Raw genomic sequence first — 57,671 nt, 5'->3', positions numbered from 1 at the left:
AACAGTTTGCATGAAAAAATTCACAAGCGCCGTCAACAAATAGAATTAGTAGCCTCTGGAGACAACAGCCTTAATACTTTGCTAATTAATGCTGATAACGCACTACGTGAAATTTGCATACGCTTGGAAATAGCGCTCAACATTTCCTCTCCAGACCAAGACCAAGCATTACGAATGGAATACCAGATGCAACGTTTACAAAAGGCCCTGGAGCAACAACAACAGCCTGTAAACCTTATAGACATCAAAAAGCTGGAGCTAGAAGCCTCCACTATTCCTTTTAGTAAAATGAATGAAACATTGAGTAAGCGTTTCGAAACACTCATCGAAACTGTATTTGATTAAGAAGTTATTTCTTAACAACAAAAAACCCGCTTAAGAGCGGGTTTTTCTATTCTCACAATGGTGTCATTAAGACATGTGAAGACCACCATTGATAGACATATCAGCACCTGTGATATACCCAGACTGCTCTTCAGCCAAGAAAGTTACGATACGACCAATTTCTTCAGGTGTACCAAAACGTCCTACCGGAATAGTAGAGCAAATTTTCTGCTGAACTTCGACAGCAATTTTAGCTACCATCGGTGTCATTACATAACCCGGAGAAACTGTATTAACAGTAACACCTTTAGAAGCAACTTCTTGAGCCAGTGCCTTTGTGAAACCATGTATACCGGCTTTAGCGGCAGAGTAGTTACACTGTCCAAACTGGCCTTTCTGTGCATTCACAGATGAAATATTGACAACACGACCAAAGCCTTTTTCCAGCATTGGATTAATGACCAAACGAGTCATATGGAACATTGAATCCAAGTTTGCCGTTAGAACTTCGTCCCACTGATCCCAGCTCATTTTCTTAAACTGGCCGTCACGAGTGATACCTGCATTATTAACGAGTACATCAACTGTACCACCTGTTAGTTCTTGCACGGTAGCAATACACTCTTCGCAAGAAGCTGTATTTGTCACATCACCATAAGCCACATGAATATCATAACCATCAGCTTTTTGTGCTGCTTGCCATGCTTTTGCTTTTTCGTGATTACCACCACTGTTATAACCTGCTACTACTGTAAACCCACTATCCGCCAGACTTCGGCATATTGAAGCACCCAGCCCACCAGTACCACCTGTTACAAGAGCAACCAACTTACCCATATTCACATCCCTTTTCTTTCAATTTATTGTGTTTTATATAACTTACTTTTTTATTTTTCTAAGAAGTCTTAGAACCGATCATAGACCTAAGGCTTCCATTTAATAATATGACTTTGGTTTATAGTCTTTAGGATAGTATCTGATTGTTAATGATTAATGATAGGCCTGAGTTATCTTAAAATCATTGATGCACCGCACTCTTTGCCATCAACAAACGACTGACACTTCTATACGCTATCCATGAAGCGGCGGTATTTGCCAACACGAATGCTACAAACATTGCCTGCAAGCCCCATAGTTCATTTGCTATCCAAGACATAGGTATAAAAAACACAAATAAACGCAAGATGCTAATACGCATCGCTCTTAAAGGCTGGTGTAACGCATTTAATGTTGACGCACTCAAAAAAATGACCGCCTGCATCCCAAATCCAAGTGGCACAATACCCAACCACATGATTAAAGGCCCTTTGATCAATTCAGAGGCTGCGAATAACTCCGCAATAGCGTCCTGAAATAGCAACAACATCAAAAATACTAAGAACTGCCAAACAAGTGCAAACTTAATGGCCCCCTGATATGCAGAGATAACACGCTGTATCTGCCCTGCACCAAAATTTTGGCTAACAAAGGGCGGGAGTGTCATCGACAAAGCCAAACACACCAACAAAGAAAGTGACTCAAGCCGGTTCCCTACCCCAAATGCAGCTACAGCTTCTGCCCCATGTTGAGCAACCATTGCTGTTAGTACTCCTCCTGCTAATGGCGTCATCATATTAGATAAAGCAGCAGGCAAACCTATTTTCATTACTTTTAACCAGTGTCCGAGTATTCTCCCAATGACAGGTTTCATCAGTACTATTAATCGATAGCGCCGATAAAGAACATAAATAACGATGACAAATACACATGTCCAAGAGATCACGCTTGCCATAGCCGCTCCCTTAATACCAAACGCAGGTACCGGCCCCCAGCCAAAAATGAACAAAGGATCCAATATTAGGTTAAGAGCGGAAGCCCCTCCCATCACAAGTGCAGGTGTTTTAGTATCCCCTCTTGCACGCAAGGCACTGTTGGCGACCATATTGGTAACTACAAAAACAGCACCAAACCACCACACTCCCATATAATCAAGAATGTAAGGCAATTGTTTAGCTGTCGCTCCCATCACCGTAAATAAAGGCGCCATAAAGAGCTGCGCAACCAAACTAATACACAGCACCACAATGAGAGTCATCATCAGATTGTCTGTTGCAAGCTCAGCCGCTTTTTCTTGCTGGCCCTGGCCTATTAACCTGGCCAGAGTTGCAGATGTACCTATTCCGAAACCAATAGCCAAACTGACTACAGAGAAGGTTACCGGAAAAGTAAATGCCAACGCAGCCATCGGCGCGGTCCCTAAAAGGGAAACAAAATAAATATCTGCTAAATTAAACAACATCAAACTAACAATCCCTACCATCATCGGTAAGGTCATGCGAAGAAGTGTTGGACGTATAGTATCTTTAAGTAAATCAGGCGTAGCCATAAAGAGCTCAGTTTAAAGTAAGAAGCTATCCTAACGGCTGCTAAGCAAAAGAAAAACCGTCATAATGGAAGAATATGTTCCCAAGATGCAATCAAACGGATAATTAATGAATTTAATTCTTTTTACTGAAGATGATTTTTGCAATACGGACAGCATTTGCTTACGTGATAGACGCCATAAACATATATACGACATTCATCAAGCTCAACCTAACTCAGTATTACGTGTTGGCCACATTAATGGCCTTAAAGGTACAGGACAAGTTATTGAAATTGATCATCAAAAAGTCACATTACAAATAAACCTTACTATAGCCCCCCCAACCGCACTGCCTTTAACACTATTACTAGCCTTACCAAGGCCTAAAATGTTAAAACGCATTATGCAAACAGTAAGTACTATGGGCGTAAAAGATATTTATTTACTGAATAGTTTCCGTGTAGATAAGAGCTACTGGTCAACACCACTTTTATCAGATAGCGCGATTCAAGAACAACTTCAATTAGGCTTGGAACAAGCGGGTGATACCCAAATGCCTTCTGTACACATAAGAAAACGATTCAAACCTTTTGTTGAAGACGAGCTCCCTGCGATTAGTGCCAATACTAGAGGCTTAGTAGCTCACCCCTACAATGCCATTTGTTGTCCAGAAGCCACAATAACACCGACGACACTAGCAATAGGTCCAGAAGGAGGTTTCATTCCATATGAAATTGAGAAGTTTCAACAATCAGGACTAACCCCTTTTCATGTTGGCGAACGGATTTTACGAGTAGAGACTGCCATTCCTGCCGTTATTTCAAGACTCTTTCCTGTTATTTAATCTGACGCAACGTTTCCTTAAAACCTTCTGCATCTATGACATGAATCATGGAACATAAACTTATAGGATAATGGTATTGAGAATTATACTCATCCGCATTGACATTACGCATGTTAACGATAATAATTCGCGTTACCTTTAAGGCAGCTTATTGCTTAACCAAATTATTTATTACAGATTAGGGTAAAAATCATGTTACGTAAGTCTCTGTTTGCATTCGCCACCCTCACGACCGCTCTTAGTTTCAACTCAATGGCACAGGCAGAAGAAGTTAATATTTACTCTTATCGCCAGCCCTTTTTAATTGAGCCGCTGCTAAAAGCATTCTCAGAGGAAACGGGTATCAAAACTAATGTTGTCTTTGCAAAAAAAGGTTTACTCGAACGCTTACAACATGAAGGCCGCAATTCACCAGCCGACATTTTATTAACTTCCGACATCGGCCCTTTGTTTGATGCAACCGAAAAAGGCCTCTTCGCGTCATTCAATAGCGATATCGTTAACACAAATGTACCTCAACAATTTCGTGATCCGGAAGGCCGCTGGGTTGGTCTTACATCCCGAGCACGCTTAGTTTACTCGTCTAAAGAGCGCGTTAAAGAGGGTGAAATTACTTCTTATGAAGATTTAGCGGATCCAAAATGGAAAGGCCGTATTTGTACTCGCAGCGGAAAGCACACCTACAACCTGTCTTTGATTGGCAGCATGATTGCGCATCATGGTGAAGAAAAAACTGAAAGCTGGTTAACTGCAGTGAAAGGAAACCTTGCACAAAAACCACAAGGAAACGACCGAGCACAAGTAAAGGCAATAAAAGAAGGCGTCTGTGATCTTGCGCTAGGCAACTCTTATTACTTTGGCAAAATGCTAACCAATGAGAAAAACCCAGAACAAAAAGCATGGGCAAAATCAGTTAACCTAGTTTTCCCGAACCAAGCTGATCGCGGAACTCACATGAACATATCGGGCGCGGGGATTACAAAAAATGCTCCACACCCTGCTGCTGCACAGAAATTAATCGAATTCTTAACTCAGGCAGAGTCTCAAAAATTCTATGCTGATGTTAACTTTGAGTTTCCAGTACGCCCAAATACTAAACGCTCTGATCTAATCGAAAAGTTCATGGGTGATTTCAAAGGCGATTCTATCAATTTACAAAAAGTATCAGCTCAACGTTCTGCTGCTGCAAAACTAGTTGATAAAGTAGGTTTTGATAATTAAGACGAACGTCTTTTGTTGACAAAACACTAGTGACTTTAACACATTAAAACGGTAGTCTTCGCGGCTATCGTTTTATTGCTCTGGCTAATGAATACACACTCAGTTACACGTCCAATTAATGCTAGCAATACTACCGGTTGGTACACTAGCAGTTGGGGAGCCGCATTATTAGTTGCGCTTCCTGTTCTGTCGGTGTTCTACCTGGCTTTATTTCCAGAAGAAAATATCTGGCGACATCTTGCCGACACTATTTTGCCTGTTTATATAAGCACCACACTCAAACTACTGATAGGCGTTGCTACTCTATCCGTTATTATTGGCGTCACGACTGCATGGCTGGTTACTATGTGCCAGTTTCCTGGAAAGCGATTTTTTGAATGGGCCTTGCTGCTACCTTTTGCCGTACCGGCCTATGTGATTGCCTATATTTATACTGACATCCTCGAATTCTCTGGCCCTATTCAGGGTTTTTTACGAGGTATATTTGGTTGGCACACTGTTAAAGATTACTGGTTTCCTGAGATCAGATCACTTCCAGGTGCTATTTTGATGTTGACTCTAGTCCTATACCCCTATGTATATTTAATGTCCAGAGCGGCATTTTTAGAACAATCAATGAGCCTCAAAGATGCCAGTCGCCTCATGGGCTGTACTCCATGGCAGAGCTTTTACCGGATATCTTTACCCATTGCCCGTCCTTCAATAGCCGTTGGTTTAGCATTAGTTTCCATGGAAACACTCAACGATTTTGGAACAGTCGACTACTTTGCAGTGCAAAGTATGAGTGCTGGCATTTATGATACATGGCTTAATATGGGGAACTTAGGCGGGGCTGCTCAGATAGCAACTATGATGATGATTTTCGTCGTTGTACTTATTGCTCTTGAGCGTATTGCGCGTGCCAAACAAAAGCAATTTCACAGTACTGATCGCTTCAAAGCAATTCAAGCTTATCCTCTAAACCGCCTACGTAGTATTTTTGCTTTTTCCGCTTGTTTACTGCCAATATTACTCGGCTTTATAATTCCGGTTGCACTATTAGTGGCCTACTCTATCAGCCATTTAGACCAATTTTTTTCTACAGACTTTTTACTGCATGCTGGCCACAGTTTCTTACTATCTGGAAGCGCTGCCATACTGTGCTTAATTCTCGCTGTTCTATTAACCTATGCTAAGCGCCTAAACCCCAATAAAATCGGGCTAGTTTCTGCAGTGCGCTTCTCCAGCCTAGGTTATGCTTTGCCTGGAGCGGTACTCGCTATTGGTGTCATTATTCCACTAGCCGCATTTGATAATACCGTTGATGCATGGATGCGATCTCAGTTTGATATATCAACAGGGCTTTTACTAAGTGGAACTATTTTTGCTGTTATTTTTGCTTATTGTGTTCGTTTTTTAGCGGTAGCGTCCGGTGCTGTCGATAGCTCGCTAAACAAAGTAACTCCCACAATGGATATGGCTTCTCGTTCATTAGGAATGTCTCCAGGCAAAACGCTTATAAAAGTTCACTTCCCCCTCATCAAAGGTGGGTTATTAACCGCTATGCTAGTTGTATTTGTTGACTGCATGAAAGAGCTTCCCGCCACCCTAATTTTAAGGCCGTTCAATTACGATACGCTAGCAACTTTTGTGTATCAGTACGCTTCAGACGAGCAACTAGAAGAATGTGCATTAGCGGCATTATTAATAGTACTGGTAGGAATTATCCCCGTTATACTGCTAAGCAAATCTATTACAGGCACTCGTTCAGCACATTAAGCAGAACAATTTTTCTATACGGGAAATACGATGGGTCTATGAACTGCCACTTCAATCCCTACAATATTTCCAACCTTAAAAGGCAACAACTCTCTGACAATCGCCGATACCGTACGACCTGAGTCCAGCTGAAGTTGATAGCGTGTCGCATCTCCCATAAACTCTCGACTCAACACAGTCGCTTTGGCGTGCCCATCGTTATCAACAATCGGGGAAATATCTGCTGGCCTGATAAACAAGTTCACAGGGTGTTGCTGTGGGACTAATAACGGCTCAGCAAATTCAAGTAATCCTAATTCAGTCTGCACCTTAGTTTCAGAAACACAAACGCCCTCAAACAGCTCTCCTTCTCCTACAAATTTAGCCACCTGAACAGTTTCAGGTCTGTAATAAAGTGATTCAGCTGTTCCCCACTGTTGTAACTTTCCATCTGCCAATATTCCCAAAACATCACTGATGACAAATGCTTCTTCCTGATCATGCGTTACAACAACAGCCGCAATTTCCTGTTGCTTAATAATATCGCGAACCTCTAATGAAAGCTCTTTGCGCATCTCAGTATCTAAATTTGAAAATGGCTCATCCATTAATAACAATCGTGGTCGAGATGCCAACGCTCGAGCCAAAGCAACACGCTGCTGCTGACCTCCAGAAAGTTCATGAGGGAAGCGTTTAGAAAGATCTGGCAGCCTCACTAATTGCAACATAGTCTGAACAATATCATTCTTTTGTGACTTGCTTTTGCTCTTTAAACTAAACGCAATATTATCTGCAACACTTAAATGAGGAAAAAGAGCATAGTCTTGGAAAACCATGCCCATCTGGCGCTTCTCTGGAGGTAACGTTGCACTTGAAGAAGAGAATTCGCGTCCATGCATGCGAATAGAACCCGCTGTAACCGTATTAAAGCCAGCTAAGGCTCGTAATAAAGTTGTTTTCCCACAACCACTTGGTCCTAATAAACAAGCAATCTCACCTTCATTGATTGAAAAGCTAACACCTTCAACAATCAATTGATTTGCATAAGCACAAGAGAGGGACTCAACAGACAGCAATGAAGACATTTAATACAACCGAATATGCTTATATTTGAGAACGTATAATAGATGAAAACATTTAGCAGTTATAGCGTTAATACTGAGCCAAATTTAAGCGAAGAGACGTAGCCACGCCTTAAAAGCGATCTCTATATGATGAGTTATTGGATTGCCTCTCAGTTAAGCCTGATATAAGGCTGGGAAGCACTTGATTAGCCTGCTAAGGTCTTCTGGTCTGTCGACATCCCATACACAAGCGGGTTCACTCCACCTTACACTTTGCTGCTTAAGCTTAACTCTGGTTTGCGACATGACGTTTTCAGTGCCCCATTCAATATCAGAGAACAAAATATCAAATTCTCGATTACTCTTCTTAAAGCCTACCAACGCATAACCACCATCTTCAGCGGGTAAAAAAACTGCATCGTGGCTTTCTAGTGCGCGACCACACTCCCCTAATAAGACTGTGTCTATAGCGGGGCAATCACTACCCACCAGCATTGCTCCTTCTTCATGATGATTCGCCAAAACATCAGTCAGCGCATTTTTCATCCGCTCACCAAGATCTACGCCTTCCTGAAGCTTATGCGTCAAGGGGTAGGTAGCTAACAAGTAATCAATAAAAGGATGGACACTCCCTTCTGGCGTAAAGAGATAAATAGGAAAACATGCTGATTCTATTGCTCGCTGGACTGTGTGCTCCACTAAGCGTGAATGTAACTGAGCAGCGCCCTCGGCGCCTAATGCAGGTATTAAACGCGTTTTGGCTACTCCTGCTACTGGCGCCTTAGCGAAAATAATTAAAGCGGTACTCATTTATTTTGTTTCTCTATTGGGTAGCCATAACGCTGCGCGAGCTCTTCAGGTGCGTCCCCACACCAGTACGCCAACCTTAGCAACCACATTAAGAAAATCGTCTTAAAAACGCCCTTCTCAGCCCAACGACGGCCAGATGTCTTTACTTTCTGTCTAATACAATACGGTTTTGTTTCTCGAAGAAGTCGCCGGGATATTTCAATATCTTCCATCAACGGTTGATCCGGGAAGCCTCCCACTTTATCAAACAATGAGCGGCTAACAAATATCCCTTGGTCACCCGTAGCTATGCAGGTCGCTCTGGAGCGATTATTCATAAAAAAAGCAACCACAGGCAGCATCCAGTGCTTTCCTTCAATCGTCACATCAAAGCGTCCCCAGAAATCACAACTATCATGGCTAACAAGTAATAGTTCCATTAGGTTACTAGGGGGTTCCGTATCCAGATGTAAGAAAAAATACAGCTCAGCCGAGGCGGCTTTAGCTCCCTCATTCATCTGCTTAGCACGGCCAGCAGGTGACTCCACAACCTTATCAACCCATGAACTGGCCAGATCTACACTACCATCTTGGCTCCCGCCATCGACCACAATAAGCTCACATTGTGAGCGAAAATGCTGTAGCGATTGTAGCTTTGAAACAATAATTTCTGACTCATTCAATGCCGGAATGATAATCGAGACTACTGGTTTTGTTAGCACTGTCATCAACACACCTAACGCGTTGAGCGCCACTTTTGCAGAGGCAGCTTAAGTAATGCTAAAAAGCCTAGAGCAGATTGTTGCCGATGTTCAGACAAACCCAATTGCATTTGCTGATGATTATCCTTGGGTTCAACCGTGTAGGTTGAAAAAAGCCGATCCCAAATAGACAGAAAAAAACCATAGTTGCTGTCTGTTTCTTCCTGATAGACAGAATGATGGATACGGTGCATGTCGGGAGTGCAAAAGACCCAGCGAAGAGCGCTATCTAGCCTCGACGGTAAACGGATATTGGCATGCGTAAAAATTGCTGAAGCATTCAGTATAATTTCAAACGTAATAACCACCAGGGGATCTATTCCCAACACTACAATTATTAAGGCTTTATAGATCAGAGATAATACAATTTCTACCGGATGAAACCGCAAAGCAGAAGTCACGTCTAGATCCAGATCTGTGTGATGAACTTGATGTAGGCGCCACAACACAGACCATTTATGTGTAATCCAGTGCTGGCACCAAATAGCCATATCCAGCAGTAAGAACCCAACTACCGACGATATAACCGTCGGAAACTGCAACCAATAAAACAAGCCGATTTGTTCCTGCTGGGCCCACACGGCAGTGGTCACCGCAATGGCCCCTACAGTCATGCGCACAATCAAGGTATTCATCAAGATAATAGCTAAATTTATACGCCAACGCGTTAGTCGGGATTCTCGCCAAGCTCGCTTTGGGCGTAACCATTCAATACCGGCACACACCACAAAAGCGCCCAGAAAAAAAATCAGTCTAAATGTCGCTTCATCTTGCACGTCTAGCTCCTACGCCATGCATGAAAACGAGCCAACCATACCATGATTTTGGGCGAAACATGTGCTCGTTTCCACTCACCTGCAGCGTATTTATTGGCCTCTGAAAAAGTGGGATAAGTATGGATGGTTCCCAATAGCTTATTCATACCTAAACCGTACTTCATCGCCAAGACAAACTCAGCTAGTAACTCAGCACTGTGCTTACCAACAATGGTTACACCTAAGATTTTATCTTTACCAGCAACCGTGATGACTTTAACAAAGCCGTGATCATCCCCATCAGCAATAGCACGGTCTAGATCATCAATACCATAACGTGTCACTTCATAAGCCAGACCTTGCGCCTTCGCTTCGCTTTCACTCAAGCCAACGCGTGCCACTTCAGGGTCAGTAAATGTCACCCACGGAATAACACGGTAGTCCACTTTAAAGCGCTTAAAACCACCAAACAGAGCATTTACTGCGGCAAACCATGCTTGGTGTGCAGCAACGTGAGTAAACTGGAAAGGCCCGGTAACATCGCCACACACGTATACATTTGGAAAGCGAGTCTGCATAAAACCATTACAGTCCAGCGTTCCATTTTCACGTGTTTCTATACCTAGCGTTTCAAGACCAAATCCGCTGGTGTTGGCTTCACGCCCTAGTGCTAACAACAACTTATCAAAGGGTAGCTCGACAGTTTCTCCTGCCTGCTCCACAAGTAAGTAAGCCTGCTCTTCTCGTACGACCACTTCTTTAGCCGTACTAGACAAGTGCAGAGTAATGCCTTCATCTACAAACTGCTGCTGGACCAACACTTGAGCGTCTCCGTCTTCTCTTGGCATCAAGTGAGGTGCGCGCTGCACAACACTCACATCACTGCCCAACCGGGAAAATGCTTGGGATAATTCACACCCTATTGGTCCGCCACCTAATACGATAAAAAGCTTCGGTAATTCGTTAAGTTCCCACAAGGTGTCAGAAGTAAGATAATCTACCTGATCTAACCCTGGGATATTAGGAATGCGTGGACGCGCGCCTGTGGCAATGATGACGGATTTTGCTGACAAGGTTTGCTGCTCACCGTTCTCTTTCGTGACCGATACTTCCCAAGGAGAGACAATAGTGGCGCATCCTTGGATGACATCCACACCGAGATTCGTATAACGCTCAACGGAATCATGTGGTTCTATCTGTTCTATAACATTTTTTACACGCCCCATGACTGCAGAAAAATCAACTTGGGGTTCAACTGACTGAATTCCAAACTGATCGGCTTGTCGCATTTCATACGCTTGCCTAGCCGAGCGAATTATTGCTTTAGAAGGTACACAGCCCGTATTTAAGCAATCTCCTCCCATCTGGTGCTTTTCAATAAGTGTCACTTTAGCCTTCACCGCTGCAGCGATATAAGCACTCACAAGTCCACCACTACCCGCGCCAATAACAATCAGATTAGTATCGAATTTTTTCGGTTTATTCCAGCCTTCATAAACCTTACGAGCTTGAACAAGTTCTACAATTTTTCTCGCAATGAGAGGGAATATTCCCAACAAAGCAAATGCACCAATAATCTCAAACGTCAAAATACCCGATAAAGAATCAATTTTAGCCAATTGAGTACCGGCATTAACGAACACCAAAGTACCCGCTAACATTCCTAACTGACTCACCCACCAAAATGTTTTGGCAGGCATTCGTGTAAGCCCCATTAACAAGTTGATCATAAAGAAAGGGAAAATAGGAATCAGGCGTAAAGTAAACAGGTAAAAAGGACCGTCTTTTTCAACACCCTCATCAATCGGTGCGATAGAGGAAGCAAACTTACTGCGCACCCAATCACTGATTAAATAGCGAGAAGCTAGCATCGCTAAGGTAGCCCCTAACGTTGAAGCAAAAGAGATCAGTATGCCTCCCCATAGCAACCCAAAAAGTGCTCCGCCGGCCAGCGTCATAATAACGGCACCGGGAATCGACAACGCAGTAACCAAAACATAAATAAGGAAAAATGTAACACTAGCACCAACAGGGTTCAGGTCTCGCCAAGATGACAATTCTGTCTGTTGAAATTTAAGATTTTCCAGCGTCAACAATGAAAAACCGCCGGACTGCCAAGTTATCAGCAACGCAACAATAATGACTAATACGACTAACAAACGCTTCATCGGTTACTCCCGATAATAATTATTTAGGCTAGAGCCTTACCTAGCAATACTGTTTCAGTAGGCTCAACGCTCTTAACTAGAGACTTAATGAAAATATACTTAACTCAGTGCACCACCACAGCTTGACCCTTGACCCGCTGTACAACCGTAGCAATGGTCTCCAATCCGTATTGCACTTTCTTGTAGTCCTTCTTCGAGCAAAGCGCCTAAGTGAACAGGCTCACGACTACTACCTAAAGGCATTTTTAGCTGCTGATTAAAATCACAATCATGCACAAAGCCTTGCCAATCAACCGACACTAAAGAACGACACATAAGACTATCCAACGTTGCTTCATTAAAAGAAGCACGTAATAGATCCATATAAGGAAGAAAGGTCTTTTTAGAAATGAGCATGCTGCCAAAACGTTGGATAGGCATATTTGCTAGCGTAAACAAATTAGAAAATTGCACACCATAGCGGGCATATAACTCAGATTTATAAGAAGCCTCTAAAGCTACCTGTTCCGGCGGTAAAACAGGACCTTGGGGGTTATAAACAAGGTTAAGTACTTTGCCTGAGTTTTCTTGAGCATATCCAAGTTTATTGAGTTTTGTTAACCCTTCTATGCTCGCTAAGAAAGTACCATCACCGCGTTGAGCGTCAACATTATCTTCTAAATAACAAGGCAGTGATGCCACCACTTCGACATCATGTTCAGCTAAAAACTCCGCAAAATCTTCATAGCCAGGCTCACAAAGAATGGTCAAGTTACAGCGATCTATGACCTTTACGCCTAACTTACGTGCTTCAATAACTAAACGCTTAAAATGCTGGTTCATCTCTGGTGCGCCGCCCGTTAAATCGAGCGTAGTGATGCCAAACTTTTCAACAAAGTCCAACATCAACTGCATCGTTTCCCAATCCATCTCCTCGGTGCGTTTTGGGCTGGCCGCCACATGACAATGGAGACAAGATTGATTGCAGCGATAGCCCAAATTTGCCTGTAACGTATCCAATTGAGTACGCTTTATGGCAGGAAAGTCTGTCTGAATCAGGTGTGGCAGCATTTCATGCATATGAGGTTCTCTTTTACTTTTTGATTTATTAAGGTTAGTCGAATGAAATACCGAAACCTTACATTTCTTTTAAATAATATTTTATCTATTAAAAAACAACGAAGGCTATCGTGACATAACAAGCTGAAACGAAAATGAAATTTAAATCTTTTGAGGCAATTTAAATGAGATAAGCCACGCTAAAAGCAGGAATAGCGACGATATCCACAAACACGCCTCCAATCCATAGAGTTGATACACTCCACCTGAAAGTAACGTACCCACCAGTCGCCCCATTGCATTTGCCATATAGTAAAAACCGACATCCAGCGAAACGCCGTTTTCTTTGGAATAACTCACGATAAGATAACTGTGCAATGACGAATTCACGGCAAAAAAAGCACCAAACAGCATCAATCCGCCAATCAAACAGGGCTGTAGCCATTCAGCCGTAAACCGCACATCCATACTCACGCTAAGGGTAATAGCCATCAATGCGGGAATTATTAAGAGCGGAAGCAACCAAGCGACGGCCGTCCGGCCATCCGGCACTGTTCCAGATCGCTTGCCTGTTACATAAGGAGCCAGAGACTGAATAACACCATAGCCAACCACCCAGCAAGCCATAAAACTACCGACCGACCAATGATCCCAATCAAGGGTCTCAGCAAAAAACACAGGAATCGCCACGACAAACCAAACATCTCTGGCGGCAAAAAGAAATAATCGTGCAGCAGATAAAACGTTTACAGCTCGGCTTTTTGAGAATATTTCTTTAAATTTCGGCTTACTTTTGGTTTTACCTAATGATTTCTTTAGATTCAAAATCGATATCATCCAGACAATAAGTAAACCAACAGCCATCATCAAAACTGACGAAGTAAAACCAAACAGTGTCAGTAGTACACCACCCAGAAAAAAGCCCACGCCTTTTAAAGTATTTTTAGAACCGGTTAACAACGCTACCCATTGATACAGCTTGCCCTGAGCATCTTCTGGAACGAGCAGCTTAATGGCACTCTTGGCGCTCATTTTATTGAGGTCTTTCGCAATACCCGATAATGCCTGCGCGGCCATCACCCACGCAACCGTCAACCACGCAGCGGGAGCCGCTAGCATAATGAGCGCCCCTACTTGCAGTATCAGCCCGACATTCATTGTCTTATTCAAACCAAGGCGAGCGCCCAACCAGCCACCGGCTAGGTTAGTTATCACACCAAACACTTCATAGAAGAGGAATAAAAACGCGATATCTAATGGGGAATAACCCAAAGCATGAAAATGGAGCACCACCAACATGCGTAGCGCTCCATCCGTCAATGTAAAAGCCCAATAATTGGCAGTGATAAGCAAGTACTGACGGATATCAGAAGAGATTGATGCAAACATGGAGCAATTACTTCTGATCAATCAACCCGACCTTTTTGACCAATTCAGCCGTCCGGTTCGCGTAACCCCACTCATTGTCATACCAGATGTACACTTTTACCTGCGTACCATTCACCACCATAGTTGATAAGGCATCAATAATACCTGAGCGAGGATCTGTCTTGTAATCAATAGAAACGAGTGGACGCTCTTCATAGCCAAGAATCCCTTGTAGCTCTCCTTCTGCTGCGTCTTTAAATAGTTGGTTCACTTCTGCTTCAGTGGTTGTTCTCTCAACTTCAAAAACACAGTCAGTTAGAGAGGCATTGGCCAGCGGTACGCGAACAGCATGGCCATTTAAGCGGCCTTTTAACTCAGGAAAAATATGAGTGATTGCCGTTGCTGAACCCGTCGTCGTTGGAATCAAGCTCATTCCGCAGGCGCGCGCTCTACGTAAATCTTTATGCGGCGCATCCAAAATAGTTTGTGTATTTGTGACATCATGAATGGTGGTCATCGAACCATGACGAATTTTTAGGTTTTCATGAATCACTTTAACTACAGGAGCCAAACAGTTAGTCGTGCATGATGCAGCCGTCACAATATCGTGGAGTTCAGGGTCGTAGAGGTGGTCATTTACACCGAGCACGACATTAAGTACACCCTCCTCTTTAACAGGTGCACTCACCACCACGCGCTTTATTCCTTGATCTAAATACCCCTGTAACAGCGCTTTGGTCTTCATTTTCCCTGACGCTTCAATAACGATATCGCACCCCGACCAGTCAGTATCCGTAATAGCTCGGTTATGGCTCACGGTTAAAGACTTATTACCGACAAAGATACGATAACCTTCGGCTCTTGCATCATGCTGCCAGCGCCCATGCACAGAATCAAAATTTAGTAAGTGAGCGAGCGTAGGTGCATCTCCACCTGGGTCATTAATATGCACGAACTCAATTTCAGGCCAGTCCCATGCTGCACGCATTGCCAAGCGGCCAATACGCCCAAAACCATTGATACCCACTTTAATCGTCATTTTATAATCCTTAATACTTTTCTACAGAGCGCTTATACACGCGATTATGCGATCGCTAACCAAGCTTCAATATCTGATCTATGCGGAATAGAACCCGAGTGCATTAACTGCTCATCGATCACGACAGCGGGTGTACTCATCACACCATATTCCATAATAACAGCAAGATCTGTCTCTTTCATGACAGTCACATCTACACCGGCTTCAGCAGCCAAGCGTGTAATAATCTCTGCTGTCTTTTCACATTTACTGCAACCAGAACCTAATACTTTAATAATTTTCATATCATGATTCTCCCTCAGTTATGGTCAAACTTCTTATAAATACACTCAAGAGGACACTTTAAAAAGCACACTATGTGGCTGTTATTAAAAACAACCCTATACCATTAAAAACCCATCCTACCAGTGTAAAAGCACATAACAGTAAACAAAATAAAATAGCTAATAGCTTCCACTGCATTACTTGTTTTAGCAAAATGAACTCAGGAAAACTCGCCGCTACAGTACTCATACAAAATGCTAACGTAGTCCCTATCGGCAAACCTTTAGTAATGAGGCTTTCCATCACAGGGATAACACCGGTTGCATTTGAGTATAAAGGAATGCCTAAGCCAACAGCAGCAGGCACAGACCACCACTGCCCTTGTCCTAAATTCTGAGCAAACCAACCTTCTGGTACAAATCCATGTAGTGCAGCCCCTAGCCCAACACCTACAATAACCCACTTCCAAACCCTGCAAAAAATATCGACCAGTTCATCTTTAGCAAACTGATGACGTTCAGACAAACTTAAACGTCTACTCTCACCTTTAACAGCAGACTGTTTAGCTTCCATATAAGCTTTTGCAGCAAAAGGTTGCAGCATTTTTTCTGCCTTAATAAGATCCAGAAAAACACCACCGATAACACCAACAGAGATGCCAACTACAATATAGATCAGCGTAAACTTCCAACCCAGTAGGCTACCGAGCAACACAATGGCAACTTCATTAATTAATGGAGATGTTAGTAAAAATGACATAGTAATTCCTACAGGGATCCCCGCCGATGTGAACCCCAGAAAAAGAGGAATACTAGAGCAAGAACAAAAGGGAGTTACCGCACCAAAGAATGAACCCATGAGATAACCCACAAAACGGCTTTTACCTACTAGCCAACTACGTACCGATTCAACATTCATTGAAGCTCTTAGTAACGCAATCAGGTAAATCATTACCACCAATAGAGCAAAAATCTTAGTGGTATCTTCAATAAAAAAATGCAGTGCGTCGCCCAATTTAGTCGAAGCGCTCAAGCCCCACAGGTCGTACACCAACCAATCTGCCAATAATGTGAAACTATCTAACATAATGCACCTGCCTGTTTACTTAGTACTGCCATAGCTCAACATTTAATATTGCAATAGCTTATACCAGCAGAATAGCGCGACCTTTAGCATTACAGCATTGATTTAGACGAGTATATTGTCTGATAATCGCCCGAAACCCATAGTTTATACAAAAGAACAACAAAAACAAAAAAATCAATAAATATCAATAGCTTAAAAAGATATAATTTTTTTAATTATCAAGTGAAAAATATACGGCCGATTTTATTTCTCCAGAAATGCCGACGAAGCAAAAATTATTCTTTGTGTTTAGGCTAGCCTCGAATAAAATAAAGCTCGCCTTCAATCCATACCGGATTGAACTATCATTCAGTGCGTTATTTACGCGGTCTGCAACGGTTGGAGACTTACGACGTTGTCATCGAACGGTAAAATTACATTACAAGGGTTTAACAACCTAACCAAGAGCTTAAGCTTCTGCATCTACGATGTTTGCTATGCACAAACGGCTGAACAAAAAGCTGAGTATATTGAATATATTGATGAGCAGTACAATGCTGACCGGCTTACTGAAATTTTAAGTGAAGTCTGCGACATCATTGGTGCCAACATTCTTAACGTAGCCCGTCAAGACTATGAGCCCCAAGGTGCCAGCGTTACTATATTGGTTGCCGAAGAGCCATTAAAAGACTCAGATGATGTTGATAAGACAGAGCAGCCAGGTCCATTACCTGATTCAGTCGTTGCTCACTTAGATAAGAGTCACATCTGTGTTCATACTTACCCAGAAAGTCATCCAGATGATGGTATTTGCACCTTTAGAGCAGATATAGAAGTGTCTACCTGTGGCATTATCTCTCCACTAAAAGCACTCAACTACCTGATACACAAGTTAGAGTCCGATATCGTTACAATCGACTATCGAGTACGTGGCTTTACCCGTGATGTGAAAGGTGTAAAACACTATATCGATCACGACATTAACTCTATTCAGAACTTTATTAGCCAAGATATTCATGACCAGTACCGAATGCTTGACGTAAACGTGTATCAGGAAAATATTTTCCACACTAAAATGATGCTAAATGATTACGATCTAGACCAATACCTCTTCGGAACTACGGTTAATGATTTAAAAGATAATGAAGCAGAAGAAGTATCTGAACGTCTTTTCAAAGAGATGAATGAGATTTTCTACGGCCGCAATATGCCGGATATGAAAAACCACTAAATAAAGCACATTCCCCACTTTTTCTACATAAGGCCAGTCTCAGTTAGCTGGCCTTTTTTTCGATGCACCTAAATGAAAAACCTACCTAGAAGTTCAAATTACACCTAGTAAAAAACATCTAGAAATTACGTTAACGTCTCCTCATTACTCACCTTAAACATGTAACATTAACGTGCTTACTTTACCTAACAATCATTAAAAACAAAGCATATTCCAAAAAATTATATTATTATAATCAAAATCACAAACTAGATTATGATCACGCTGCGAAATACTACCCTAAGTCGCTGCTCCGTCTACGTAAACAGCTTTGCCAGCTAAAGCAATGCAGAGTTACTCCGGCGTGATGCTAGAACTCATTTGAAATAACCTAGTATTTTTTGTGAAAAACTAATAAAGATATTTGACGCTCAGCATAAGGATTAACAGTATGTTTAAACGTTATTTGCCGATCTTAGAATGGATGAAAGTATACGATCGCCAAATGTTTAGTAGCGATGCCACAGCTGCCATAATTGTTACAATAATGCTAATCCCGCAATCTCTCGCTTATGCTTTACTGGCAGGATTACCAGCAGAGGTAGGCTTATATGCCAGTATCCTACCCTTAGTCGCTTACACTATTTTTGGTACCAGCCGCACCTTAGCTGTGGGACCGGTTGCTGTTGTATCACTCATGACTGCTGCTGCAGTCGGCAATATTGCTGCACAAGGAACAGAGCAATATTTAACAGCGGCAATAGCATTGGCTTTTATATCTGGGGCTATGTTAATTCTCATGGGTATTTTTAAATTAGGATTATTTGCGAATTTCCTAAGCCACCCTGTCATTTCTGGTTTTATAACAGCATCGGGACTAATTATTGCTGCTAGCCAACTTAAGCATATCCTCGGCATTGACGCTAGCGGACATAATCTACTTGATATTGTATTAGCACTGGGAGGCCAAATAGCACAGACGAACCTTCCAACGTTAATAATGGGCATAGGTGCCATCACTTTTTTATTTTGGGCAAGGAAGCATTTCAAAAATTTATTACTTAACCGCGGACTTAATGCTCGACTTTCAGATCTAATTGCGAAAGCAGGCCCTGTCTTTGTTGTTGTCATCACAACGTTAGTTACTTGGGGAGGGGATTTACAAAGCAATGGTGTGAAAGTCATTGGCGATATTCCTCAAGGACTCCCCTCATTAACACTTCCTTCATTTGACCACGAACTTTGGCAACAACTGTTTCTATCTGCATTACTGATTAGCGTAGTAGGGTTTGTAGAGTCAGTGTCAGTAGCACAAACACTTGCAGCCAAACGCCGTCAGCGGATCTCTCCAGACCAAGAACTTATAGGTTTAGGTACATCTAATCTCGCTTCCTCATTTTCAGGAGGTTTTCCTGTTACCGGAGGCTTCTCTCGTTCGGTAGTAAACTTTGATGCGGGAGCGGAAACACCTGCCGCCGGGGCGTTTACAGCCGTAGGTATTGCGCTTGCAACTCTACTGCTAACGCCTTTAATCTTTTTTCTACCAAAGGCAACACTCGCGGCTACCATTATTGTTGCTGTATTGTCTCTCGTTGATGTTGCTGCCCTAAAGCGTACATGGACATACTCTCGCAGTGACTTTTCAGCCATGCTGGTCACAATAACAGTCACACTTGTTCAAGGCGTCGAGCTAGGTATTATTGCTGGCGTAGGACTTTCCATATGTCTTCATCTGCACCGTACAAGTAAACCCCACAGTGCTTTAGTTGGCCAAGTTCCGGGAACCGAGCACTTCAGAAATATCGATCGCCATAATGTAAATACCGACGAGCACATTCTGACACTACGTATAGATGAGAGTCTATATTTTGCTAATGCACGCTACTTAGAAGATAGAGTCTATGAGTTAATTTCACAAAGCCCTGCTATTAAACACCTGATACTAATGTGCCCTGCTGTAAATCTCATTGATGCATCCGCTTTAGAGAGCTTAGAAGCTATTAATGCACGCCTTAGAGACAGCGGCGTTATTTTTCACCTCTCAGAAGTAAAGGGACCTGTTATGGATAAACTAAAGCGCAGCCACTTTTTAGATGACCTTACGGGACAAGTATTTCTTAGCCAATTTACGGCATGGGAAGCACTACGCACGCAAAAAAAAGCACCACTTTAGACCTATAAAAACACACCTACAGAAGGATTGTTTACAAGCAGACAACCCGTCAAATTAATCTGTATTATTCTGACTCATCGAGCACAACCGAATGAGGTTTATCAGCACAATACAGCACAACAACAATTCTGCACCTCAGCCAAGCGCATCTGCTAGATTCTTAGCTATGCTGCAAGTCGTGTTACTGACAATCTTGTTCGTTACACTATTCTTCGCACTGTACCCTGATAACACTTATGCAGCCTCACAAGAGCAGAAAAGTAGCTTAGCAAAAAAAACAGAGAAGCCACCACTGGCTCACGCCCTCCCCATTCGCACCATCTTTCCTAAAGCAACACGTGTTGGAGAAAAGCAAACAAGCCTTCCAGTGTATCCAGTCTTCCAACTGGACCAGCTACTTGGTTACGTATGGCTATCTCACGAGATAAACAATCTACCGGGGTTCTCTGGACAACCGATTAAACTATTAATAGGTCTACAAGCAAATGGGGTATTCAGCAAAGTAAGAGTGATGGAACATCATGAGCCTGTGTTCCTGCATGGCTTAGGAAATGAAGCTTTAGATCAATTTACAGATCAGTACGCCGGGCACTCAATTAAAAAACAGGTCATTATATCCAGCGCTAAAAAAAGCAAAGCAACATCTAACGCCGCTGGCGCAGTCTTCTTTGATGGCGTTACAAAAGCCACCATATCAGTCATGATTGTCAACGATGTAGTATTAGCGACGGCACTACAAGTTGCGCGCGACAAACTTGAAGGCTTCTCTCTTCCATCCCAATCAGCTTTGCGTAAAAAAATCACAACCCCAGTAGAAAGCATGGACTGGACAAGACTCATTACTAGCGGACTGGTGCATCAGTGGAATATTGCTAGTGATGATGTATTTGATCTATTAGGAAGACAATACTCAGATTATAGACACTTCTTTGATTTAGGTGATCACTCTGCAGACAACCCGGATACTTTCACCGAGCTTTACTACGCCTATCTAAATGCACCGGATATCGGCAACAACTTGTTAGGAAAAGCGACTTATGAAAAGCTCATGAAAGAACTCTTACCCGGAGAACACCTCATCTGGATAGGCTCCAACGGTTTATATAAACACCTTGCTGACGATTTTATGCCAGGAACCGTTCCTTCTCGATTATCAATTCATCAAGGAGGCCTCAATATCGAAATTAAAGATACCAACGCACCTGATGAAGAGAAAACGCTAGCCAGCACAAATGCACCTCACATTACTCAAAGTGCAATTTTTAAAATTAGAGATATAGCCAATTTTGACTTAGGGGGGGAGATCCTTATAGGGATGAATATTAACCTCCCTCGCAACCACCTCATTACTGATTCTTTATCACTCACCAATACGGCCCAGCTTCCAAACTCCCAATGGATACCGGTTGACGTTAAACAACAGACACAAACACCGTTGTGGATAAGAATTTGGCAAGACCGAATACCACAAATTGTTATTTTATTAACATCATTAGTGATCTTATTCATAGCCTTTATCAAACAAGAAAAAATCAGTCGAAACGCAGCAAGGTTTCATCAGTTTCGCTGGGCTTACCTTTGGTTTACGCTTTTATTTACTGGTTACTACGCTCAAGGCCAGTTGTCTATCGTCAATATATTCACACTACTTCATGCTATCGGTGATGGCTTTGATATAACCATCTTCTTACTCGACCCCATCATTTTTATTCTTTGGGTCGTTACTTTTATTAGCCTATTTATTATTGGACGTGGTTTATTTTGTGGCTGGCTATGCCCTTTTGGTGCACTTCAGGAGATAGCATCTTGGTGTGGGAAAAAACTCGGTATTAAACAAATTCGAGTATCAGAAAATAAGCACAGAAAATTAATCTACCTTAAATACCCAATACTGATTGGGTTAGTCGCCGTTTCTTTCTATGAGCTAAGTCTGGCTGAAAGGCTCGCTGAAGTGGAACCCTTCAAAACCAGTATTACTTTAGTATTTGCCAGGCACTGGCCATTCGTACTCTATGCGCTTGCGCTACTGGTTTGCGGAATGTTTATCCACAAGTTTTACTGCCGTTATCTTTGTACGCTTGGGGCAGGATTGGCAATACTAGGCGCTTTACGACGCTTTGAATGGCTAAAGCGCATTCCCTTTTGCGGGACACCCTGCCAAACATGCCATAACCGCTGTGAGATCAAAGCTATCAAACGAGACGGCGAGATTGACTACAACGAGTGTGTACAGTGCCTAGAATGTATTGTGATCTTAAACAGCGATGACCAATGCGCAGATACATTATTAAAACGTAAAAAACAAAAGAGAATTAACTGCATAAACATCGGTGCATCTTAACTAGATTACGTACTGAGCAACTCAGATGACAAAACGTTATACATGATAAAATAGTGAAGTGATGGCGCGACAAAAACCAGAAAAGAAAAAGTCCGTTAGTATAATGGTCGGAATGATAGGATTCGAACCTACGACCCCTTCACCCCCAGCGAAGTGCGCTACCAGGCTGCGCTACATTCCGAAAACTATACTAACTCTTTATTCAGCAAGATTAGACCTGCTCCCCTTCTAGCTGAGCTTTGAAGAGGATCGATATACTACCCTAAGGTGATGATTCTGTGAAGTTTTTTAGCGACCCGATTTAAGGGTTTTCAAAATATCCTCAAGGCCACTAATAGTCTGCCTTAAAAGCTGCTTATAGCGAAGGTTTTCATCATTTCCTTGCTGGCTTCCAAACCACAGTTTGGCACCACTAATTGTGTACCCCTGCTCGTGCAGTAAGCTTTTAATCTGTCGTATCAGCAATACATCTTTTTGCTGATAGTAGCGTCGATTGTTACGCTTTACAGGGTTTATCTGTTCAAACTCCTGCTCCCAGTATCTCAGCACGTGTGCTTTCACATCACATAACACCGACACTTCACCAATAGTGAAATATCGTTTACTGGGTATCGCAGGTAGATCAGGCTGGTTCGGACCTAGTGTCTGCATAGGCGTCTACACGGTCCTTAAGTTTTTGTCCTGGACGAAAGGTAACAACCCGGCGTGCCGAAATAGGCACCTCATCACCCGTTTTAGGGTTACGACCGGGACGCTGGCGTTTGTCGCGCAGATCGAAGTTACCAAAACCTGATAACTTAACCTGCTCATTCGTTGCGAGGCTTTCACGTATTTCATCAAAAAAGGATTCAACCATATCCTTGGCTTCACGCTTGTTAAGACCTAACTCATCACACAAACGTTCTGCCATGTCTGCCTTCGTTAAAGAACTCATGAACTCTACCTTTGCTATTTAATCTCTTAGTGTCGCTCCGGCACCGCTATCCAGTGCTGCAAGCACAGATTGTACAGCTGTACTAATTTCTTCTTCATTAAGAGTGCGCGATGGATGCTGCCAGGTCAAGCCCAAAGCAATACTTTTTCGTCCTGCTTCAATACCTTGGCCCTGGTATACGTCAAACAAGGTGATCTGTTTTAGGTACTTACCAGCATTTTCTTCCGCTATTTCACGTAGACTTTCATACGCGACAGCTTCATCAACAATCAGCGCTAAATCGCGTCTCGACTCAGGAAATTTAGACAATTCAGAGAAACGTGCAATACGCCCCTGCAGCAGGCTTTCCAAGCTAATCTCAAATAGGTAAACCGGTCCACTTACATCTAATTTCTTAGCCAATGACGGGTGTAGCGCCCCAACCATACCAACAACCTCACCACCACGTTCAATACGAGCAGTTTGACCTGGGTGCAGTGCAACATGCTTATCCGCAACGAAAGTAAAGTGGTCACCTGCACCGCCAAGATTAAGGACTGCTTCGATATCGCGTTTGATATCGTAGAAATCTACAGACTGTGATTTACCTGTCCATGATTCAGGATCACGTGTACCTGACAACAAACCCGCCAGTACATTTTCTTGCACAAGCTCATCATTGATTGGCAAAAATCTTTGACCTGTTTCGAACAAGCGCACACGAGACTGCTGACGATTCTGGTTATATTGCAAAGCTTTAACCAAACCAGGCCAGATCGTCGTTCTCATTACGGCCATTTCAGCAGAAATAGGATTCGCCAAAGCTAATGCTTCATATTGATTATCAAAGAGCTTTTGAAGACCCGTCTCAATGAAGCTATAAGTGATTGCTTCCTGATAACCAAACGAAATCAAGGTGCGACGTACGTCATGAATGGCTACTTTTGATTCATCATTGGACGTAAATGGCAGTGCTGCCGTTGGCAATTTTACGGGTAAATTATTATATCCATAAACTCTGGCTAGCTCTTCGATCAAATCAACTTCGATACTAATATCAAAACGATAAGACGGGATAGCAACTTGCCAACTAGCATCTGCAGTAGCTTCAATTTGCATACCTAATCGCGTAAGAATCTCTTCAATTTCAGCTGCTGGCATTTCGAAAGCCAGCATAGCATTTACTTTACTATGGCGTAATTTAACTGAACGTGCTTTAGGCAAATGCTCTTCGCTAATCGCTTCAGAAATAGGACCAACATCGCCCCCTACAATATCAAGCAACAGCTGCGTAGTACGCTCAATCGCATCATGCTGCAGCTGCCAATCAACGCCACGCTCATAGCGGTGCGATGCATCAGTATGCAAACCATAAGCACGCGCTTTACCGGCAATAGCGATTTGATCAAAGAAAGCACATTCTAGGAAAATATCCTTTGATTCGGATGTAACGCCCGTACTTTCACCACCAAAGATGCCAGCCATAGCAACAGGACCATTGTTATCAGCAATAATTAGCGTATCTGCGTTTAACTCAACTTCGTTGCCATCAAGCAATGTGAGCTTCTCACCCGCTTGAGGCATTCGCACCTGAATGCTGCCCTGTAGCTTATTAAGGTCAAACGCATGTAGCGGCTGGCCTAGCTCAAGCAAAACATAGTTAGTAACATCAACCACAGGGTCGATAGAACGAATACCCGAACGGCGTAGTTTTTCAACCATCCATAACGGTGAAGCTGCTGTCATGTTCACATTACGAATCACACGCCCAAGATAACGAGGGCAAGCAGCAGGCGCTTCTAAAGTTACTGAAAAGGTATCATCGATAGTTGGCGCTACAGGCTGTACATCAACAAAGGTAACCGGCGCCTTATTGAGAACCCCTACTTCACGTGCTAGCCCTTTAATGCTCAGGCAATCACCACGGTTAGGTGTTAAATCAACATCAATAATCTTGTCGTCTAGGTTCAAATACTCACGTAGACAAACACCGGTAGGAGCATCAGCAGCCAACTCCATGATGCCGGCATGATCTTCAGACACGCCAAGCTCATCTTCAGCACATAGCATCCCAAAAGACTCAACTTGGCGAAGCTTAGCCTTCTTGATCTTAAACTCACCGCCTTCAGGAGTAGGTAATAGCGCTCCAACTTTTGCATACGCGGTTCTTAAACCTGCTCGCGCATTAGGTGCACCACATACAACCTGATGAGTATCCGTTCCATCACTTACCGTACAGACCTGAAGCTTATCGGCATTAGGATGCGGCTCGGCAGTCAATATTTCAGCCACAATGACATTAGAAAAATCAAGAGCAACTGACTCTACTTCATCGACTTCAAGCCCTGCCATCGTGATTTGATCTACCAGCGCTTGCGTTTGAATAGCTGGGTTTACCAGCTCACGTAACCATTTTTCACTGAATTTCATGCTACTATCCCGAAAGTCTTTAGTTTACTGCTCAATAATGAAATCAACCGGCTTGAATTAGTTAAACTGATTCAAGAAACGCAGATCATTCTCAAAGAAAAGACGCAAGTCGTTCACGCCATATCGCAGCATTGCCAATCGCTCCACACCCATACCGAACGCAAATCCGGTGTATACTTCAGGATCGATACCAGACATTTCAAATACTTTAGGGTGCACCATGCCACACCCGAGTACTTCAAGCCACTTACCATCACCGCGATCAATATCCACTTCAATTGAAGGCTCTGTAAACGGGAAATAAGAAGGGCGGAAGCGAACTTTCACATCTTCCTCAAAGAACTCACGCAAAAACTGCTCTAATGTTCCTTTAAGGTCTGCAAAGCTAATATTTTTATCAATCAACAAGCCTTCAACTTGATGGAACATAGGTGAATGCGTTTGATCATAGTCACAACGGTAAACACGCCCAGGGCACACAATACGGATAGGCGGTTGCTGCGTTTCCATGGTACGCACCTGCACACCAGAAGTGTGTGTACGTAAAAGGGTGTTGGCATTGAAATAGAAAGTATCATGCATCGCACGCGCAGGATGGTGCGAAGGAATATTCAAGGCTTCGAAGTTATGATAATCATCTTCAATTTCTGGGCCTTCAGCTACGCTGTAACCAATACCAGCAAAGAAAGACTCAATACGCTCAAGCGTTTTAGTAACAGGATGCAACCCACCTAAACTCTGGCCGCGACCAGGCATAGATACATCGATAGTTTCAGATGCCAGCTTCAACTCTAATGCAGCGCTTTCAAGAAGCTCTTTACGCGCATTTATTTGCTCGGCGACCTGCTGTACCAATTCGTTAATCTTTGCTCCCGCTACAGGGCGCTCTTCAGCGCTGAGCTTACCTAAACCTTTACGTAGTGCAGTTAACGGACCTTTTTTTCCTAGGTAGTCAACACGTACCTGATCCAGCTCCTGAACACTATTTGCTGCGGCTACGGCAGTACCCGCTTGTTCCAGAAGGCTTGTCATGTTTTCCATTTCCGGCTCCAATTGATTGGGAGGAATATGAGAGTGTAATACTCGAAAATACAGTTATTCTGCTGAATTATCATGAAGCAGTTCAGCAACAAAAACTCAGCACAATAACCGAAAAAATAGGGGAAGAGTTTGCACCCGTCCCCTATTTAAAATATTGCTGCTATTTAAATAAATAGCTACCTCTCGAAAGAGGCGGGTGCCTTATGCCAGAGCAGCTTTCGCTTGCTCAACAACAGCAGTAAATGCAGCCTGTTCGTGAACAGCAAGATCAGCAAGTACTTTACGGTCGATCTCAACGCTAGCTTTTTTCATACCAGCGATCAAACGGCTGTAAGACAAACCATTCAAGCGTGCCGCAGCATTGATACGTGCAATCCACAGAGCGCGGAACTGACGTTTTCTTTGACGACGGTCACGATATGCATATTGACCAGCTTTAATAACAGCCTGTTTAGCTACGCGGAATACACGGCTACGTGCTCCGTAATAACCTTTAGCCTGCTTTAGTATTTTCTTGTGACGGCGACGAGCCTGAACACCACGTTTTACACGAGCCATTCTTTACCTTCCTATATTCAATTCTGTTAGTGAAAAAACGACTTAGATGTACGGCAACATACGACGGACCAAAGCGCGGTCTGCAGCATGAACCTGTAGCATCGGGCGAAGCTGACGCTTACGCTTAGTGCTTTTCTTGGTCAGAATGTGACTTTTGAAGGCCTGCTTGTGCTTGAAGCCATTTGCAGTCTTTTTGAAACGCTTTGCCGCACCGCGGCAAGATTTAATCTTAGGCATTACAAATCTCCACGCATTCGTTAGTTTTTTTCATTCGAGAAACGACAAAACCCGCTCCTACCTAAGAGGCAGATACGGGTTAAGCTGCTTTACAAATTACTTCTTTTTCTTCGGGGCGATCACCATGATCATCTGACGGCCTTCCATCTTAGGACGCTGTTCAACAACCCCTTGCTCTTCCAGATCTTTTTCGATCCGTAATAGCAAGTTCATGCCCAGTTCCTGATGAGCCATCTCACGACCGCGGAAACGTAAAGTAACCTTAGCCTTATCCCCTGCTTCTAGGAAACGTACCAGGTTGCGTAGTTTTACCTGATAATCTCCATCTTCCGTCGCAGGACGGAATTTCATTTCCTTGACCTGAGTCTGATGCTGTTTCTTTTTAGCTTCAGCCTGCTGTTTCTTAACTTCGTATTGGTGTTTACCAAAATCCATCAATTTACAAACAATTGGATCCGAGTCAGAAATCTGTACCAGGTCAAGTTCAGCCTCTTGCGCCATGTCAAGAGCCTGATTAATTGATACGACACCTACTTGCTCACCATCAGCACCGATTAGGCGTAGTTCATGAGCTTTAATATGTTCGTTAATGGGTGTGCGATTATCACGACGCGCACCTCTTTTATTATCGCGCTTAATTGTTATATCTCCTAATAATTATTCGTAACCCTTCTGATCCACATCTTTTGTCAGAAAGTTGGTGAATGCTTCAATACTCATTGAGCCAAGATCTTCACCGGTGCGTGTTCGTACTGCTACACAGCCAGTCTCAACTTCTTTGTCACCAACTACCAAAAGGAAAGGAACCTTCTGAAGAGTTCGCTCACGGATTTTAAAGCCGATCTTCTCGTTTCTCAAGTCCGAAACAGCCCTAAATCCATTATTTTCTAGTGTTTTTACCACATCTTGGCAATATTCAGCCTGTTTGTCCGTGATATTCATCACAACAGCCTGTACTGGAGAAAGCCAAGCAGGCAATGCGCCCGCATAATTTTCAATCAGAATACCAATAAAACGCTCAAAAGATCCAAGAATTGCCCGGTGTAACATTACCGGTGTTTCGCGTTCGTTAGCTTCATTAACAAATTGAGCTTCCAAACGACCCGGCATTGAGAAATCGACTTGAATTGTACCACACTGCCAGACACGTCCGAGGCAATCTTTCAAAGAAAACTCAATTTTAGGACCATAGAAAGCACCTTCACCCGGTAATTCCTGCCATTCAAGCTCGGCAGCATCAAGAGCATCAGCTAATGCTTTCTCTGCTTTATCCCACACTTCATCAGAACCTACGCGCTGTTCAGGGCGGGTAGACAGCTTATAGATGATCTCAGTGAAACCAAAATCAGCATAAACTTCATGCAAAAACTCGATAAAGCTAGCTACTTCAGACTGAATTGCATTTTCAGCACAGAATATATGTGCGTCATCTTGGACAAACCCACGCACACGCATAATGCCATGTAAAGCACCTGAGGGCTCGTTTCGGTGACAGGAGCCAAACTCAGCCAAACGTAACGGAAGATCACGATAAGAACGTAAGCCTTGATTAAATACCTGAATATGACATGGGCAGTTCATTGGCTTAATAGCAAAATCTTTGCTTTCAGAGTGTGTCGTAAACATCTGATCTGAAAACTTATCCCAATGTCCTGACTTTTCCCATAAGCTACGTTCAACGACTTGCGGTGTTTTAATTTCTTGGTAGCCATGCTTAATTTGTTTGTTACGCATGTACTGCTCGATCTGCTGATATAGCGTCCAACCGTGTGGATGCCAGAACACCATGCCCGGTGCCTCTTCCTGCAAATGGAACAAGTTAAGCTGTTTACCTAGTTTACGGTGATCACGCTTCTCTGCTTCTTCTAAACGGTGCAAATAAGCTTTGAGTTCTTTTTTATCACCCCACGCCGTACCATAAATACGCTGTAACATGGCGTTGTTAGAATCGCCCCGCCAGTAAGCACCCGCCACCTTCATCAACTTAAAGGCTTTGATGTGACCTGTAGAAGGCACATGAGGACCACGACATAAATCGATAAAGTCGCCTTGCGAATAGAAAGAAAGATCTTGGTCAGCGGGTATAGCACTCAACAACTCGACCTTATAAGCCTCTCCCATTTTCTCAAACATGGCGATACTTTCGTCGCGATTCATAACTGAACGACTAACGGGCAAGTTTTGCTTCGCTAATTCACTCATTTTCTTTTCGATCTTTTCTAGATCTTCAGAGGTAAATGGGCGCTCATAAGCAAAGTCATAATAAAAGCCGTTTTCAATAACTGGTCCAATCGTTACCTGAGCACCAGGAAACAAAGCTTGCACAGCCATCGCCATTAAATGCGCGCAAGAATGGCGGATTACTTCTACGCCTTCTTCATCACGTGCCGTAATAATTGCTAAATCTGAATCCTCATTTATAACAAATGAGCTATCAACCGGCTGACCGTTTACTTTACCAGCCAAAGCCGCTTTCGCTAGCCCTGCACCAATATCAGCGGCAACATCAAATACAGAAACAGGATTAGCAAACTCGCGCTTGCTTCCATCGGGAAGAGTAATAACAGGCATCTTTATTCCTTGCTTATCAGTGGTGACCCCTACGACAGGTCACTTCTATATCAATATGTTAAACGCATCGTACACACTAGGTACGTAACGCTGGACGCGCATTTTATCAAACCCCAATAATATTGCTATGCACAAAAACCTAAAAACACCACTAATCAGTACTCTCGAGTAAATTTCGGGTGTAAAGAATATGTTCTGAGGCCATTTTTCTTGCCTGCTCTGCATCTCTTTTATGAAGCGCTTGATAGATTAGTTCATGTTGTAAACGAATCCCGTCAGGGTATCGACCAAATTTAATCAACGTCCGATTAAGCACACCATAAATGGCGTTAAAATAGCGATTATAGAATATCTGACTAAATGATGTGATTAACACGTGGTGACTAGACTCAGCGATCATGGTATGAAAACGCAAGTCAGCCTTTGCCTTATCCAAGGTAGTCAGCCCTTTACTGCGCACCTGCATTCGCTCAAATTCTCGCGCAATATCCTCCAGCTGCTGATCAGTGGCACGCAGTGCTGCAAAGTATGCCGCCTCTCCTTCTAGAAAAGCGCGTGCTTCCATTACCTGAAGCTGAAAAGCGAGGTTATCACCGACCCCTTCTACTGGCATATCAATATATTGCGCCATCACATTTTGACAAATGCTTCTACCGCCGTGCGCTGTTGAAATTAAGCCCTCTAACTCCAACTGCTGAACGACCTCCCTAACACTTGAGCGCGCCAAGGAAAATTCATCGACTAACTGGCGCTGAGATGGCAGCGCTTGACCGGGGATGATGCTGCCCGAAATAATTTCTTGTCGCAGAAACCGATCGAGCTGCTGCTTTTTAGTAAGCACTGTTAACATCTGCTTCTTGCTAACTTGTTCTTCACCCATCCTTACCTCTTTATACACCAACCATACTCTTGGTCAGACCAGTTCCTAACGTAGCATATATTTTGTACAGCACTTTGCCTATCTTTGTAGGCATACAAGCACCGTATTAAATATAAAAATTAACGAACAAGAACCTCAGGTACACACCATGCACGCATCCGAAAAGCCAATTAAAGTTGGCCTGTTTGTCACTTGTCTGGTCGACATGTTTCGCCCTAGCATCGGTTTTGCAACTATTAAACTTCTCGAGAACGCCGGCTGCAAAGTCTCTGTTCCAGAAGCACAAACCTGCTGCGGGCAACCCGCGTTTAATTCGGGCGATAAGAAATCAACGCAAGACATTGCCCGCCAGACGATTCAGGCCTTTGATGGCTACGAATACGTCGTAGGCCCATCAGGATCGTGCATTGGTATGTTACATCATTACACTGAACTCTTTGATGAAAACGACCCTTGGAAAGCGCGCGCCGAAGATCTAAAAAGCCGCGCATTTGAGATCACCTCATTTCTTACGGATGTGCTGGACTTCAACACAATCCTTAGTAAATACGATGCCAAAGCCACCTATCACGACTCTTGTGCAGGTTTACGTGAGCTTGGTGTTAAACAGCAACCGCGTAAACTACTCGCCAAGGTTGCTAACTTAACCCTTAGCGAAATGGAAGAGTCAGAAACCTGCTGCGGTTTTGGTGGTACTTTTTGCGTCAAATACCCAGATATCTCTAACCGCATGGTAGAAAACAAAACATCGAACATTGTTGATTCTGGCGCTACCACCTTATTAGGTGGTGACTTAGGCTGTTTGCTCAACATGGCGGGTAAGCTCAAACGCCAAGGCCACAAAATTGAAACACGTCACATCGTAGAAGTACTTGCAGGCATGACTGATGAGCCCGCTATTGGCGATGCCGATTACGAACTTGGCCAACCGGCATAGGAGATACTGTCATGCAAATCACTAGCCCCGCATTTAAAGAAAACGCACGCATCGCCTTACACGATGCCGGCTTACAAAAAGCACTAGGTAACCTTAAAGAAGGTTTCCCTGTAAAACGCTCTACTGCCGTTGCCCGAATGCCTGAATTTGAACAGCTTCGAGATGAAGGTACGGCTCTTAAAAACCATATACTTGAAAACCTAGATATCTACTTAGAGCAGTTTGAAGCGAACGTCATCAAAAATGGTGGGCATGTGCACTGGTGCCGTACACCTGAAGACGCCTGCAAAAAGATTCTAGATATCTGTAAAGAAGTAGACGCAAAAACAGTCACCAAAGGTAAGTCGATGGTCTCTGAAGAGATCAATCTTAACGACTACCTAGAAAAAAACGGTGTAGAACCGATTGAAACAGACTTAGGCGAATATATTTTACAGCTACGTGGCGACCACCCTAGCCACATTATCGCCCCAGCTATTCATCTCAACTTGGAAGATGTCTCTGAAATCTTTCATGAAAAGCACAAACGCCCTAAATCAAGCGACCCAAAAGTACTGATGCAAGAAGCACGCGAAATGCTTCGCGAGAAGTTTGCCGGTGCTGATGTAGGCATTACTGGTGCAAATTTTTTAGTTGCTGAAACAGGATCCAGCATCATTGTCACCAATGAAGGTAATGGCGATTTAACACAAACATTACCGAAAACTCACATTGTTGTAACGTCCATTGAAAAAGTTGTTCCGACACTCGAAGACATGACACTCTTTCTGCGCTTGCTAGCTCGCTCAGCAACCGGGCAAGAATTTACCGTGTATAACACGTTATCGACAGGGCCACGTAGAGCAGGAGATCAGGATGGACCCGAAAACTTCCACGTGGTCTTAGTCGATAACGGCCGTAGTGAAATGGTAGGCAGTGAATTTCAAGAGATGCTACGTTGCATTCGATGCTCAGCGTGCATGAACCACTGTCCTGTTTACGGTGCCGTTGGTGGGCACAGCTACGGATGGGTTTACCCAGGCCCCATGGGCTCAGTGCTAACCCCACAAATGATTGGAATTGAAGAGGCAGGCTTACTACCCAACGCCTCTACATTCTGCGGAAAATGCGAGTCGGTCTGCCCTGTACGCATCCCTTTACCTAAGCTGATGCGCCACTGGCGCGAAGATGAGTTCTCTAAGCACTTAAGCCCTAAAGCAGTACGCTGGGGAATTGGTGGCTGGGCCTTCTTTGCTAAACGCCCAACGCTATACCGCTTACTTTCGATCAGCTCAAATCTGTTTTTACGTGTGATGGCTGGCAAAAAAGGACATATCAAGAAGATCCCTCTGGCAGGTGGTTGGACCGATGGTCGAGATATGCCTGCACCAAGAGGCAAAACCTTTATGTCTCAATACAAATCACGCAAACAGAGCTAACGGAGGATATGTTATGAGTAAAGCAGAAATTCTTGGCAACATTCGCCGCGGCCTAAAACGCGGGGAAGCCACACAAGATCAAAAGCAAGCCGTGGCCAACCGGATCAACAAACATGCGCGTAACTTAGTGCCACAACGCGCGCAGCTACCACACGAACAACAAGTAGCGCTCTTTATTGAAATGGCGACAGAGGCCGCCGCTCAGATATACCAACTAGAGAGCATTAACGACGTTCCAAAAACCTGCGCTAGTTGGTTACAAGACCATCAGATCGACACGCTAGTAACCGCCAGTGATGAAGCGATCACCTCACTTGATTGGAGCAGTGCTACCGACCTTGCTTGCGTACAACGCGTTGCTGAAATAGGCGATGCCGCCAGCTTAACCACAAGCTTTGCTGGCATTGCAGAAACAGGCACACTTATGCTGCATTCGGGAGCAACCAGCCCAACTACACTCAACTTTTTGCCTGACAACCACTTTGTGATCTTGAAGAGATCCGACATTGTTGGACCCTACGAAGATGTCTGGCAAAAACTGCGTGAGACAACCAAAGGTGACCTGCCACGTACCGTTAATATGATTACCGGCCCTTCACGTAGCGCCGATATTGAACAAACACTACAAATGGGTGCACACGGACCTAAAGACCTTATTATCTTGTTGATTAATGACTAAGCTTTAACCTTAACTGCGAGCCTTGAATTTGCCACAAAAAAAGGGTGCCAACAGGCACCCTTTTTATTAACAATACTGGCTAGCTTTTAGAAGCTTTCTCGATTGCAGCTCCGCCTTTTTTGAGATCCTTACCAATCCCTTCAACCGTGCTACAACCCGACACAGCAGCCGTTAAAACGATAGCCACTAGAGCGATATATATCTTTTTCATTCACTGTCCTAATATTTAACACTGTATTCCAAGCGGTATTTAAAACAACCTTGCAAACAATCATCCATAACTAAGCAAACTGTAACCTGCTACCTGTCTTCGCGCAACAATGCATCAAGCTCATCAACCATATCTGACCAATCCGCATCATTAGCCCGACTCTCTTTTATAAACTGAGCCTGCCCTTTCGTCCAGAAAACAGCCTCTTCAAGGGAGATACCTTCATCGACAGAGTGGCTACTAATAAATAATTCAATATCATTTTCTTCTGCAGCCAAACCCAGCTGAAGAAACAGATTAGTAAGATTGTGCTTTACCGTATCCATGCTTCACTCCTTATCCAGCTCTTCATAAAACCTTTACAAATGTTTTTCAAACATCGTGTAATACCAAGGATGCAAAATTAGACCGTAGCAAGGCACATAAATTCATTTAAAAACGAGCGCCATATACCAAGCAATAAGAAAGACTCTGATATCATTAACCACTATATTTAAGCGCTTACTTCTATTCCCTTAGTTCTCAACCAGATGGAATCCCGCATTGTCTGACTCTTTTTATCTAAAACCCATAGCAACCACCGAATCGCTATATGAAATTAAAAAGAGCCGATTTTATGTATCCATCACACCGCTATCCACTGTTGTAGCAGCCCGTGCTTGTATTCAGCAGGCAAAAGCAACAACCCCATCTGCCAACCACCATTGCAGCGCATTTATCACCAGCACACCTCACGCAGAAGATGGCTTTGGTTACAGTGATGACGGCGAGCCTTCCGGCACGGCAGGCAAGCCGATGTTTAATGTCCTACAAGGCAATAACGTGGGCGAAGCCTGTGTAATCGTCACACGCTTTTTTGGTGGTATAAAACTAGGCACCGGCGGCTTAGTACGCGCCTACTCCACCAGCGTGAAAGAGGCTATAACACAGGCAAAATTTGAAGAAGTACATCCCAGAGTAACGGTTGAGCTTACCTACCCCTATACGCTCTCATCAACGGTAGATACCATACTGCACAGCTTCGACACACAAATAATCGACAGCCAATATGCAGAATCCGTAACGCTTAAAATCAGCATAACGGCAACGGTGGTTAACGAGCTCACACAACAAGTACAAGAGCGTGGCAGAGGGTTATTGCTGATAGAAATGCTTTGAAATTTATCTATGATACGCATGAGTCTTCTCAAGAAAATAAAGCGGTCATTATCTTCTTAACGTGTTAACTTTTATTAAACTTGGACACCAGCCAAACAATCCAGAGACAACCATGACTGATAAAATAAATGACGATGCTTTACTCGCTCTTAAGATTGCTTTTACCTATATGCCTAAAGCGATTGAAGTGACTAAATATGAATACGGTGATCGCTATGAAGCGGTGCTGGAACATATTGAAAAGGTAAGAGAGACTTTGCTGATCAACGATGTTGATCCTGAAGAGGTGTATGGCGAGATAGACCCTGATAATACACCTAATTCCTCCTATTAAAAAAGCGGCACACGATTAATATCGTATGCCGCTTCTGTTCTAGCTGGTCTATAAGGGTGTTGTAAACTTATAGTTTGTCAGCTGCTACGTTTTTGATTTTTGGCCAGTTTTTGTTAGCGGCTGCCAAGTTAGCAACGGTGTTTTCAGACCAAACTTCTTGTACAACTTCGCTTTTCTGTACGTACAATTTACCGTCAATCAATTCAAACGCTTTACCATCAATCGCGAACTTTTTACCTAGTGATGTACCATATGCGCAGTATCCACCAAACTGTGGCTCATACTTCTCTGGGTTAGCATTAAACGTATCGCGGTTTGCTACTGATGAGAAATGGTAGATAGCGCCATTGTGGATTGAGCTAATATTTGAGTTACCTTCGACAGGAGCATTCTCAGTAAAATAGGCAACAGCATCGTGCCCTGCTAGAGTTACGTTGTTTTCGTCGGTTTGCACTTCAACACCTGCAAAACTGATGCTGCTGATAGAGAAAGCCGCTAGCAATGCTAGAGTCTTAAGTGGCGCTAGGATAGATGAGATTTTCATTGTTGTAGTCCTATTTTGCGTTGTGAGTTAGAGTTAGTTTTTGCTAAACAAGCACACAGTCTTGATGAAATGAATTTTAAAGAATCCTACATCAATCAATAGGTTCGATTTACCAAGAGTTATGTCCGATCGTCTATGAATGCTATAAACCAACTACTTGATACCTTAAGAATTGAGGCCAATGTGCATCACAATGGCCAGTACTGTGGCGACTGGGCGGTAGATACCTCTGGATCTCAGAAAATGACATTTCATGTGGTTTCTAGAGGAAAGTGCTTTTTCAAGTTTGATGGCGAAGCCATTGAGCTCAACGAAGGTGATGCCGTATTTATGCCTTCTGATGCGCAGCACTGTGTAACCAACCTACTAAGCAGCAACCTTTCAGTAAATACAACCGAAGCCTTGCCCATGACGCAAGCCGTAGAGGAAGAGTCTACGGGCTTGGTCTGCGGAAACTTTGCACACCAACACCCTATATTTGAAAAATTAGTTAAACAAATGCCTAAGCTAATTGTCGTTCGGCATAACGATAAGAATGCTATTGGGCGTATTGTTGAATTGATTTTAGAAGAGTCACGCGGATCAAACCAGCATACTAATGTGCTCTTAAACCGTCTATCTGACTGCCTATTTTATTTATTGGTGAGAAGCCATCTTGATGTGACCAATGGTGTATTTGCAGCCTTTGCTCATCCACAACTAAATGCCGCTATGGAATTAATACACCAACAGGACTGCAGCCAACGCTTAAGTTTGGATGAGCTTTCCTGTGCTGCATCTATGTCTCGCTCAGCCTTTTCTAGCCTATTCAAAGAGGTTGTTGAGCAATCGCCGATGGACTACTTAACACAATGGCGCATGACCCAGGCATATCGCTGGTTAGCAGATGAAGGCATCACTACTTTGGATGCGGCCTTACGCTGTGGCTATGAAAGTGAATCATCCTTTTCCAAGGCTTTTAAACGCGTTATGGGAGTTGGCCCGGGGCCCGTTCGTTCCGGAACTGAATAGCACCTATCAATAAAAAATAAGATCTCAAAGAGAACACTACAGAAAATTGCTTCTTATATAAAAAAACGGCCATCACCAAAGGTGATAGCCGCGAAAGGTCTTTTGCTTTAAAAGTGTTTTACATCGCTACCGATGATTACTTGAAATGATACAAGTAATCGATTTGCGCCTAGTCTTCGTATGTTTCAATACCGGGACAAGAGCAAATAAAGTTACGATCACCGTATACATTATCTACACGGTTTACAGCAGGCCAGAACTTGTTCTGACGTGTTGCCGTGGTTGGGAATACAGCCTCTTCACGAGAGTATGCACGCCCCCATTCAGCCGCTGTAATATCAGCCATAGTATGTGGTGCGTTGTGCAGTGGATTATCTTCCAACGTCCACTCACCGCTTTGTACTTTTGCAACTTCCTGACGAATCATGACCATTGCTTCAATGAAGCGATCTAGCTCAGCTTTTGATTCGGATTCAGTTGGCTCAATCATCAAGGTGCCTGCCACAGGGAAAGACATCGTTGGCGCATGGAAACCATAGTCCATTAAACGCTTAGCAATATCTTCTTCTGTGATACCTGAAGCTTCTTTGATTGGGCGAATATCAACGATACATTCGTGTGCAACTTTATTGTTACGACCACGGAAAAGAATCGGATAATGCTCAGCCAACTTCTCGGTCATATAGTTTGCACCCAGAATTGCATTCTGCGTGGACGCTTTAAGACCAGATTTACCCAGCAAACGGTTGTACATATAGCTGATTGGCAGGATTGCACCTGAACCATACGGGGTTGCAGAAACAGCACCCACGTTAGACTCAGAACCCTGTACTGCTGTTACCTTATGGTTTGGCAGGAAAGGTGCCAAATGGCTTTTAACACCAATAGGACCCATACCAGGACCACCACCGCCATGCGGGATAGCAAAGGTTTTATGCAAGTTAAGATGCGATACATCAGAGCCGATAACGCCAGGCTTAGAAATGCCTACCTGCGCGTTCATGTTGGCACCGTCCATGTATACCTGACCACCAAACTTATGGATGAGTGAGCAGATCTCAACGATATCTTCTTCATAGATACCGTGAGTTGATGGATATGTAATCATCAAGGTAGATAGGTTTTCTGCATGCAGTTCAGCTTTTTCAGCTAGATCTGCAACATCAACGTTACCTTTTTCATCACACTTAGTGACAACGATTTTCATATCCATCATGGCAGCAGATGCTGGGTTAGTACCGTGAGCTGATGATGGGATTAGGCAAACATTACGATGCCCTTCACCAATAGATTCCTGATACTTACGAATAGCTAGCAAGCCAGCGTATTCGCCGGATGCACCGGAGTTAGGCTGTAAAGAAACTTTATCGTAGCCAGTAATTTCTACTAGCTGCTCTTCAAGTTCCTGCAACATTGCGTGATAGCCCTGTACTTGATCATCAGGTGCGAACGGATGGATGTTCGCAAATTCAGGCCATGTAATCGGTAACATCTCAGCAGTTGCGTTTAGTTTCATGGTACAAGAACCCAGTGGGATCATACCGTGAACCAATGAGTAGTCTTTGTTTTCTAGCTTTTTCAGGTAACGCAGCATATCTGTTTCAGAGTGATAGCTGTTAAATACCGGATGGGTCAGAATAGCATCTTCACGGCGTTGTGCATCAGTAATACCTGTATCGCCAGAAGCAACACCTGCATCAATAGCAGCAACGTCTAGGCCGTGGCCATCACCTAGGAATATATCAAACAACTCAGCTACATCCGCAGCCGTCGTTGTTTCGTCCAAGCTAACGCCTAACTTATCAGTACCGATACGGCGTAAGTTGCAGCCTTTATCTAGTGCTGACTGATAAATAGCATCCTGTTTACCAGCAACATTCAACGTTAATGTATCAAAGTAGCTGTCGTTACCCTGAACACCTTTACCTTTTAAGCCAGTGGCTAAAATAGCCGTCAAACGATGGATACGTTCTGCAATAGTTTTCAAGCCATCTGGGCCATGATAAACCGTGTAGAAGCTTGCCATGTTGGCTAGCAGTGCTTGTGCTGTACAGATGTTTGACGTCGCTTTGTCACGACGAATGTGCTGCTCGCGTGTTTGCATCGCCATACGTAGTGCTTGGTTACCGCGTGAATCAACGGATACACCAATAATACGACCAGGAACAGAACGCTTTAGCTTATCACTAGATGCAAAGAATGCAGCATGCGGACCACCAAAGCCCATTGGTACACCAAAGCGCTGAGTAGAACCCAACACAACGTCTGCACCTAACTCGCCAGGTGATTTAAGCAGAATCAAAGCCATTGGGTCAGCGGCAACTGCCACCATAGCTTTTTGCTCTTTTGCTTTTGCGATCAATGACTGGATATCTGTAATGTCACCAAACGTACCTGGGTACTGTAATTGAGCACCAAATACATCATGCTCTGACAGTTCAGAATGCGGCGCAACCACCACATCAAAACCAAAGTATTCAGCACGCGTTTTGATAACGTCAATGGTTTGCGGATGAACATCGTCAGCCACAAAGTAGGTATTAGTTTTCTTACGGTTAGAGCGTTTGCACAGCGCCATTGCTTCAGCCGCAGCCGTAGCTTCGTCAAGCATGGAGGCATTTGCCAAGTCCATACCCGTCAAATCCATTACCACTTGCTGGAAGTTAAGCAATGACTCCAAACGGCCCTGAGCGATCTCTGGCTGATAAGGCGTATAAGCCGTATACCAACCTGGATTTTCCAACACATTACGCAGAATAACATTTGGCACTAGCGTATTGTGATAGCCCATACCAATGTAAGATTTATTAACCTTATTCTGCACCGCTAATGACTTCAGGTAAGCCAGTGCTTCTACTTCTGTTTCAGAATCTGCCATATCTAGCGCATCATCTAGACGAATTGAATCAGGCACAGTTTGTGTGATCAATTCTTCCAGAGAAGAGACACCAAGACTTTCCAGCATCGCTTGCTGGTCTTCACCTTGAAGGCCAATATGACGGCGTGTAAAATCATTTTTCTGTTCGAGTTCACTCAGAGTACGTTTTTCCACGTGCGTCTTACCCCTCTTCGCCTACATTAGCTTCATACGCTACAGCATCTAGCATATCGTCTAGTTCTGCTGTGTCAGAAAGCTTAACTTTAGCTATCCAGCCATCTTCAAATGCAGATTCATTAATTGTTTCAGGTGCATCTTCAAGCAGTTCGTTAACAGCAACAACTTCACCGCTAACTGGAGAATAGATATCTGATGCCGCTTTTACTGACTCAACCAAAGAGAACTCTTCGCCTTTTTCAACAGCGCGACCTACTTCTGGGACTTCAACAAAAACTACATCACCTAATAATTCTTGAGCATGGTCAGTAATACCAATAGTAACGGTACCGTCACCATTATCCAGAACCCATTCGTGTGAAGCTGTATATTTCAAGTTTGCTGGAACACTACTCATGATGATATTTCCTATCTTAATAATCAGTATCAGATGAACTGCCTATACAGCCCATCTGCCTATTAAATAATTTATGCTTACTTAGCGATGTTGCTATTAACGGTAAAGCGGGAAACGCTGGCACAACTCAGTTACCTGAGCACACACCGCTTTTTCTACTTCTGCATTACCTTCTGGATTGGCAACAAGACCATCCAGCACGTCATTGATCAGATTACCAATCAGACGAAATTCTTCTACACCAAAGCCACGTGTTGTACCTGCAGGTGTTCCCAGACGAATACCCGACGTTACCATCGGCTTTTCAGAATCAAAAGGAATACCATTTTTGTTACAGGTAATACCTGCACGCTCTAGTGCATCCTCAACCTGATTACCTTTCAAGCCTTTGGGGCGCAGGTCAACCAGCATCAAGTGAGTATCTGTTCCGCCAGTTACTACAGCGCAACCGCGTTCAATCATCACTTCTGCCAACACTTTAGCGTTAGCTACCACACGATCAATATAAGCAGAAAACTCAGGCTGTAGCGCTTCACCAAAAGCAACCGCTTTTGCTGCAATTACGTGCATGAGTGGCCCACCCTGTAAACCAGGGAAAACAGCTGAATTAATTTTCTTACCTAAATCAAGGTCGTTCGATAAAACCATACCACCACGCGGCCCACGCAAAGTTTTATGCGTAGTCGTTGTTACCACATGCGCATGTGGCAGTGGGCTAGGATGAACGCCACTCGCTACCAAGCCTGCAATGTGAGCCATGTCTACCATCAGGTATGCACCGACTTTATCGGCTATTTCACGAAAACGTGCAAAGTCGATTTCACGTGGAATAGCAGAGCCACCAGCAACGATAAGTTTCGGCTGACACTCAACAGCTAATTTTTCAACCGCATCATAATCGATTCGCAGAGTATTTTCAGCAACACCGTACTGAACAGCATTAAACCATTTACCAGATTGAGCTGGACGCGCACCGTGTGTTAAATGTCCACCAGCATCCAAAGACATACCTAAAATAGTATCGCCTGGCTGTAGTAGCGCCATAAAGACTGCACCATTCGCCTGAGCACCTGAATGAGGCTGTACATTGATGTACTCACAGTTAAATAGTTTTTTTGCACGATCAATTGCCAGTGATTCTGCTTTATCAACAAACTCACAACCACCGTAATAACGACGACCCGGGTAACCTTCAGCGTACTTGTTAGTCAGCACGGTACCTTGTGCCTGCATAACCGCTTTAGATACGATGTTTTCAGAAGCAATCAATTCAATCTGGTTATCTTGACGATCGAACTCTTCATCGACTGCCGCAGTAATAGCGCTATCGCTCTGTGCAAGATCGCGAGTAAAAAAGTCAGCATGTGCAGCATCGCTGTACAAATCGGTAAGGCTCATATTTTTATTCTCTTGTTTGAAGTTTTTAATTAACACGCTACGACATTGACAGCTAAACCGCCTGTCGATGTTTCTTTGTATTTATCCTGCATGTCGACCCCGGTTTGACGCATCGTTTCGATAACGCTATCCAAAGAGACATGCTGTTCACCGGTACCACGAAGCGCTAAACGCGATGCGTTTACCGCCTTTAGCGCTCCCATCGTATTACGTTCAATACAAGGCACTTGTACTAAGCCACCAATTGGATCGCACGTTAATCCGAGGTTATGCTCCATGCCAATTTCAGCAGCATTTTCTACTTGCTGATTATTGCCACCCATCACTGCACATAAAGCGCCAGCTGCCATAGAACAGGCAACGCCGATTTCACCCTGACAACCTACTTCTGCAGCAGAAATAGATGCATTCTTCTTATAAAGCATACCGATAGCCGCGGCTGTTGCTAAGAACTGCTTAATGCCTTCGTCATTGCTGCCTGGCACAAAACGTACATAATAAGCCAACACAGCAGGAATTACGCCAGCGGCTCCATTTGTTGGTGCTGTTACTACACGACCACCCGCTGCATTTTCTTCATTAACAGCCATTGCATAAAGATTGATCCAATCAATAACGGTTAACTGGTCTTTTAAGCTATTTTCTGGGTTCTCGATAAGTTCTTGACGCATACCGTGAGCACGGCGCTTAATGCCTAAACCTCCAGGTAACTCACCGGTTTGCTCACAGCCACGTTTAATGCAGTCATTCATTACTTGCCACAAGCGCATCAATCCATCATGGATCTCCTGTTCGGTGCGCCATGCAGCTTCGTTTTGAATCACAACATCAGCAATCGTTATGCCCGCATCTTCAGCATAACTCACAAGTTGAGAACTGTTTTCAAATGGATACTTTAAGTCAACCGTTACGGCTGCGTTTCCTTTACCGTTTTCGTCTGTTTCAGCGTCACTTAAAACAAAACCACCACCCACCGAGTAGAAAATACCTTCATGTAGAATAATGCCGGCATCATCAAATGCCTGAAAACGCATACCATTAGGATGCTTAGGCAGTGAAACCCCAAAATGAAAAGGAATATGCTGTTCTTTAATAAAAGGAATGAATTTATGGCCTGCTAACTTGAGCACACCTGAAGAACGAATCTCTTCTATATAGTCGGGTACTTTATTTGGGTCAACCAAGTCTGGCTTCTCACCCATCAATCCAATCATCACTGCGATATCTGTCGCGTGCCCTTTACCTGTCATTGCTAACGAACCATACAAGCCGACTTTAACAGAGCTTACCTGATCTAGTTGCGCACGCTCTTGCAACTCTGCAAGAAACCGATTAGCCGCAACCACCGGGCCCACTGTATGAGAAGAAGATGGCCCGATGCCAATTTTAAACAGATCAAAAATACTCAACGCCATCGTGCTGTCTCCACTTTTATTTTTATCGTTATACGAACAACAAGGGGTTCTGAACCACTGATTTCAATTTAGATTAGCAACTTTGTTTCCTGAAATCAAAATAAATTTCCTATTGGAAACTTATAATTTTATACCTATATAGCATCTATATGATTTTTCTAGGCTTTTGTCTCTTATCACCGCAAATAGATAAATCAAGGTCGCTTACAAACAGCCGGGATTACTATTTTGGTGTTGCATGCTTGATCACGATAAGATAAATTCGTTTCCTATTGGAAACTTATTTCACATAAGTGAGATATGTTTCCAAATAATGAACTGGACTCACCAGTCGACTATAAAAATAAATTGTGAGGTGACTAATAGATGGAAATGCTAACTTCCTTAATAGGTGACATTAATAGCATCGTATGGGGGCCAATGATGCTGGTTCTCATTCTAGGTGTCGGATTATTTCTGATGCTTGGACTGCGCTTAATGCCTATCCTAAAACTCGGAACTGGCTTCAAGCTACTTTTTGAAGGCCGCAATACTAAGAAAGGCGAAGAGAAAGAAGGTGAAATATCACCATTCCAAGCTCTAATGACTGCTCTTTCTGCAACCGTAGGTACGGGTAACATCGCAGGTGTGGCAACAGCCGTATTCCTTGGTGGACCTGGTGCTCTTTTCTGGATGTGGTGTACTGCTCTTGTCGGTATGGCCACTAAATACTCAGAAGCCGTTCTAGCTGTCAAATACCGCGAAGTAGATGAAGAAGGCCGTCACGTCGGCGGCCCAATGTACTACATCAAAAACGGTTTAGGCGCTAAATGGGCTTGGTTAGGTACAATGTTTGCTATCTTTGGCGCTGTTGCTGCCTTTGGTATTGGTAACACTGTACAGTCCAACTCCGTTGCTGACGTCTTACAAGCTAACTTCGGTGTTAACATCTGGGTAACCGGCCTCATCTTAATGGTGCTCGTAGGTGCCGTACTTGTTGGTGGTATAAAACGTATCGGTAGTGTTGCGGGTGCTCTAGTACCTTTAATGGCTATCGCCTACTTAGGTGCAGGCCTGGTTGTTCTAGCGATTAACGCTGACGCAATCCCTGCCGCTCTTGACCTTGTATTCACTCATGCATTTACCGGTTCTGCGGCTGAAGGTGGCTTTGCAGGTGCTGCTGTTTGGATGGCAATCCGCTTTGGTGTGGCTCGTGGTATATTCTCTAACGAAGCAGGTTTGGGTTCTGCCCCTATCGCTCACGCAGCAGCGCAAACTAAAGACCCCGTTCGTCAGGGCTTAGTAGCAATGCTGGGTACGTTTATTGATACGCTTATCATCTGCTCTATCACTGGTTTGGTAATCATCACATCAGGTGAGTGGACTTCGGGTGTATCAGGTGCTGCATTAACCTCTGCAGCATTCGCTCAGGCTCTACCGGGTGTAGGTAACTACCTAGTTGCTATTGCATTGGCTATCTTTGCTTTCACGACCATCATAGGTTGGTCTTTCTACGGCGAACGCTGTATTGAGTTCCTATTTGGTGTTAAAGCAATTACTCCATACCGCGTTCTTTGGATCCTTGCTGTACCTGTTGGTGCAGGTGTAAGTCTAGATTTTATCTGGCTACTAGCAGATACCCTGAATGCCATGATGGCTATCCCGAACTTAATTGCGCTAGCTCTTCTTAGCCCAGTTGTGTTCAGGTTGACTCGTGAATTTTTCAATCGCGATAAAGCAGCTAACTCGCTATAAGTGATACCTAGAGGGAGCACACACTCCCTCTACTTTTCTTATCAAACAGTGGAAGCACTTGAATAACAAGTTAACCACCCTGTAAAGCGACACCCCAAATTACGACTAAGTAACACCCATATACAAACCCAATATTGTTTACTAAAAGATTTGTGGAGAATTAAAAATGGCTGAGATTCAATCAGGTAATCTAAATAAAACCGCTCTGTTTGACCTGCATGTTGAGCTCGGCGCAAAAATGGTGCCATTTGCTGGCTTCGAAATGCCAGTTCAGTACCCGCTAGGTGTTAAAAAAGAACATCTCCACACCCGCACCCAAGCAGGCCTATTTGATGTTTCCCACATGGGCCAAGTAAAACTGACTGGCGCCAATGCGGCGGCAGCTCTTGAAACACTCGTACCTGTTGATATTATTGATTTACCTGTAGGCAAACAGCGTTACGCTCTGTTCACCAACCCAGATGGCGGCATCATGGATGACCTAATGGTCGCTAATTACGGCGATTGGATCTATGTTGTTGTTAATGCAGCCTGCAAAGAACAAGATATTGCTCACATGCGCGCCAACCTAGGCGATGGCATTGAGCTAGAAGTATTAGATGATCGCGAACTTATTGCTATTCAAGGCCCTACAGCCGCTACAGCACTGGCACGCATTCAACCAGAAGTTGCTAGCATGGTATTTATGGACTCTCGTGAATTAAGCATCGACGGTGTTGACTGCATTATTTCGCGTTCAGGTTATACCGGTGAAGATGGCTACGAAATTTCTATCCCTTCTGCTGACGCTGATCGTTTGGTACGTTTATTTTTAGACCAACCAGAAATTGAAGCAATTGGTTTAGGCGCACGTGATTCACTACGTTTAGAATCCGGCCTTTGTTTGTATGGACATGATTTAGACAACTCTACCACACCGCTAGAAGGCAGCTTGATCTGGGCTATTTCACCCTGTCGTCGCGCTACCGGAGAGCGTGCAGGCGGCTTCCCTGGTGCAGATATAATATTAAACCAAATCACTAATAAAGATTGGACGCGCAAGCGCGTTGGTTTATTAGGCGAAGGCCGTGCGCCTATTCGTGAAGGTGCTGAGCTATTTGATACTGAAGGCAATAAGATCGGTGTTGTGACCAGCGGAACTTACGGCCCTACTATCGAAGCGCCTGTTGCTATGGGTTATGTAGAAACAGCATTCAGCAAGCTAGACACTCAAATCTTCGCTGAAGTTCGTGGTAAAAAACTACCTATGACTGTGTCACGCATGCCGTTTATAGAACAACGCTACTATCGTGGATAAGTTTTAATAGCGTAACTCTTTATAACAGTTAATCTTTTAACCGTTATAAAAACAGGTCGCGGTAAGTTTTACCGCGACCCTTTTCAGCACACCTTGTATTAATAAAGTGTATCAACAAAGCCCAACTAGCATCTTCCTGGAGAGCAACATGCATGAAAGCACGAGCCCTGCGCCAATGAATCCTTTAGTGCATATCACCATAGGAACACACGTTAATCAGGAAAATCGCTTACAAAGCATCGTTGTACATGAACGCTCATTTATTGGCGAGCTACAGTTAGATTCAGACCCTGATGATACAGCGCTATTAATTGCTGTCGGCGATATGCTGGGTGTCAAACAACCCTTAAGCGCATGCCGTATAAGCTGCTTTGGTCAGCTTGTTATTTTATGGCTAGATCACAACCGTTGGTTAATCCTACGCTCCCCAGGCGAGCAAGCGCCTCTTGAGCAGCTATTAGTAGAAATATGGGGACAAGACATAACACTCAATGAGCATGATAATAAGCTAACGGCACGCCTTAACGAGGCTGCACTTACCTATTTACTCAACTCCAGCAATACTCAGGAGTTTCGCACCGATAGCACTGACTACCGCCAAGCTAGTTTGGAAAAACTTCAGCAAGGTGATATCCAAATCCAATCAGTAGAAGCGGCTGATAATTATGAAATACTGGTACGAAAAAGCTGTGCTGATACCTTATTAAAATGGTTAAACGTCAGCTAAACAGGTCTTGCTGCGTATCAATTAAGGCACCAAGGGACTCTTCTTTAAAGCACAAGATAGCATCTATTACAGGCACTAACTGCTTCTCTACATAGTGCTCATAATCAATAGGCGAGCGTACCTGCTCAACCGGCTCAGGCCCACTGACTGTCATCACATAACTAACATGATGCCCAGGCTGATACGGGCTTTTAAGATCACGTTGCAGCCAATATTTTTCTGCTTTTAGAGCTGCCTGCACATGCGGTGGTTTCATTCGTACATAAGCATCCAAGGGCTGACGCAAGCGACGCCTATACACTAGTTGATCATCTAACCGCCCTTCCCGCAAATCAACAACTAACTGTTTTAGGAAAATCTGATAAGGCTGATCACGAAATACTGCTTCATATAAACGTTGCTGAATATTGCGGGCCAAAGGCGTCCAGTCAGAGCGCACATTCTCTAACCCTTTAAACACTAATAGCGACTCGCCATCGGGTAGCTGCTGTAAACCCGCATAGCGCTTCTTGCTACCCTTTTCTGAATGTCTCATACGCGGCATAAGAAAACGGCTAAAATGCGTTTCATATTCCAGCTCAAGATAGTTTTCTGTATTAAAACGCTGCTGCACTTGCTCCGACCACCAGTTATTTAAATACTCCGCCAGCGCCTTACCTTTTAGATCGGCATCTGAGCAGCCCTCGCCCAGCAAAACAAATACCGAATCTGTATCTCCGTAAATCACTCGATATCCAAAAACACGCTCAATTTCATCACGTGTTTGTTGTAATATTTGATGGCCACGCAATGTAATGGAGCCTGCTAAACGCTGATCAAAAAACCGACAAACGTTGGAGCCCAATACACCATAAAAAGAATTCATAATGATTTTTATAGCTTGAGACAACGACTTGTTATTATTCTTTTTAGCCTGATCACGTGCAGCCCATAGCTCTTCGATAATAGTTGGCAGAATCGCAGTATCTTTACTGAAGATCGCACCGTTAAATCCCGGAATAAGATCATCATCATTCGCCTGTGGCTTAAACCCATCTGCCAAGCCTGCTGGATCAATCTTAAAGGTGCGGATAATGCTCGGATATAGGCTTTTAAAATCCAGTACTAAAACATGATGATATAGACCTGGCTGAGAATCCATGACATAGCCACCCGGTACATCCATACCACGAGCTCCTGAGGCATACTCAGGCGCTACATAGCCTCGCCGGTGCAGCCTAGGTAGATATTGAAAGTCAAAAGCCGCAGCAGAACCACCCACCTTATCTAAAGACAGACCCGTTAAACGCGTCCGCTCTATCAGGTATTCCATTAGCTTTGTTTCGTCGAAAATATCCTGAACTAACTTACAGTCTTCTAGGTTATAGCGTGCCAGCGCTGGTTTATCTTCACGATAGAGGCGTTGAATTTCAGCCCCTCTATCATTAGCCTGATGAATCAATTTCCCACGTTTAAATAATTTCTGTGACACATACTCAAGCGAATAGCTTTCAAAATGAAATGTGGCACCTTTAAGCGTGTCGATACCGTCAATTACTAAACGCCCTTCAAGCCTCACATACCACTTACCCAACTCAGACTGTACTACTCGTAAGGGCTGCTCATCACGCCCTAAACGTAAAGGCACTTTGAGTTTACCGGCACGCTCAGCCAGCACACGAAAATCAAATCCAATCACATTCCAACCGATAAAAATATCGGGATCATATCGTGCTACTTGACGTACAAACGCTTGCAGTAGCGTTCTTTCATCTGGATAAAAACGCAATGTGTCAGTATCTTCGCCTTTACCCCGCATCAACACTAAAGACAGACCAGCACCGTACAGACCAATGGAATGAATACAATCTGCTTGCATGGTGGTTTCAAGATCAACCGACAAGACCTTGAGCTGAACTGGAAAATCATAAGGCTTTAAACGAGGTACTGAAGACGAAGACAGCGCGGAAGTAGAATGATAGATAACTTCTACACCACCAAAGATAAAACGCTCCATCAAGAAACGGTCCACTGGGCGAATATCTTCTTCCATCATAGGAATAGACGCCAGCGCTAAACGCTCAATCACTTCGCGCTGTATTCTTAAAGAAAAACAATAAAGACCATGTACACCGCGCTGCTCAAGATCATTTAATTTAACTTTCTCGAGCCGCCAACCATCTAACGCTTGAAGGCAATCGTTAGCTGCTTCAATAGATTCATCATGAACGAAGAATACCGATTCTTGCCCAGCGATACTGACAAGAGAAGTCCCCTGTTCAGTTTTAACCCAGTACCTAAGCTCAATACCGTTGGGCTGATCTTGTTGATGACGTGTTAAAACGAAGCCAAAAATGGAGTTCATTTATGAAGCTATGAAGACTTTTTAACCGTTGCTGTAGAAGTGCTTAAAGACCCGCTCTCAACAAATGGAGTAACGACCTCAAGCCCAGAGAATTCAGTTTCAAGAAGTGTTTGGTTTTTCTCTTGGAATAGCAACTTTAAATTCGGCCCCGCATCCATAGTAAAGTACACCTCAACACCCGCCTCTCGCAATGCCCATATCTTTTGCATGGCGACAACTGAATCTGGCTGCCAATAAAGCAATGGAGGCCATGAAGCAATCATTGTCGCGTGCATCGACATGGCATTATGCTCTGCAACTGCACCTAATTGAGAAAAACTTCCCTCACTCAATGCCTGATGTATTTTCTCTAAATCTTGAGCGGCCTGCGCTGGCCAGCTCTGATATAAACTAGCTGTTTCTACCGTTCGTTTCATTCCAGAACGTGAGTCCACCGCTTTAGCTGCAGTGCTCACTTTAACCAAACCAACTCTCAAATCTGGCCAAATAACGTCTAAAGGAAAAGCATGACTATCCATCCCATCTTCTTGCCGCCCCATTCGCCACTCTACAAAACCGGTATAAATAGAACGTGAAGCACTACCACTGCCCATGCGCGCAAATGCCGAAAGCACCGAATCAGGAAGCTGCAACTTAAAATACTGATTAATTGCTAAGGTCAAAGCAGCAAAGCCTGATGCTGAAGAAGCCAAGCCTGCTGCGGTAGGAATATTATTTCGAGTATCAATCACTAACGGGTAAGAACTTTCTCTTCGAAATAAATCGACAAAAGAGATTACTTTACTGGCAAAGGGGGACTCGACGGGCAACAACTGCCCATTAAGCATGACCTGATCTTCACCCGTTTGAGAAGGGCGTATTTGTGTACGTGTTCCCAAATGCGCCAATGAAATCGATAAGCTCGAATTTACCGGCAGATTTAGTTCACTCTGCCGTTTCCCCCAGTATTTACAAAGCGCAATATTACTAGGCGCAAAGGCTTCTGCATGATCGATTGATACTAGTTTTTTGGGTAAATAACGAGCAACAACATCAGATTTTTTGAAATTATCGATCAACATAACACTCAACCCCTACTCCACTAACGGCTACCGGGATCGCTTCATACGGCAACACTAGAGAATCATCTACACCTAATGCAATGACACAATCACCCAATCCAGAACCTGAAATTTTCGCACCAAAAATATTTTCCGATTGGCGCAATGTATAAATAATTTCAGACAGGACCGAGTCATTGACACCCAACGCATCCATTAACCCTTGATACATATTCATTAATAACCCGAGCGCTTCCCAGTTTTGTTTCTGGATAGCATCTTCAGCCTTAATAGTTGTGTCATTCATTAGTCGATAAATAGCCGTATATAAATCAGGAAGAGCCTCCATTTTTTCTGCAACAATCGCCAACACGTCAGGCGTTTTCGTTTTATAACCTGAATAGAATAAAGTAATAGGAAGCAAACCATTGAGTGCAGAGATATGTCGCGGCTCAATCGTGTAACCGATTAACCCGCCATACACGCTTGCAGCTAGATCGGTGCCAGAGCCACGCCCTTGGACACCATGAACAACCGCCAATGATCGATCGAATAACTGACGCTTGGTTAGATTTTCTTGGCGATACTCAGAAATAGCCTTCACCACCGCTGTGGTAACGGCCGCTGAAGAACCTAACCCGACTGTATGAGAAAATTCAGACTGGATATCCAGCTCAAACCCACACGACAGATCTTCAGCCACTTGCTCAATAGCAAAGAGAACAAAGCTTAGTCGCTGATCCATCTTCAAATCATCAAGGCTAGAACGGTAATCTGCAATGCTAGAGCGTATCAACACCGTTCTATCAGTTCTAGGTATCAGCGTTACCTGTATACGCTTATCAACCGCGCACGCTATAGCTCTATGGCCAAATAATACTGCATGCTCACCCATCAGCATAATGCTGCCGGGTGCCGTCACTTTAATCACCGATGTAACGTGCACCTAATGTATCCTCCTCAACTTTTCCCCATAGATATTGAGGAAACTCGCCCATCAACGTATTTACTACCGAGTCAGGAAGATAAGCTAGCACTAAACCGCCGGCCTCTCCTTTATGTGCACCTGCTCCACTGATTTTAGCCGCACCACCACAAACATCTATTCGCTGAACCAGTGCTTTTGCAGAATCAGGTACCACGCCTATTTGACATAACAAACGATGATTTTCTTTAACACATTCTATTACCGCTGATGGTTCAGCCAGCTGGCTTATCAAGGTAGCCGTCACATGTGAAAAGTCATTCCACAATTGTTTATCGTTTTCGAAACGGCTTCTTACATGCTGAACACACTCACCGGTACTTACTTGCGGCTTTCCTGTAAATACCCAATACCAGCCTTCACCTAAACTAATATTAAGCTGACTTACGATGCCGTTTTGAATGTGATTAATACCGCCATAAGTAACTGCTGCTGCATCAATTGCACTACCACGACCATGCTGTAGACGCTCACAAAACCTTACCATTTCAAAACGCTGATCTGCACCTAATGGCTTTTCAAGCAAACGTTCGAAAAGAACTAAAGTTGCTGCGATTGCTGAAGCAGAAGATCCCATCCCAGAACCCAGTGGCAATTCTGTTGTACTAGAAAGTCGCCCCGGTAATGGTAAGTAACTTTGCGTGGAAGCACGCCCAGGAACAGGAAGATGGTGCACCAACGACGACAAGGTATACATTAAAAGGTCATCAGGCTTTGTCAGAATATTTTGAATAGGAAGCAAGCCCTGAGCAAAAGATTCAAAACGAGAGTCTAGCTTCTCTTTCAGAGAACCCAGCGCATGCAAAGGGTAATGAACACCGGAAGAGATACCTGCAAACAAGGTATTAATGGTGTTACTTTCTGTAAGTGGTTTAAAACTTACGGTTGTGTGCTTTTGGATAGCAACCGCAACAGCTTGAGCTCCGTAGACAACAGAGTGCTCTCCACTCAGTATAATTTTTCCCGGAGCACAAGCACGCATCAAATAGCTACATATTCACGCTTATGGTGAGAAATAGCAGCAAGGCGAAAACGCCCCTGCGTATCAGATGGTATGGTATGAGCTTCACCATCTTTAGGGTCGGGGGCCTTATAAAGATTCAAGTATTCGTCATAAGTGACTTCTTGACGTTTATCTAACATTTCACGGTGTTGCTCTTTAAATAAGCACTCTTGATAACCGTCAACCACTTTACCTGAAAAAAATTCAGCGACACAGCCAGAGCCGTAACTGAAAAACCCAATACGTTTTTCAGCAAGATTGTCCTGACTGTTTTCCAATAGCGATGACAAACCTATATACATAGAAGCAGTATAGCTATTACCGATGATTCGGTTATAAGACAAAGTATCAGCTATTTGCTGTTCCAAACCGCTCGCATCTAGCTCGCTTTTATTCGCTTTAGCCAAATGCTGATGCGCTTTTTGCGCCATACGACTAAAAGGAAGATGGTAACAGAAATGCGCAAAGTCATTGAACGTTAAAGAACTACTCTCTCGAAAGTCTTCCCACGCTTTTTTCAATGCTTTGAGATAAATTTTTGTCGAGTACTTACCATCAACCAACGCAGTTTTACGGTAGTTGGGTCGCCAGAAATCCATGACATCTTCGGCATAATTACCCACTTCAGGGTCTATTTCCAGCACACGTGGTTGAGCCGTCACCATCATAGCAACAGCACCACATCCCTGCGTTGCTTCGCCAGGTGTATTTAGGTCATAACGCGCAATATCTGAAGCGATAACTAAAACTTTCTTTTCCGGTTGTCTAGCAACGAGGGCACATGCCATTTGAATAGCCGCAGTTGCGCTATAGCACGCTTGCTTTAACTCAACTACACGGCAATTATTATTCAACCCCAATAAACGGTGAACATAAATGCCTGCAGCTTTAGATTGATCGATACCGGTTTCGGTTGCAAATAGCAGTGTAGAAACCTGCTCTGCTTCACCACTTTGCACCAGCGGATAAGCTGCATTTGCAGCCATAGTCACGATGTCTTCATCGTGAGCAGCCATACTCATTTTCTCTTGGCCAATGCCTTGATAATACTTATCAGGGTCGGTCTCCTGGACCTTAGCCAATGTTCTCAAATCAAGAAAATAATTTGACGTATAAAAACTAATTTGATCGATACCAACAGATGACATATTTGAATATGTTCCTCAACGCTCTTCAAGAATAAGAGACTCGTTCCTGAATAACGACGCCACATCAGGCATTCCAAGTAAAAACATCGCTGTTACAAACTCCCGACGTAATCGCTCTATCACATCTATAACAGCTTCCGCCGACTCCATGGCGGGATGTAATAAAGGAGCCGCCACTCCACAAATTGAGGCGCCGAGTATAACAGATTTCACCATATCAATCCCATCCCTAACACCACCACTGGATACAAAAGTCGCTTGTGCTTGATATGGAGCCATTAACTTTAATGCTAATGGTGTTGGAAGTCCCCAGTCTTGAAAGGTAAGCCCAAGGTCATCACCCTTCTTTAACCTACGTTGATGCTCTATACGACTCCATGATGTACCACCTGTACCAGCAATATCAAAATGGGAAACACCCGCTTGCAAACCTAACTGAACATCGGCAGGAGACAAGCCGGCACCCACTTCTTTGAGCATAACAGGTACCGACACACCACTACAGACTTGAGCAATCTTGGCCGCTAACCCTTTAAAGTCAGTATCCCCTTCGGGCTGCACCGCTTCTTGTAATGGGTTCAAATGCAGATACAGGGCATCCGCACCTAATACATCAACGGCCTGCTGACACTCTATCTGGGAGAATCCATAATTTAGTTGTACAGCACCTACATTACTAATCAATACAGTTGTTGGTGCATGCTGACGTAACTCAAAGCTACTTCGCGCCTGATCATCAACAAACATAACCCTCTGCGAGCCGACAGCTAACGCCACACCGCAATGCTCGGCAGCAATGGCCAAATTAGTATTAATTTTTCTAACGAGGTCATGATTTCCTCCTGTCATGGAAGAAATCAGCAAGGGGAAGCTCAATGTTTTACCAAAAATTTGCATTGATGGATTAACATCTGCCAAATCTATTTCAGGCAGCGCTCGATGTAACAAATGAATTCGATCAAAATAGCGTGCATTTCTTTCTATCGCTGGATCACGATCAAATGCACGAATATGCTCAATCTTTCTATCATTCGTTGAATCAGTCATCACCGCTCCAACTTCAGATGCGCTTCCATCAACTCACCAGGATTGGTTTGAGCCGCTAACAATGAAAGCTCGCCACAGAGCACTGTTGCAGCACAAATGGCAGCTAAACGGCGCGCATTTTCACCAGGCTCACGAGATGCTTTACAACCGAGCTTGGCAAGGTTTTCTTCAACAAACCCTAACCCTTTACCATTTCCGACACTGCCTACAATTATATTGGGCAATGTACAGGAAAAGTACAGATCACCGTCACGCACTTCGGCGTGAACAATTCCCTGGGACCCTTCAATAATATTCGCTGCATCCTGCCCTGTAGCTAAATAAAAACCCAACAGCATATTGGCAAAATGCGCATTTGCACTTCGTAAACCACCCGCGATCATTGTTCCAATAAGGTTCTTTTTAATGTTCAAATCAACAATTTTTTCGGGTGTTGTTAGCAAACGACGTTCACACAACTCTCGCGAGATCATAATTTCACTCACAACATATTTACCACGACCTAAAATTCCATTAACAGCCGTCGCTTTTTTATCAGAGCAATAATTCCCAGAAATCGAAGAGTAACGTAGCTGAGGATATTCGCTCAACAACCACGGAATAATTTTATCAGCGGCATTGGTCACCATGTTATGACCCGATGCATCGCCGGTATTAAACTCTAAGCGTAAGTAAATAAGATTACCGACTATCTGACTATGCATATCAATTAATTTTGCAAAACGGCTTGAAGTAGATACCACCGTATTTAAATCATCTCGCCTAGACCTAATAGACTCCACTGATAAGTGGGCTGCCAATGCATCATCGGCTTCTAGCAGAATTGAGCGGGTCATACGCTCATCAACCACTGTTGTTTTAATACCGTCTGTCAAGACTGAGACGCGCGCGCCACGTCCAACTGAATGCCAAAGCGGCGTCTCATACGTCGCGAGAGGAATAGATAGTTTCTCATCTAAGACATGCCCTGAAATTTTCAGAGGCCCGACCCAGCGCATTGGTACTGGCGCTTGTAAAATTTTATGTGATTTCATAGTGACCTATATAAACAAAAAAGGGTTGCTTCGCAGCAACCCTCTCAAAGACTTCAAGCACGCGCGATTTTATCGGCGATACCTTTATATTGCAAACGTAGTATCAGGTAACGTCAAACAACAACACTCATATAAAAGAACTGGAGCACTTCTTATGATTGCGGCACAGGCTGCTTCTCTTTGTTTTCTATACTCAGATCTGTTGATGCTAACGAGCCAAGATCAACGTTTAGTAATTCCAACATTTCTCCCATCCCGTTAAGCAAGCGATACTGAGCCACTAAATAATCATACTTGGCTGCAATCATTGAGTTCTTAGAAGAGAAAACTTCATTTTCCGTATCCAGAAGATCTAGCAATGAACGCTGACCAATATTAAATTGTTTTAAGTATGAATCACGAGTTTGAGTGCTTGATTCAACATGCTGCTTAAAGAAAGTCAGCTGACGTCCCAAAATGTCATAAGCATTCCAAGAAAGCTCCACACTCTCAACGGTTTGACGTTCAGCGTTTTCCCGAATGTCCTTTGCTTCGTTAATTTGGTGGCGTGTTTGGCGAATTCTCGCTTTATCACTGCCTCCATTATAAAGATTGTATCGCACTCTAAACATGGCAGTAAGGTCTTCATTCTCACCTTCTACACCATCTATATTATCGTTCCAATTACGATCAACTTCAAAATTCAACTTCGGATATAATAAACTACGAGCAGAGTCATACTGTGATTCAGCTGCCTGAACATCCGCATCGGCTAATTTTAATGTAGGATGATTAACAAGAGCACGTTTTATAGAGTCACCTTCTGACTCAGGCAAAGACATTAAGTTGAATTCGGGAACTTCAAGATCGCTAGGAGCTTTACTCCCAACAACACGCTGATAAGAAGCTTGCGCATCACGCACATTGTTTTCGGCAGATAACACATTCACTTCAGCAAGAGCTAAACGCCCCTTGGCCTGCTGCAGAGAAGCCCGAGTACCTAGCCCTGATTCGGAGCGTCTACGAATTTGGTCATATACTTTGACATGGTTGAATAAAGTTACGTTCGCCTGATTCAACAACTCATGGCGCTTTATCACTTCAATGTAAGCACGTGTTGTTTCCAATGCCTTTTCTTCAGCAACTTCTCTCAAATGGTGATTACGCGCTTCTAAACGGAACGCATGACGGTCAACTTCACTATCAGTAAGAAACCCATCAAACAACATTTGTCTAAGGCTTATGCTTGCCTCACCTCTTTGCAACTCAACATCGCCATCTCCAAGGTTTGATGTCGATGTATTTTTAGTCCATTCATAACCTATGCCGGCTGCTATATCAATTTTTGGATAAAAGCCCCCCCTTGCTTGACGTACTTCTTCAAACACAGCATTACGAGCATCCATGCTTCGCTTCACTTCAGGGTTCGACAAGACGGCAGCTGTCACGACTTCTTCTAACTGGTTTGCATAGATACTTTGCGTTGAACCAAGTACAAAAGCAAAAGCAAATAAGGCCCTTTTTAGTATCACACCATTTCTCCAGGAAAATTACTATTTATGCAACTTGCTGCGTCATTTTCAAAACGAGTAACAGACGATCTTTTGTATCTGTTTTCTTTAAGAGCGCGGCAACATGTGC

The 57,671-nt window shown here is 43.6% G+C and carries 53 protein-coding genes and 1 tRNA gene (2 of these 54 running past the window's edge); 16 read left to right on the top strand and 38 right to left on the bottom strand.

Annotated elements, in window-relative coordinates; genetic code table 11:
* A protein-coding gene (locus tag QZZ55_RS03695; RefSeq protein WP_293265432.1) for a DUF349 domain-containing protein crosses the window boundary here: on the top strand, nucleotides 1-345 show its 3' end. The gene continues 2,490 nt to the left of window position 1, outside the view; the window shows 345 of its 2,835 coding nt (coding positions 2,491-2,835); its start codon lies off the left edge, out of view; it ends in the stop codon at nucleotides 343-345.
* A gap of 66 nt (nucleotides 346-411) precedes the next feature.
* Here the strand turns inward: QZZ55_RS03695 and phbB are convergent, their stop codons facing one another.
* A complete protein-coding gene (gene phbB, locus QZZ55_RS03690; protein ID WP_293265430.1) occupies nucleotides 412-1,161 on the bottom strand; it encodes an acetoacetyl-CoA reductase in 750 nt (249 codons plus the stop codon).
* A gap of 181 nt (nucleotides 1,162-1,342) precedes the next feature.
* Entirely contained in the window at nucleotides 1,343-2,689 is a 1,347-nt protein-coding gene (locus QZZ55_RS03685) for an MATE family efflux transporter (RefSeq protein ID WP_293265428.1), read from the bottom strand.
* 106 nt (nucleotides 2,690-2,795) lie between these two features.
* Here QZZ55_RS03685 and QZZ55_RS03680 point away from each other — a divergent pair, with 106 nt between their 5' ends.
* From QZZ55_RS03680 to QZZ55_RS03670, 3 genes are all read left to right on the top strand, one after another.
* On the top strand, nucleotides 2,796-3,512 hold the full coding sequence (locus QZZ55_RS03680; RefSeq protein WP_293265426.1) for a 16S rRNA (uracil(1498)-N(3))-methyltransferase: 717 nt from the start codon (nucleotides 2,796-2,798) through the stop codon (nucleotides 3,510-3,512).
* Nucleotides 3,513-3,704: 192 nt separating this feature from the next.
* Nucleotides 3,705-4,733: a Fe(3+) ABC transporter substrate-binding protein gene (locus QZZ55_RS03675; RefSeq protein ID WP_293265424.1), complete on the top strand. Its 1,029-nt coding sequence runs from the start codon at nucleotides 3,705-3,707 to the stop codon at nucleotides 4,731-4,733.
* Between the two features lie 87 nt (nucleotides 4,734-4,820).
* Nucleotides 4,821-6,491, top strand: a complete 1,671-nt coding sequence (locus tag QZZ55_RS03670) for an iron ABC transporter permease (protein ID WP_293265422.1) — start codon at nucleotides 4,821-4,823, stop codon at nucleotides 6,489-6,491.
* 14 nt (nucleotides 6,492-6,505) lie between these two features.
* On the opposite strand, the gene QZZ55_RS03665 is transcribed toward QZZ55_RS03670, so the two are convergent.
* The 10 genes from QZZ55_RS03665 to QZZ55_RS03620 form a co-directional block, all read right to left on the bottom strand.
* On the bottom strand, nucleotides 6,506-7,555 hold the full coding sequence (locus QZZ55_RS03665; RefSeq protein WP_293265420.1) for an ABC transporter ATP-binding protein: 1,050 nt from the start codon (nucleotides 7,553-7,555) through the stop codon (nucleotides 6,506-6,508).
* Nucleotides 7,556-7,708: 153 nt separating this feature from the next.
* Nucleotides 7,709-8,344, bottom strand: coding sequence for a TIGR04282 family arsenosugar biosynthesis glycosyltransferase (locus tag QZZ55_RS03660; RefSeq protein ID WP_293265418.1), 636 nt, complete (start codon nucleotides 8,342-8,344; stop codon nucleotides 7,709-7,711).
* On the bottom strand, nucleotides 8,341-9,051 hold the full coding sequence (locus QZZ55_RS03655) for a TIGR04283 family arsenosugar biosynthesis glycosyltransferase (protein WP_293265416.1): 711 nt from the start codon (nucleotides 9,049-9,051) through the stop codon (nucleotides 8,341-8,343). The genes QZZ55_RS03660 and QZZ55_RS03655 overlap by 4 nt, the downstream gene beginning before the upstream one ends.
* 8 nt (nucleotides 9,052-9,059) lie before the next feature.
* The gene (locus QZZ55_RS03650; RefSeq protein ID WP_293265414.1) at nucleotides 9,060-9,860 is read right to left on the bottom strand and encodes a sterol desaturase family protein; all 801 of its coding nucleotides are present in this window, start codon (nucleotides 9,858-9,860) and stop codon (nucleotides 9,060-9,062) included.
* Nucleotides 9,861-9,862: 2 nt separating this feature from the next.
* Nucleotides 9,863-12,007: an FAD-dependent oxidoreductase gene (locus tag QZZ55_RS03645; protein WP_293265412.1), complete on the bottom strand. Its 2,145-nt coding sequence runs from the start codon at nucleotides 12,005-12,007 to the stop codon at nucleotides 9,863-9,865.
* A 99-nt stretch (nucleotides 12,008-12,106) separates the two neighbouring features.
* Nucleotides 12,107-13,066 (bottom strand): arsenosugar biosynthesis radical SAM (seleno)protein ArsS, encoded by a 960-nt coding sequence (gene arsS, locus QZZ55_RS03640; protein ID WP_293265410.1) that lies wholly within the window; start codon nucleotides 13,064-13,066, stop codon nucleotides 12,107-12,109.
* 141 nt (nucleotides 13,067-13,207) lie between these two features.
* On the bottom strand, nucleotides 13,208-14,434 hold the full coding sequence (gene arsJ / locus QZZ55_RS03635) for an organoarsenical effux MFS transporter ArsJ (protein WP_293265408.1): 1,227 nt from the start codon (nucleotides 14,432-14,434) through the stop codon (nucleotides 13,208-13,210).
* A gap of 7 nt (nucleotides 14,435-14,441) precedes the next feature.
* On the bottom strand, nucleotides 14,442-15,452 hold the full coding sequence (locus QZZ55_RS03630; protein WP_293265406.1) for an ArsJ-associated glyceraldehyde-3-phosphate dehydrogenase: 1,011 nt from the start codon (nucleotides 15,450-15,452) through the stop codon (nucleotides 14,442-14,444).
* A 44-nt stretch (nucleotides 15,453-15,496) separates the two neighbouring features.
* A complete protein-coding gene (locus QZZ55_RS03625; protein ID WP_293265404.1) occupies nucleotides 15,497-15,736 on the bottom strand; it encodes a thioredoxin family protein in 240 nt (79 codons plus the stop codon).
* Nucleotides 15,737-15,806: 70 nt separating this feature from the next.
* Nucleotides 15,807-16,802, bottom strand: a complete 996-nt coding sequence (locus QZZ55_RS03620; RefSeq protein WP_293265402.1) for a permease — start codon at nucleotides 16,800-16,802, stop codon at nucleotides 15,807-15,809.
* Nucleotides 16,803-17,196: 394 nt separating this feature from the next.
* On the opposite strand from QZZ55_RS03620, the gene speD reads away from it, so the two are divergent.
* From speD to QZZ55_RS03605, 3 genes are all read left to right on the top strand, one after another.
* A complete protein-coding gene (gene speD, locus QZZ55_RS03615) occupies nucleotides 17,197-18,012 on the top strand; it encodes an adenosylmethionine decarboxylase (RefSeq protein ID WP_293265400.1) in 816 nt (271 codons plus the stop codon).
* A 430-nt stretch (nucleotides 18,013-18,442) separates the two neighbouring features.
* Complete coding sequence (gene sulP / locus QZZ55_RS03610; RefSeq protein WP_293265398.1) at nucleotides 18,443-20,164, top strand: sulfate permease; 1,722 nt, start codon at nucleotides 18,443-18,445, stop codon at nucleotides 20,162-20,164.
* 91 nt (nucleotides 20,165-20,255) lie between these two features.
* Nucleotides 20,256-22,505, top strand: coding sequence for a 4Fe-4S binding protein (locus QZZ55_RS03605; RefSeq protein ID WP_293265396.1), 2,250 nt, complete (start codon nucleotides 20,256-20,258; stop codon nucleotides 22,503-22,505).
* A 104-nt stretch (nucleotides 22,506-22,609) separates the two neighbouring features.
* Here QZZ55_RS03605 and QZZ55_RS03600 read toward each other — a convergent pair.
* From QZZ55_RS03600 to QZZ55_RS03555, 10 genes are all read right to left on the bottom strand, one after another.
* A tRNA-Pro gene (locus QZZ55_RS03600) sits at nucleotides 22,610-22,686 on the bottom strand.
* 107 nt (nucleotides 22,687-22,793) lie between these two features.
* On the bottom strand, nucleotides 22,794-23,156 hold the full coding sequence (locus QZZ55_RS03595; RefSeq protein WP_293265395.1) for a MerR family transcriptional regulator: 363 nt from the start codon (nucleotides 23,154-23,156) through the stop codon (nucleotides 22,794-22,796).
* Entirely contained in the window at nucleotides 23,128-23,439 is a 312-nt protein-coding gene (gene ihfA / locus QZZ55_RS03590) for an integration host factor subunit alpha (protein WP_028471397.1), read from the bottom strand. The genes QZZ55_RS03595 and ihfA overlap by 29 nt, the downstream gene beginning before the upstream one ends.
* Nucleotides 23,440-23,457: 18 nt before the next feature.
* On the bottom strand, nucleotides 23,458-25,848 hold the full coding sequence (gene pheT, locus QZZ55_RS03585) for a phenylalanine--tRNA ligase subunit beta (protein WP_293265391.1): 2,391 nt from the start codon (nucleotides 25,846-25,848) through the stop codon (nucleotides 23,458-23,460).
* Between the two features lie 57 nt (nucleotides 25,849-25,905).
* Nucleotides 25,906-26,889, bottom strand: coding sequence for a phenylalanine--tRNA ligase subunit alpha (gene pheS, locus QZZ55_RS03580; RefSeq protein ID WP_293265389.1), 984 nt, complete (start codon nucleotides 26,887-26,889; stop codon nucleotides 25,906-25,908).
* A gap of 201 nt (nucleotides 26,890-27,090) precedes the next feature.
* Complete coding sequence (rplT, locus tag QZZ55_RS03575; RefSeq protein WP_028471400.1) at nucleotides 27,091-27,447, bottom strand: 50S ribosomal protein L20; 357 nt, start codon at nucleotides 27,445-27,447, stop codon at nucleotides 27,091-27,093.
* 42 nt (nucleotides 27,448-27,489) lie between these two features.
* A complete protein-coding gene (gene rpmI / locus QZZ55_RS03570) occupies nucleotides 27,490-27,684 on the bottom strand; it encodes a 50S ribosomal protein L35 (protein WP_028471401.1) in 195 nt (64 codons plus the stop codon).
* 96 nt (nucleotides 27,685-27,780) lie between these two features.
* Nucleotides 27,781-28,323, bottom strand: a complete 543-nt coding sequence (infC, locus tag QZZ55_RS03565) for a translation initiation factor IF-3 (RefSeq protein ID WP_236591145.1) — start codon at nucleotides 28,321-28,323, stop codon at nucleotides 27,781-27,783.
* Between the two features lie 18 nt (nucleotides 28,324-28,341).
* Nucleotides 28,342-30,255 (bottom strand): threonine--tRNA ligase, encoded by a 1,914-nt coding sequence (gene thrS / locus QZZ55_RS03560; RefSeq protein ID WP_293265384.1) that lies wholly within the window; start codon nucleotides 30,253-30,255, stop codon nucleotides 28,342-28,344.
* A gap of 151 nt (nucleotides 30,256-30,406) precedes the next feature.
* Nucleotides 30,407-31,135, bottom strand: coding sequence for an FCD domain-containing protein (locus tag QZZ55_RS03555; protein ID WP_293265382.1), 729 nt, complete (start codon nucleotides 31,133-31,135; stop codon nucleotides 30,407-30,409).
* 148 nt (nucleotides 31,136-31,283) lie between these two features.
* Between QZZ55_RS03555 and QZZ55_RS03550 the strand changes: the two genes are divergently transcribed.
* The 3 genes from QZZ55_RS03550 to QZZ55_RS03540 are packed head-to-tail and all read left to right on the top strand — an operon-like array spanning nucleotide 31,284 to nucleotide 34,169.
* The gene (locus QZZ55_RS03550; RefSeq protein WP_293265380.1) at nucleotides 31,284-32,072 is read left to right on the top strand and encodes a (Fe-S)-binding protein; all 789 of its coding nucleotides are present in this window, start codon (nucleotides 31,284-31,286) and stop codon (nucleotides 32,070-32,072) included.
* Between the two features lie 11 nt (nucleotides 32,073-32,083).
* Nucleotides 32,084-33,490: a LutB/LldF family L-lactate oxidation iron-sulfur protein gene (locus QZZ55_RS03545; protein WP_293265378.1), complete on the top strand. Its 1,407-nt coding sequence runs from the start codon at nucleotides 32,084-32,086 to the stop codon at nucleotides 33,488-33,490.
* 13 nt (nucleotides 33,491-33,503) lie between these two features.
* A complete protein-coding gene (locus QZZ55_RS03540) occupies nucleotides 33,504-34,169 on the top strand; it encodes a lactate utilization protein (protein ID WP_293265376.1) in 666 nt (221 codons plus the stop codon).
* A 79-nt stretch (nucleotides 34,170-34,248) separates the two neighbouring features.
* Here QZZ55_RS03540 and QZZ55_RS03535 read toward each other — a convergent pair whose 3' ends face one another.
* A complete protein-coding gene (locus QZZ55_RS03535; protein WP_201347763.1) occupies nucleotides 34,249-34,380 on the bottom strand; it encodes an entericidin A/B family lipoprotein in 132 nt (43 codons plus the stop codon).
* 89 nt (nucleotides 34,381-34,469) lie between these two features.
* Nucleotides 34,470-34,706 (bottom strand): DUF2789 family protein, encoded by a 237-nt coding sequence (locus QZZ55_RS03530; protein ID WP_293265370.1) that lies wholly within the window; start codon nucleotides 34,704-34,706, stop codon nucleotides 34,470-34,472.
* A gap of 217 nt (nucleotides 34,707-34,923) precedes the next feature.
* On the opposite strand from QZZ55_RS03530, the gene QZZ55_RS03525 reads away from it, so the two are divergent.
* Nucleotides 34,924-35,538, top strand: a complete 615-nt coding sequence (locus tag QZZ55_RS03525) for a YigZ family protein (protein ID WP_293265368.1) — start codon at nucleotides 34,924-34,926, stop codon at nucleotides 35,536-35,538.
* Nucleotides 35,539-35,650: 112 nt separating this feature from the next.
* The gene (locus tag QZZ55_RS03520) at nucleotides 35,651-35,872 is read left to right on the top strand and encodes a hypothetical protein (protein ID WP_293265366.1); all 222 of its coding nucleotides are present in this window, start codon (nucleotides 35,651-35,653) and stop codon (nucleotides 35,870-35,872) included.
* Nucleotides 35,873-35,939: 67 nt separating this feature from the next.
* Here the strand turns inward: QZZ55_RS03520 and QZZ55_RS03515 are convergent, their stop codons facing one another.
* The gene (locus QZZ55_RS03515; protein ID WP_293265364.1) at nucleotides 35,940-36,416 is read right to left on the bottom strand and encodes a YHS domain-containing (seleno)protein; all 477 of its coding nucleotides are present in this window, start codon (nucleotides 36,414-36,416) and stop codon (nucleotides 35,940-35,942) included.
* Between the two features lie 135 nt (nucleotides 36,417-36,551).
* Between QZZ55_RS03515 and QZZ55_RS03510 the strand changes: the two genes are divergently transcribed.
* Nucleotides 36,552-37,427 carry an AraC family transcriptional regulator gene (locus QZZ55_RS03510; RefSeq protein ID WP_293265362.1) on the top strand — a complete coding sequence of 292 codons (876 nt, stop codon included), beginning with the start codon at nucleotides 36,552-36,554 and terminating at the stop codon, nucleotides 37,425-37,427.
* A 169-nt stretch (nucleotides 37,428-37,596) separates the two neighbouring features.
* Here QZZ55_RS03510 and gcvP read toward each other — a convergent pair whose 3' ends face one another.
* The 4 genes from gcvP to QZZ55_RS03490 form a co-directional block, all read right to left on the bottom strand.
* Nucleotides 37,597-40,479, bottom strand: coding sequence for an aminomethyl-transferring glycine dehydrogenase (gene gcvP, locus QZZ55_RS03505; protein ID WP_293265360.1), 2,883 nt, complete (start codon nucleotides 40,477-40,479; stop codon nucleotides 37,597-37,599).
* Nucleotides 40,480-40,486: 7 nt separating this feature from the next.
* A complete protein-coding gene (gene gcvH / locus QZZ55_RS03500) occupies nucleotides 40,487-40,879 on the bottom strand; it encodes a glycine cleavage system protein GcvH (protein WP_293265358.1) in 393 nt (130 codons plus the stop codon).
* 96 nt (nucleotides 40,880-40,975) lie between these two features.
* Nucleotides 40,976-42,277 (bottom strand): serine hydroxymethyltransferase, encoded by a 1,302-nt coding sequence (locus QZZ55_RS03495; RefSeq protein ID WP_293265356.1) that lies wholly within the window; start codon nucleotides 42,275-42,277, stop codon nucleotides 40,976-40,978.
* Between the two features lie 29 nt (nucleotides 42,278-42,306).
* The gene (locus tag QZZ55_RS03490; RefSeq protein ID WP_293265354.1) at nucleotides 42,307-43,692 is read right to left on the bottom strand and encodes an L-serine ammonia-lyase; all 1,386 of its coding nucleotides are present in this window, start codon (nucleotides 43,690-43,692) and stop codon (nucleotides 42,307-42,309) included.
* A 366-nt stretch (nucleotides 43,693-44,058) separates the two neighbouring features.
* Between QZZ55_RS03490 and QZZ55_RS03485 the strand changes: the two genes are divergently transcribed.
* The 3 genes from QZZ55_RS03485 (at nucleotide 44,059) to QZZ55_RS03475 (ending at nucleotide 47,450) form a co-directional block, all read left to right on the top strand.
* On the top strand, nucleotides 44,059-45,426 hold the full coding sequence (locus QZZ55_RS03485; protein WP_293265352.1) for a sodium:alanine symporter family protein: 1,368 nt from the start codon (nucleotides 44,059-44,061) through the stop codon (nucleotides 45,424-45,426).
* A 166-nt stretch (nucleotides 45,427-45,592) separates the two neighbouring features.
* Nucleotides 45,593-46,723, top strand: coding sequence for a glycine cleavage system aminomethyltransferase GcvT (gene gcvT, locus QZZ55_RS03480; RefSeq protein ID WP_293265350.1), 1,131 nt, complete (start codon nucleotides 45,593-45,595; stop codon nucleotides 46,721-46,723).
* A 148-nt stretch (nucleotides 46,724-46,871) separates the two neighbouring features.
* Nucleotides 46,872-47,450 carry a sarcosine oxidase subunit gamma family protein gene (locus QZZ55_RS03475; RefSeq protein ID WP_293265348.1) on the top strand — a complete coding sequence of 193 codons (579 nt, stop codon included), beginning with the start codon at nucleotides 46,872-46,874 and terminating at the stop codon, nucleotides 47,448-47,450.
* On the opposite strand, the gene QZZ55_RS03470 is transcribed toward QZZ55_RS03475, so the two are convergent.
* The 9 genes from QZZ55_RS03470 to QZZ55_RS03430 all read right to left on the bottom strand — a co-directional run.
* Nucleotides 47,443-49,794 (bottom strand): DNA polymerase II, encoded by a 2,352-nt coding sequence (locus QZZ55_RS03470; protein ID WP_293265346.1) that lies wholly within the window; start codon nucleotides 49,792-49,794, stop codon nucleotides 47,443-47,445. The two genes, QZZ55_RS03475 and QZZ55_RS03470, sit on opposite strands and share 8 nt — an antisense overlap.
* An 8-nt stretch (nucleotides 49,795-49,802) precedes the next feature.
* Nucleotides 49,803-50,855 carry a diphosphomevalonate decarboxylase gene (gene mvaD, locus QZZ55_RS03465; protein ID WP_293265344.1) on the bottom strand — a complete coding sequence of 351 codons (1,053 nt, stop codon included), beginning with the start codon at nucleotides 50,853-50,855 and terminating at the stop codon, nucleotides 49,803-49,805.
* Nucleotides 50,842-51,780: a mevalonate kinase gene (gene mvk, locus QZZ55_RS03460; protein WP_293265342.1), complete on the bottom strand. Its 939-nt coding sequence runs from the start codon at nucleotides 51,778-51,780 to the stop codon at nucleotides 50,842-50,844. The genes mvaD and mvk overlap by 14 nt, the downstream gene beginning before the upstream one ends.
* Nucleotides 51,758-52,801: a hypothetical protein gene (locus tag QZZ55_RS03455; protein WP_293265340.1), complete on the bottom strand. Its 1,044-nt coding sequence runs from the start codon at nucleotides 52,799-52,801 to the stop codon at nucleotides 51,758-51,760. The genes mvk and QZZ55_RS03455 overlap by 23 nt, the downstream gene beginning before the upstream one ends.
* On the bottom strand, nucleotides 52,801-53,970 hold the full coding sequence (locus QZZ55_RS03450) for a hydroxymethylglutaryl-CoA synthase (RefSeq protein WP_293265339.1): 1,170 nt from the start codon (nucleotides 53,968-53,970) through the stop codon (nucleotides 52,801-52,803). Before QZZ55_RS03450 ends, QZZ55_RS03455 begins: the two co-directional genes overlap by 1 nt.
* Nucleotides 53,971-53,985: 15 nt before the next feature.
* The gene (gene fni / locus QZZ55_RS03445; RefSeq protein ID WP_293265338.1) at nucleotides 53,986-55,017 is read right to left on the bottom strand and encodes a type 2 isopentenyl-diphosphate Delta-isomerase; all 1,032 of its coding nucleotides are present in this window, start codon (nucleotides 55,015-55,017) and stop codon (nucleotides 53,986-53,988) included.
* A complete protein-coding gene (locus QZZ55_RS03440) occupies nucleotides 55,017-56,051 on the bottom strand; it encodes a hydroxymethylglutaryl-CoA reductase (protein WP_293265336.1) in 1,035 nt (344 codons plus the stop codon). Before QZZ55_RS03440 ends, fni begins: the two co-directional genes overlap by 1 nt.
* A gap of 152 nt (nucleotides 56,052-56,203) precedes the next feature.
* On the bottom strand, nucleotides 56,204-57,562 hold the full coding sequence (locus QZZ55_RS03435; RefSeq protein ID WP_293265334.1) for a TolC family outer membrane protein: 1,359 nt from the start codon (nucleotides 57,560-57,562) through the stop codon (nucleotides 56,204-56,206).
* 25 nt (nucleotides 57,563-57,587) lie between these two features.
* A protein-coding gene (locus QZZ55_RS03430; protein ID WP_293265332.1) for a response regulator transcription factor crosses the window boundary here: on the bottom strand, nucleotides 57,588-57,671 show its 3' portion. Its footprint extends 540 nt past the window's final position; the window shows 84 of its 624 coding nt (coding positions 541-624); its start codon lies beyond the right edge, outside the window — the gene reads right to left on this strand; it ends in the stop codon at nucleotides 57,588-57,590.

It is taken from the genome of Neptunomonas sp. (genome assembly GCF_016744175.1).
In the GTDB taxonomy this organism is placed as follows: Bacteria; Pseudomonadota; Gammaproteobacteria; order Pseudomonadales; family Balneatricaceae; genus Neptunomonas.
The sequence above is the reverse complement of the archived record's forward strand: the minus strand, read 5'-3'. Positions and strand labels throughout refer to the sequence as shown.

Bases quoted from the DNA above. Each gene is read 5' to 3' on its own strand.
- thrS (WP_293265384.1), bottom strand. From the start codon at position 30,255: ATGCCTGTTATTACTCTTCCCGATGGAAGCAAGCGCGAGTTTGCTAAT.
- QZZ55_RS03490 (WP_293265354.1), bottom strand. From the start codon at position 43,692: ATGGCGTTGAGTATTTTTGATCTGTTTAAAATTGGCATCGGGCCATCT.
- QZZ55_RS03475 (WP_293265348.1), top strand. From the start codon at position 46,872: ATGCATGAAAGCACGAGCCCTGCGCCAATGAATCCTTTAGTGCATATC.
- QZZ55_RS03450 (WP_293265339.1), bottom strand. From the start codon at position 53,970: ATGTCATCTGTTGGTATCGATCAAATTAGTTTTTATACGTCAAATTAT.
- QZZ55_RS03545 (WP_293265378.1), top strand. From the start codon at position 32,084: ATGCAAATCACTAGCCCCGCATTTAAAGAAAACGCACGCATCGCCTTA.
- phbB (WP_293265430.1), bottom strand. From the start codon at position 1,161: ATGGGTAAGTTGGTTGCTCTTGTAACAGGTGGTACTGGTGGGCTGGGT.
- QZZ55_RS03540 (WP_293265376.1), top strand. From the start codon at position 33,504: ATGAGTAAAGCAGAAATTCTTGGCAACATTCGCCGCGGCCTAAAACGC.
- QZZ55_RS03530 (WP_293265370.1), bottom strand. From the start codon at position 34,706: ATGGATACGGTAAAGCACAATCTTACTAATCTGTTTCTTCAGCTGGGT.
- rplT (WP_028471400.1), bottom strand. From the start codon at position 27,447: ATGGCTCGTGTAAAACGTGGTGTTCAGGCTCGTCGCCGTCACAAGAAA.
- sulP (WP_293265398.1), top strand. From the start codon at position 18,443: ATGTTTAAACGTTATTTGCCGATCTTAGAATGGATGAAAGTATACGAT.
- QZZ55_RS03495 (WP_293265356.1), bottom strand. From the start codon at position 42,277: ATGAGCCTTACCGATTTGTACAGCGATGCTGCACATGCTGACTTTTTT.
- gcvT (WP_293265350.1), top strand. From the start codon at position 45,593: ATGGCTGAGATTCAATCAGGTAATCTAAATAAAACCGCTCTGTTTGAC.
- QZZ55_RS03535 (WP_201347763.1), bottom strand. From the start codon at position 34,380: ATGAAAAAGATATATATCGCTCTAGTGGCTATCGTTTTAACGGCTGCT.
- QZZ55_RS03655 (WP_293265416.1), bottom strand. From the start codon at position 9,051: ATGACAGTGCTAACAAAACCAGTAGTCTCGATTATCATTCCGGCATTG.
- QZZ55_RS03630 (WP_293265406.1), bottom strand. From the start codon at position 15,452: ATGACGATTAAAGTGGGTATCAATGGTTTTGGGCGTATTGGCCGCTTG.
- QZZ55_RS03680 (WP_293265426.1), top strand. From the start codon at position 2,796: ATGAATTTAATTCTTTTTACTGAAGATGATTTTTGCAATACGGACAGC.
- mvaD (WP_293265344.1), bottom strand. From the start codon at position 50,855: ATGTTGATCGATAATTTCAAAAAATCTGATGTTGTTGCTCGTTATTTA.
- pheS (WP_293265389.1), bottom strand. From the start codon at position 26,889: ATGGAAAACATGACAAGCCTTCTGGAACAAGCGGGTACTGCCGTAGCC.
- gcvH (WP_293265358.1), bottom strand. From the start codon at position 40,879: ATGAGTAGTGTTCCAGCAAACTTGAAATATACAGCTTCACACGAATGG.
- rpmI (WP_028471401.1), bottom strand. From the start codon at position 27,684: ATGCCTAAGATTAAATCTTGCCGCGGTGCGGCAAAGCGTTTCAAAAAG.
- QZZ55_RS03595 (WP_293265395.1), bottom strand. From the start codon at position 23,156: ATGCAGACACTAGGTCCGAACCAGCCTGATCTACCTGCGATACCCAGT.
- QZZ55_RS03515 (WP_293265364.1), bottom strand. From the start codon at position 36,416: ATGAAAATCTCATCTATCCTAGCGCCACTTAAGACTCTAGCATTGCTA.
- pheT (WP_293265391.1), bottom strand. From the start codon at position 25,848: ATGAAATTCAGTGAAAAATGGTTACGTGAGCTGGTAAACCCAGCTATT.
- QZZ55_RS03625 (WP_293265404.1), bottom strand. From the start codon at position 15,736: ATGAAAATTATTAAAGTATTAGGTTCTGGTTGCAGTAAATGTGAAAAG.
- arsJ (WP_293265408.1), bottom strand. From the start codon at position 14,434: ATGTTTGCATCAATCTCTTCTGATATCCGTCAGTACTTGCTTATCACT.
- QZZ55_RS03605 (WP_293265396.1), top strand. From the start codon at position 20,256: ATGAGGTTTATCAGCACAATACAGCACAACAACAATTCTGCACCTCAG.
- QZZ55_RS03665 (WP_293265420.1), bottom strand. From the start codon at position 7,555: ATGTCTTCATTGCTGTCTGTTGAGTCCCTCTCTTGTGCTTATGCAAAT.
- QZZ55_RS03440 (WP_293265336.1), bottom strand. From the start codon at position 56,051: ATGAAATCACATAAAATTTTACAAGCGCCAGTACCAATGCGCTGGGTC.
- arsS (WP_293265410.1), bottom strand. From the start codon at position 13,066: ATGCATGAAATGCTGCCACACCTGATTCAGACAGACTTTCCTGCCATA.
- QZZ55_RS03620 (WP_293265402.1), bottom strand. From the start codon at position 16,802: ATGTTAGATAGTTTCACATTATTGGCAGATTGGTTGGTGTACGACCTG.
- QZZ55_RS03510 (WP_293265362.1), top strand. From the start codon at position 36,552: ATGAATGCTATAAACCAACTACTTGATACCTTAAGAATTGAGGCCAAT.
- QZZ55_RS03555 (WP_293265382.1), bottom strand. From the start codon at position 31,135: ATGGGTGAAGAACAAGTTAGCAAGAAGCAGATGTTAACAGTGCTTACT.
- QZZ55_RS03470 (WP_293265346.1), bottom strand. From the start codon at position 49,794: ATGAACTCCATTTTTGGCTTCGTTTTAACACGTCATCAACAAGATCAG.
- QZZ55_RS03520 (WP_293265366.1), top strand. From the start codon at position 35,651: ATGACTGATAAAATAAATGACGATGCTTTACTCGCTCTTAAGATTGCT.
- QZZ55_RS03685 (WP_293265428.1), bottom strand. From the start codon at position 2,689: ATGGCTACGCCTGATTTACTTAAAGATACTATACGTCCAACACTTCTT.
- QZZ55_RS03485 (WP_293265352.1), top strand. From the start codon at position 44,059: ATGGAAATGCTAACTTCCTTAATAGGTGACATTAATAGCATCGTATGG.
- QZZ55_RS03550 (WP_293265380.1), top strand. From the start codon at position 31,284: ATGCACGCATCCGAAAAGCCAATTAAAGTTGGCCTGTTTGTCACTTGT.
- QZZ55_RS03670 (WP_293265422.1), top strand. From the start codon at position 4,821: ATGAATACACACTCAGTTACACGTCCAATTAATGCTAGCAATACTACC.
- QZZ55_RS03660 (WP_293265418.1), bottom strand. From the start codon at position 8,344: ATGAGTACCGCTTTAATTATTTTCGCTAAGGCGCCAGTAGCAGGAGTA.
- QZZ55_RS03675 (WP_293265424.1), top strand. From the start codon at position 3,705: ATGTTACGTAAGTCTCTGTTTGCATTCGCCACCCTCACGACCGCTCTT.
- QZZ55_RS03455 (WP_293265340.1), bottom strand. From the start codon at position 52,801: ATGCGTGCTTGTGCTCCGGGAAAAATTATACTGAGTGGAGAGCACTCT.
- QZZ55_RS03645 (WP_293265412.1), bottom strand. From the start codon at position 12,007: ATGAAGCGTTTGTTAGTCGTATTAGTCATTATTGTTGCGTTGCTGATA.
- fni (WP_293265338.1), bottom strand. From the start codon at position 55,017: ATGACTGATTCAACGAATGATAGAAAGATTGAGCATATTCGTGCATTT.
- ihfA (WP_028471397.1), bottom strand. From the start codon at position 23,439: ATGAGTTCTTTAACGAAGGCAGACATGGCAGAACGTTTGTGTGATGAG.